At 67.5% G+C, this 57671-nt stretch carries 44 protein-coding genes and 1 tRNA gene (2 of these 45 cut by a window edge); 20 read left to right on the top strand and 25 right to left on the bottom strand.

Going from position 1 to position 57671, the window contains the following annotated elements; all coding sequences use genetic code 11:
• The 9 genes from larE to gpmI all read right to left on the bottom strand — a co-directional run.
• Positions 1 to 97: the 5' portion of an ATP-dependent sacrificial sulfur transferase LarE gene (larE, locus tag N2652_00620; protein MCX7817715.1), read on the bottom strand. The gene continues 779 nt to the left of window position 1, outside the view; the window shows 97 of its 876 coding nt (coding positions 1–97); the start codon lies at positions 95 to 97; its stop codon lies off the left edge, out of view.
• Positions 98 to 775: 678 nt separating this feature from the next.
• Positions 776 to 3145, bottom strand: a complete 2370-nt coding sequence (locus N2652_00615) for a PAS domain S-box protein (protein ID MCX7817714.1) — start codon at positions 3143 to 3145, stop codon at positions 776 to 778.
• A gap of 11 nt (positions 3146 to 3156) precedes the next feature.
• Positions 3157 to 4140 (bottom strand): homoserine kinase, encoded by a 984-nt coding sequence (locus N2652_00610; protein ID MCX7817713.1) that lies wholly within the window; start codon positions 4138 to 4140, stop codon positions 3157 to 3159.
• Positions 4137 to 5528 carry a threonine synthase gene (gene thrC / locus N2652_00605; protein MCX7817712.1) on the bottom strand — a complete coding sequence of 464 codons (1392 nt, stop codon included), beginning with the start codon at positions 5526 to 5528 and terminating at the stop codon, positions 4137 to 4139. The genes N2652_00610 and thrC overlap by 4 nt, the downstream gene beginning before the upstream one ends.
• Entirely contained in the window at positions 5525 to 6757 is a 1233-nt protein-coding gene (locus tag N2652_00600; protein ID MCX7817711.1) for a glycoside hydrolase family 99-like domain-containing protein, read from the bottom strand. Before N2652_00600 ends, thrC begins: the two co-directional genes overlap by 4 nt.
• Before the next feature lie 47 nt (positions 6758 to 6804).
• A tRNA-Ile gene (locus N2652_00595) sits at positions 6805 to 6878 on the bottom strand.
• 399 nt (positions 6879 to 7277) lie between these two features.
• Positions 7278 to 10472 carry a DEAD/DEAH box helicase gene (locus tag N2652_00590; GenBank protein ID MCX7817710.1) on the bottom strand — a complete coding sequence of 1065 codons (3195 nt, stop codon included), beginning with the start codon at positions 10470 to 10472 and terminating at the stop codon, positions 7278 to 7280.
• Complete coding sequence (locus tag N2652_00585) at positions 10469 to 13684, bottom strand: hypothetical protein (protein MCX7817709.1); 3216 nt, start codon at positions 13682 to 13684, stop codon at positions 10469 to 10471. The genes N2652_00590 and N2652_00585 overlap by 4 nt, the downstream gene beginning before the upstream one ends.
• A 66-nt stretch (positions 13685 to 13750) precedes the next feature.
• Positions 13751 to 15406, bottom strand: coding sequence for a 2,3-bisphosphoglycerate-independent phosphoglycerate mutase (gpmI, locus tag N2652_00580; GenBank protein MCX7817708.1), 1656 nt, complete (start codon positions 15404 to 15406; stop codon positions 13751 to 13753).
• 769 nt (positions 15407 to 16175) lie between these two features.
• On the opposite strand from gpmI, the gene N2652_00575 reads away from it, so the two are divergent.
• From N2652_00575 to carB, 7 genes are all read left to right on the top strand, one after another.
• Entirely contained in the window at positions 16176 to 17393 is a 1218-nt protein-coding gene (locus tag N2652_00575; protein MCX7817707.1) for an ammonium transporter, read from the top strand.
• A 31-nt stretch (positions 17394 to 17424) separates the two neighbouring features.
• Positions 17425 to 17766 carry a P-II family nitrogen regulator gene (locus N2652_00570; GenBank protein MCX7817706.1) on the top strand — a complete coding sequence of 114 codons (342 nt, stop codon included), beginning with the start codon at positions 17425 to 17427 and terminating at the stop codon, positions 17764 to 17766.
• Between the two features lie 71 nt (positions 17767 to 17837).
• Positions 17838 to 18557 (top strand): hypothetical protein, encoded by a 720-nt coding sequence (locus N2652_00565; protein MCX7817705.1) that lies wholly within the window; start codon positions 17838 to 17840, stop codon positions 18555 to 18557.
• Positions 18558 to 18660: 103 nt separating this feature from the next.
• On the top strand, positions 18661 to 20286 hold the full coding sequence (locus tag N2652_00560; GenBank protein MCX7817704.1) for a CTP synthase: 1626 nt from the start codon (positions 18661 to 18663) through the stop codon (positions 20284 to 20286).
• The gene (carA, locus tag N2652_00555; protein ID MCX7817703.1) at positions 20283 to 21464 is read left to right on the top strand and encodes a glutamine-hydrolyzing carbamoyl-phosphate synthase small subunit; all 1182 of its coding nucleotides are present in this window, start codon (positions 20283 to 20285) and stop codon (positions 21462 to 21464) included. Before N2652_00560 ends, carA begins: the two co-directional genes overlap by 4 nt.
• Positions 21461 to 23011 carry a glutamine-hydrolyzing GMP synthase gene (gene guaA / locus N2652_00550; GenBank protein ID MCX7817702.1) on the top strand — a complete coding sequence of 517 codons (1551 nt, stop codon included), beginning with the start codon at positions 21461 to 21463 and terminating at the stop codon, positions 23009 to 23011. The genes carA and guaA overlap by 4 nt, the downstream gene beginning before the upstream one ends.
• Before the next feature lies 1 nt (position 23012).
• Positions 23013 to 26240 (top strand): carbamoyl-phosphate synthase large subunit, encoded by a 3228-nt coding sequence (gene carB, locus N2652_00545; GenBank protein ID MCX7817701.1) that lies wholly within the window; start codon positions 23013 to 23015, stop codon positions 26238 to 26240.
• 340 nt (positions 26241 to 26580) lie between these two features.
• On the opposite strand, the gene N2652_00540 is transcribed toward carB, so the two are convergent.
• The 6 genes from N2652_00540 to N2652_00515 all read right to left on the bottom strand — a co-directional run bounded on the left by N2652_00540 (position 26581) and on the right by N2652_00515 (position 30652).
• Entirely contained in the window at positions 26581 to 26847 is a 267-nt protein-coding gene (locus N2652_00540; protein MCX7817700.1) for a hypothetical protein, read from the bottom strand.
• Between the two features lie 374 nt (positions 26848 to 27221).
• Positions 27222 to 28217, bottom strand: a complete 996-nt coding sequence (locus N2652_00535) for a hypothetical protein (GenBank protein ID MCX7817699.1) — start codon at positions 28215 to 28217, stop codon at positions 27222 to 27224.
• Positions 28218 to 28445: 228 nt separating this feature from the next.
• A complete protein-coding gene (locus tag N2652_00530; protein ID MCX7817698.1) occupies positions 28446 to 28805 on the bottom strand; it encodes a hypothetical protein in 360 nt (119 codons plus the stop codon).
• Positions 28806 to 28854: 49 nt separating this feature from the next.
• Positions 28855 to 29058 (bottom strand): hypothetical protein, encoded by a 204-nt coding sequence (locus N2652_00525; GenBank protein MCX7817697.1) that lies wholly within the window; start codon positions 29056 to 29058, stop codon positions 28855 to 28857.
• Positions 29055 to 29405: a septum formation initiator family protein gene (locus N2652_00520; GenBank protein MCX7817696.1), complete on the bottom strand. Its 351-nt coding sequence runs from the start codon at positions 29403 to 29405 to the stop codon at positions 29055 to 29057. Before N2652_00520 ends, N2652_00525 begins: the two co-directional genes overlap by 4 nt.
• Positions 29402 to 30652, bottom strand: a complete 1251-nt coding sequence (locus tag N2652_00515; GenBank protein MCX7817695.1) for an adenosine deaminase family protein — start codon at positions 30650 to 30652, stop codon at positions 29402 to 29404. The genes N2652_00520 and N2652_00515 overlap by 4 nt, the downstream gene beginning before the upstream one ends.
• A 67-nt stretch (positions 30653 to 30719) precedes the next feature.
• Here N2652_00515 and N2652_00510 point away from each other — a divergent pair, with 67 nt between their 5' ends.
• The 7 genes from N2652_00510 (at position 30720) to N2652_00480 (ending at position 40071) form a co-directional block, all read left to right on the top strand.
• Positions 30720 to 31655 (top strand): hypothetical protein, encoded by a 936-nt coding sequence (locus N2652_00510; GenBank protein ID MCX7817694.1) that lies wholly within the window; start codon positions 30720 to 30722, stop codon positions 31653 to 31655.
• Positions 31656 to 32057: 402 nt separating this feature from the next.
• On the top strand, positions 32058 to 34166 hold the full coding sequence (locus N2652_00505) for a heparinase II/III family protein (GenBank protein MCX7817693.1): 2109 nt from the start codon (positions 32058 to 32060) through the stop codon (positions 34164 to 34166).
• 99 nt (positions 34167 to 34265) lie between these two features.
• On the top strand, positions 34266 to 36746 hold the full coding sequence (locus tag N2652_00500) for a serine/threonine protein kinase (protein ID MCX7817692.1): 2481 nt from the start codon (positions 34266 to 34268) through the stop codon (positions 36744 to 36746).
• The gene (gene lpxI, locus N2652_00495; GenBank protein MCX7817691.1) at positions 36730 to 37626 is read left to right on the top strand and encodes a UDP-2,3-diacylglucosamine diphosphatase LpxI; all 897 of its coding nucleotides are present in this window, start codon (positions 36730 to 36732) and stop codon (positions 37624 to 37626) included. Before N2652_00500 ends, lpxI begins: the two co-directional genes overlap by 17 nt.
• Positions 37623 to 38570 carry a Gfo/Idh/MocA family oxidoreductase gene (locus N2652_00490; protein MCX7817690.1) on the top strand — a complete coding sequence of 316 codons (948 nt, stop codon included), beginning with the start codon at positions 37623 to 37625 and terminating at the stop codon, positions 38568 to 38570. Before lpxI ends, N2652_00490 begins: the two co-directional genes overlap by 4 nt.
• Positions 38567 to 39700 carry a lipid-A-disaccharide synthase gene (gene lpxB, locus N2652_00485; GenBank protein ID MCX7817689.1) on the top strand — a complete coding sequence of 378 codons (1134 nt, stop codon included), beginning with the start codon at positions 38567 to 38569 and terminating at the stop codon, positions 39698 to 39700. Before N2652_00490 ends, lpxB begins: the two co-directional genes overlap by 4 nt.
• Before the next feature lie 89 nt (positions 39701 to 39789).
• The gene (locus N2652_00480) at positions 39790 to 40071 is read left to right on the top strand and encodes a NifU family protein (GenBank protein ID MCX7817688.1); all 282 of its coding nucleotides are present in this window, start codon (positions 39790 to 39792) and stop codon (positions 40069 to 40071) included.
• A gap of 4 nt (positions 40072 to 40075) precedes the next feature.
• Here the strand turns inward: N2652_00480 and N2652_00475 are convergent, their stop codons facing one another.
• From N2652_00475 to N2652_00450, 6 genes are read right to left on the bottom strand one after another with little or no spacing between them, the layout of a single operon-like run.
• Positions 40076 to 40543: an NYN domain-containing protein gene (locus N2652_00475; GenBank protein MCX7817687.1), complete on the bottom strand. Its 468-nt coding sequence runs from the start codon at positions 40541 to 40543 to the stop codon at positions 40076 to 40078.
• Positions 40540 to 41520: a CNNM domain-containing protein gene (locus tag N2652_00470; protein ID MCX7817686.1), complete on the bottom strand. Its 981-nt coding sequence runs from the start codon at positions 41518 to 41520 to the stop codon at positions 40540 to 40542. Before N2652_00470 ends, N2652_00475 begins: the two co-directional genes overlap by 4 nt.
• Entirely contained in the window at positions 41517 to 42767 is a 1251-nt protein-coding gene (locus N2652_00465) for a hemolysin family protein (GenBank protein MCX7817685.1), read from the bottom strand. The genes N2652_00470 and N2652_00465 overlap by 4 nt, the downstream gene beginning before the upstream one ends.
• 40 nt (positions 42768 to 42807) lie before the next feature.
• Positions 42808 to 43161 (bottom strand): divalent-cation tolerance protein CutA, encoded by a 354-nt coding sequence (locus N2652_00460; protein MCX7817684.1) that lies wholly within the window; start codon positions 43159 to 43161, stop codon positions 42808 to 42810.
• Positions 43158 to 44576: a sulfatase-like hydrolase/transferase gene (locus tag N2652_00455; protein ID MCX7817683.1), complete on the bottom strand. Its 1419-nt coding sequence runs from the start codon at positions 44574 to 44576 to the stop codon at positions 43158 to 43160. The genes N2652_00460 and N2652_00455 overlap by 4 nt, the downstream gene beginning before the upstream one ends.
• Positions 44549 to 46966, bottom strand: coding sequence for a glycoside hydrolase family 127 protein (locus tag N2652_00450; protein MCX7817682.1), 2418 nt, complete (start codon positions 46964 to 46966; stop codon positions 44549 to 44551). The genes N2652_00455 and N2652_00450 overlap by 28 nt, the downstream gene beginning before the upstream one ends.
• 133 nt (positions 46967 to 47099) lie before the next feature.
• On the opposite strand from N2652_00450, the gene N2652_00445 reads away from it, so the two are divergent.
• Entirely contained in the window at positions 47100 to 47507 is a 408-nt protein-coding gene (locus N2652_00445; protein MCX7817681.1) for a DUF192 domain-containing protein, read from the top strand.
• On the opposite strand, the gene N2652_00440 is transcribed toward N2652_00445, so the two are convergent.
• Positions 47446 to 48783 carry a PEGA domain-containing protein gene (locus N2652_00440; protein MCX7817680.1) on the bottom strand — a complete coding sequence of 446 codons (1338 nt, stop codon included), beginning with the start codon at positions 48781 to 48783 and terminating at the stop codon, positions 47446 to 47448. The two genes, N2652_00445 and N2652_00440, sit on opposite strands and share 62 nt — an antisense overlap.
• A gap of 14 nt (positions 48784 to 48797) precedes the next feature.
• On the bottom strand, positions 48798 to 50195 hold the full coding sequence (locus N2652_00435; GenBank protein ID MCX7817679.1) for an FHA domain-containing protein: 1398 nt from the start codon (positions 50193 to 50195) through the stop codon (positions 48798 to 48800).
• Positions 50196 to 50281: 86 nt separating this feature from the next.
• Between N2652_00435 and N2652_00430 the strand changes: the two genes are divergently transcribed.
• The gene (locus N2652_00430; GenBank protein ID MCX7817678.1) at positions 50282 to 51637 is read left to right on the top strand and encodes an OmpA family protein; all 1356 of its coding nucleotides are present in this window, start codon (positions 50282 to 50284) and stop codon (positions 51635 to 51637) included.
• Positions 51638 to 51850: 213 nt separating this feature from the next.
• Here N2652_00430 and N2652_00425 read toward each other — a convergent pair whose 3' ends face one another.
• On the bottom strand, positions 51851 to 52144 hold the full coding sequence (locus tag N2652_00425) for a hypothetical protein (protein MCX7817677.1): 294 nt from the start codon (positions 52142 to 52144) through the stop codon (positions 51851 to 51853).
• An 89-nt stretch (positions 52145 to 52233) separates the two neighbouring features.
• On the opposite strand from N2652_00425, the gene N2652_00420 reads away from it, so the two are divergent.
• From N2652_00420 to N2652_00410, 3 genes are read left to right on the top strand one after another with little or no spacing between them, the layout of a single operon-like run.
• Positions 52234 to 52731, top strand: a complete 498-nt coding sequence (locus N2652_00420) for a bifunctional nuclease family protein (GenBank protein MCX7817676.1) — start codon at positions 52234 to 52236, stop codon at positions 52729 to 52731.
• Entirely contained in the window at positions 52728 to 53708 is a 981-nt protein-coding gene (gene galE, locus N2652_00415; GenBank protein MCX7817675.1) for a UDP-glucose 4-epimerase GalE, read from the top strand. Before N2652_00420 ends, galE begins: the two co-directional genes overlap by 4 nt.
• Positions 53705 to 54244, top strand: coding sequence for a DUF1648 domain-containing protein (locus tag N2652_00410; GenBank protein ID MCX7817674.1), 540 nt, complete (start codon positions 53705 to 53707; stop codon positions 54242 to 54244). The genes galE and N2652_00410 overlap by 4 nt, the downstream gene beginning before the upstream one ends.
• 46 nt (positions 54245 to 54290) lie before the next feature.
• Here the strand turns inward: N2652_00410 and N2652_00405 are convergent, their stop codons facing one another.
• On the bottom strand, positions 54291 to 57068 hold the full coding sequence (locus tag N2652_00405; protein ID MCX7817673.1) for a hypothetical protein: 2778 nt from the start codon (positions 57066 to 57068) through the stop codon (positions 54291 to 54293).
• Between the two features lie 190 nt (positions 57069 to 57258).
• Between N2652_00405 and N2652_00400 the strand changes: the two genes are divergently transcribed.
• Positions 57259 to 57671, top strand: the start of a protein-coding gene (locus N2652_00400) for a dihydropteroate synthase (protein ID MCX7817672.1). The gene runs 586 nt beyond the window's last position; the window shows 413 of its 999 coding nt (coding positions 1–413); it begins with the start codon at positions 57259 to 57261; its stop codon lies off the right edge, out of view.

Below are 57671 nucleotides of genomic sequence, written 5' to 3'. Positions count from 1 at the left end.
TGCTGTCCACGCCTCCGCTAAATCCCACTACCACCGCGCCAGCGTTCCGCAGCCACTGATTCAGTGCCTCCGTCTTTTGTGTCAGCGCGTCACTCATCAACCGTCCTTCCGGAACACGATCGCGCCGAGGCGCACCCAACGCAAGCTTTAGCCGCGGCCAATCGAACCTCGACCCCCAACGACGGCGTTGCACTTGAAAATTCCCCCTCCTCCCTCACCGCGGCAGTGCGCGCCGCGTCCTGCCCATAAACAAATTACACGAATTTTTTATTTGCAGTTGTCGCTCGGCGCAATAGTATGAACCATCGGCGATGCCAGTGTACTGCCCAGAGTGCGGACGCACCCTGACGACCGGGGCGAAGCAACGTCGAGAACCGGTGATGTGTGGCGAGTGCGGCCGGCCGCTCGCGGAGCGCACCGAAGTGGAAGCCGCATCAGCGTACCGGCTGCGCCGGCCCCTCTCTCTCGGCGTGTTCGCGCAGTCGCTGGTCGTACTTCTCGCCGCTCTCTCGGGCGGGCTGCCGTTGCTGCGAACAAGCGTCGGTCGGGGTCTCGGGCGATGGCTCGGTGTACCAACCGATTGGTTGCCCGCCCCGCGGCAGTGGGGGTTCGCCGAGGTGGCCGCGGTCATGGTCGCCGTGCTGCTGCTCTTGACAGCTTCGCGTTTTCGTCGCGCACCCCGGGCTGCAGCAGTGAGCCGGCCTTGCCCTCCGCCGCTGGCGCCTTCCAGCGAAAACAGGCAATCAACAGAGCGCCGGCAGTCCCCCCTCCCCTCTCAGGCCGAGGGTGCACCTCCGCCACCGGCCCCGGCGTCGAGGCATTGCCGCACCTCGAACAGCAGGTGTGCGCGCGTGAACGGCTTCGAGAGCACCGGCACACGCGCCGATGCCGACACCACCGCAAAGGGATCATGCGCATAGCCGGTCATGCAGATCGCGCGCACAGAGGGTCGGATCGCCAGTAGCCGCTCGATCAACTCCGGGCCGGACATCGCGGGCATGATGATGTCGGTCAGCACCAGATCAAAACGGTTCGGCTCGCGTTCGAACAGGTGCAGCGCCTCGATGCCGTTGGCCGCTTCCACCACTTCGTACCCAGCCGACCGCAGCATGCGCGCCGCCAGCGCACGTACCCCGGGTTCGTCATCCACAACCAGCACGCACTCGCGACCGCCCGGTACTTCGCCGACTGCGGCCTCGTGGGCCACCGCCCCCACCAGATCGGGTCGATGAGGGAAGTACATCGTGAACACCGTCCCCCCACCCTCCGCGCGTCCCGCCTCAATATGACCGCCCATCGCGGTGATAATTGACTGCACGACCGCCAGCGCCATCCCGCTGCCACGCTCGTCTCCCAGACGCGCAAACGGCTCGAACACGCGAGCGAGCGACTGGTCATCCAACGTCGGCCCGTTGTCCGCCACTTCAAGTCGCACCAGCTCACCCGCCGGCAACCCGGGCCGCGTGCGCACAAACTCCTCGTCGGCAACGAGCACGGCGGTGCTGACGCGGAGCCGGCCGTGCGGCGGCAGAACGTCCCGCGCTCGCACCGCCAGGTTCATCAGCGCCTGGCTGAGCCGCGCGGCGTCCCCTTCGATCGGGCAGGGTTGATCGTCGAGCAGGGTGACGATCTCCACGTCCCGCCCCAGCGTCCGGCGGAGCAGCCGGTCCATGCCCCGTACGACCTCGTTAACATCCACCGGTCCCCGTTCGGATGGCGTCGGCCGGCTGAACGCCTGCAGTTGGCGCACCAGCGACTCCGCGCGCCGTGCCGCCTGCATCATTTCTTGCAAGTCCGCCCGAATGGAATCCGGCAAGGCCGGGTCGTGTTCGATCAGCTGACCATAACCGAGAATCGCGGTCAGCATGTTGTTGAAGTCGTGCGCGATGCCCGCGGACAGCCGTCCCACGGCCTCCATCCGCTGCACCTGTGCGAGGCGTTCCCAGCCTGCCCGGATCTCCTGTTCCGCCCGACGGCGGGCGGTGACATCCATCATGACGCCTTGGAGCACCCAGCGATCGCCAAGGTTCATGTAGGTACCCCGGTTTTCGATCCAGACCTCACGCCCGTCCGCCGCCATCACGCGGTACTCCAACAAAAACGGCTCATGGCTGACGTCGTGCACGTCGCAGATGAGATGGCGGACCCGCTCACGATCTTCGGGATGAATCTGGCGCAGCCACAGGCCCGGGTCTTGCAGCCAGATCTCGGGCCGAAAGCCCAGCAACGTTTCCACCTGGGGGCTAATGTAGGTCGTGCGCCGCGGCAAAAGGTCAAACACGTAGGTGATCGCTGGAATCTGCTCCACCAGCCGACGGTAGCGCGTTTCCGCCTCCATGCGCTCCTGTTCGAGCCGACGGCGCTCGCTGAGATCCCGCAGATGGAGAATCACCGCGCGCTGCCCGCCCGCGCTGATCGCGCTGGCGCGGATCTCGATCTGACGCCGGCCGGCCGGCGAAACCAGTTCGCACTCAATTCCGCGGTGGCCGCCCTCCAGCCACTCCTCCATCGCAGCGCGAAGTGTTTCGAGATGGCCGTGGGAGAAAAACGCATCCAGCGAGCCGCCGAGGAGCTGGTCTCGCTTTGCACCCAGAAGCTCGCATGCGGCAGGATTCGCGTCCAGCACCGCGCGGTCCGGCGCGATCACAAGAATTCCATCCGGGGAATGCTCAACAAGCAGCCGGAACCGCTCCTCCATTTCCCACAGGTCGCTCGTCCGCTGGCGAAGCACCGTCTGCAACGCCTGTTCGCGGCGCAGCGTCTCTTGGTGCCGCAAATGGAGCTGCAACACCGTCTCCAGCAACAACCCCAACTCCCGCTCGGTCGCCGCTCCATCCAGCGCGACATCAGCCCCCGCCGACCGCAAACGTGCCGCATCGCCGGGTCGCGCGTCCCGCAGCACCCCGATGATCGGTGCGGCCGGCGCACGCAGCGCGCGACGTACGCGCTCGCACAACGCCCGTGGCCATTCTTCCGCACGGTTACAGTACAGCACCACCGCGGCCAGCGGTTCCTCCTCCACCCATCGTGCTTCCGCCGCGCCGGCGTCCGGTACGCGCTCGACCTTCGGCGGAGGGGTCATCGCGGCGGCGATGCGCTGCAGCACCGCCCACTCCCCATCGCTCGCGCCAACAGCCAGAATCATCGCGGCGGGCTTCATCCCTCGCGCACTATACCACAACGCGAGCGGTCCGACGGTGTGGGCGCGGAATTGTCCAGCAGCCGTGTGCCGTGCGGGTCCATTGTCGTGATCCAACTGCGGGACGGAATGCCCAACGCGTTGAACGTCAGCACCATCTGTTGCTCGATCGCACGAGCTTTGCGGGCGTCGTCGGTGATGGCGAACACGGTGGGGCCAGAGCCGGAGATCGCCATGCCATCTGCGCCCGCCCGCAGCGCGCTCTCCTTGACCTGATCGAAGCCGCGGATCAGCCGCGAGCGAATTGGCTCGATCACCGCGTCGTTCAGACTGCGTGCAAACAGCGAGTAATCATTCTTCGCGAATGCCGCGGTGATCAGGGCGGTGTTCGCCATGTTCGCGACAAATGCCCGCATCGGCACCTGGTCGGGCAGGATGCGGCGCGCGTCACGGGTCAACACCGTCAGCGCCGGCGTGACCAGCACGATCTTCAGCCGCCGGATGATCCCGATGCGTGTCACATCCAGCGGCACAGTACAGCGCGTCAGCGTCGCACCGCCCAGCAGCGCGGGCGCGGTGTTGTCCGCAAAGAAGCCGCCCGAGACTTCGGCCTCCGCCTGCGTGGCGGCAAGGATGAGCTGCTCGAGGCTGAGCTGTCGCCCGTACAGCCAGTTCGCCGCAAACGCGCCCGCCGCCGCAGACGCCGCGCTCGAACCGAGGCCGGAGCCCGCCGGCAGCCCCTTGTACACCTCCAGCTCCACTCCCCCCCGCTCGCCAAGAATTTTCAGCACGTTCGCCGCCGCCACCGAAGCGGTGTTCCGCATCGGATCCGTCGGGATCGGCGTCGGAGACCGAATCGCACGAATACGGATTCCGCGACGGCTGCGCCGAGCCCGCACGACATCGCCGAGCCCCCGAACCGCCATGCCCAACACGTCGAATCCCGGTCCGATGTTCCCGATGGTGGCGGGGGAAAAGACGCGGATCCACTCGTTGTTCATGCGATCTCCTGCAACAGCCGGGCCCGCAGCGCGGTGTAGTCGGCGGGGAGATTCTCCACGGCGAGCGGACGGGAAGCCAGCCGTTCGAACGATGCCGGCGGCGCGGGAGAAAAGCCGAGCTCCCGCTCGATCACCTCCGGAAATTTTGCGGGATGGGCGGTCTCCAGACACACCGCCGGGCGGGGGCCGCCACCGAGACGTTCTAGCGCGGCCACACCCACCGCCCCATGCGGCTCCAGCAGCACACGCCGCTCGCGCCACCACCGCCGCAGACAGTCCACCGTCTCCGCATCACTGATCGAAATCGACTCGACATACCGGCGCATCACCCTCACCTCGGGCGACCGCACCAGTTCCCCGCTACGGGTCAGCACACCGCCATACCAGTCCACGTAGCGTGCGAGGTTGCTCGGATGCCCCACGTTCATCGCGTTCGAGAGGCAGGCCCGGGAGGGAGAGATCGGCCGATACGCGCCGGTCGCAAGAAACCGTGGCACCTCATCGTTTTCGTTCACCGCCAGGATGAGGCGCGCAACCGGCAGCCCCATTCGGCGGGCCAGCTCACAGCCGAACGAGTTCCCGAGATTTCCCGACGGCACCGAGAACGTCACGGCCGTGCCCTCGGGGCTGACCCGCAGCCAAGCGTAGACGTAATACACCGCCTGCGGGAGGATGCGCCCGACGTTGATCGAGTTCGCCGACGTGAGGCGCAGCGGAGCCAGTGCACGATCGAGAAAAGCCTCTTTCACCATCGCTTGGCAGTCGTCGAACGTGCCCTCCACCGCCAGCGCGGTAACGTTCGCGCCGATGCGGTCGAGCTGTCGCCGTTGCACCTCGCTGACCTCGTCGCGCGGGTAAAGAACAAAGACGCGGAAACCGGGCACCTCGCGGAACGCCTCCCCCACCGCGCTGCCGGTATCGCCCGAAGTCGCCACCAGCACGGTCGCCCGGCCGCACCGGCTGACGGCCCGCAGCATTCGCGCCATCCACCGGGCGGCGAAGTCCTTGAAGGAGGCAGTGGGGCCGCGATCCAGCCGCAACAGCCACAGTCCCTCCTCCATCGGCTCCAGCGGGACGTCGAAGTCATACGCCTCTTCGCAGATCGCCGAAAACTGCGCCGGCGGTACCACGCCCTCGACGAACGGCCGCAGCACCTCTTCCGCCACCCGCCAGTACGGCGCGTCGCGCAACCTCACGAGGCCTTCCAGATCCAGGGCCGGCACTCGCTCCGGCAGATATAGGCCGCCATCCGGCGCCAGCCCCCGTTCCAGCGCGGTGGCCAGCCCTACCGGCTCCCGCTCGCCGTTCGGCAGCTCCCGGTGAGTGCTGACATATCGAATGGGGCCTCCGGCCGGCGCGGCCGCCATCGTCTGACCGCGATCGTTCATCGCGCGCCCGACGCCGCGGAACCAAACACCTCCCGGATCGCTTCCAGGTAAGCCAGGCGATGGACCGTGTCCGGTTCCAGATAGCTGCCTTCCGTCCACTCGTTCCAGGCGTTCACGGTGATGATTCTCGGTCCGCCCAGCGCCTCCAGCTTCTGGCGCGTTCGCCGCAGCGCTTCGCGAAACGCGTCCGGTGTCGTGCTCATCGTGTTCATGAACGGATATCCGAAATTACCGAAGTCCTCATCCTGCGCCGTGCGCGGACTGGAATCCCATCCCATCGTCACATTCGGATAGTACGGGACCCCGAACATCGCCCGCGCGCGGTCCCAATATCGCTCATACCCCTGCCACACCTCCTCGTATGGCGTGACCAGCTTCGGCAACGCAACGTGATGAATCCACACGTAGGAGGTCACCGAATCAAAACCCAGCTCCCTCACCAATCGAGCGGGATCGGCCGGCGTCGTTTCACCCGGTAGAATCGTCCGCCCCCAGACCACCGCGTTCAGATGCAAACCCGGCAGCCCCGCCGCGACCGCCCGTGCGCGCCAGTCGTCCAATGCCGCGCGGGTGCCAGCGACCGAGCCGAACGACTCCACCAGCCGAGTTAGGTCGTAAAAGGAAAAGTACGGCTGTCCGTCAATCCGCCAGTGGTTGGGTTGACGGAAATACCGCTCAATGCAAATGTCGCCGATGCGTCGGAAGGTCTCGGGACTCACTTTGCCCGGGAACAGCGTTGTCGGCTGGCGGCGTCGGCTGTGGGGATGAATGTCCTTCCAGTCGTGATTGGCCCACATCAGCGCGAATTTCATCCGGTGACGATTCGTCGCCTGCAGAAACCCTTCGTCCAGCGCCTTTTCAAGAAAGGGACCGTCGTGATACCAGTACCAGTCAAACAAAAACACATCCACCCCATGGTCCGCCGCGGCGTCAATCTTGCGTGCCATCACGGCAGGGTCGGCCTCATTTTCATATCCCCACAGCGGCACCAACGGCTGTCGATGACCGGCAAATCTTGGCCGCGCCGCCCGGACCAGCTCCCACTCCGACCAGCCCGGCCCCTTCAGGCGCTGGTTGCGCGCATCGGACGGGTGGTAGTTCGGGAAGTAATAGACCGCCACGGTCCACTCGTCCGTGACCGAGGAGGCATCCGCTGAGGATGCTGATGCGCCCCCTGCCATGCTCGACACCATCGCGCCCAACAGAAGCCATCTCGTCCGGCGTGTCACTGTGTGTGCCTCCACATTTTCCCGCCCACGAGTGATCGACATCGCCGTGGGCCCGGCAGGGCTCGAACCTGCGACCAGAAGATTATGAGTCTTCCGCTCTGACCGGCTGAGCTACGGGCCCGTCGCGGCGGGCGCAGCATAGCACAGGCGTCTCCTCCCGTGGAGCAGCAGGGGCCAGCCCCCTTCATCTCATCCCGGCCACACCGGGAGGCGCTTTGCGGACGATCGGGCAAAGTGATCACCGCGCACTGAGCGGGTCCAACCCTTGGAACCCCGGTGAAGGCTGGCTTCCCTATGTTGGACGCCTTTGCCGGTTCTCAAACGTTGCCGCCTGCAGGCGAGCGCGTCCAGTTATCCGATCGCGCCCGGTCTGCCATCGGACCCCGCACCTGGCCCCGGTTTGAAGGGCACCTGTCTCCCAACATCTGCGATCGGTCGGCCGGGTGTCTCCAAGACCGCTCCGCTCCGGCGCGGCGGTTCGACCAACGCGTTCCTGCGAGGAGTCGTCCGCGTCCAGGCGTCACAGCGCCAACAGTTCGCGCAGGTCTTCCCAGCTCAGCCGCTCTGCACCACCGCCGGCCTGCACGGTTGCCTGGATGAGCTCCCGCTTGCGGCGCTGCATCTGCTGCACACGGTCTTCGATGGTGTCCCGCGCAATCAGGCGAACACTGTACACGCAGCGCGTCTGCCCAATCCGATGCGCGCGGTCAATCGCCTGATCCTCCACCGCCGGATTCCACCAGGGATCATACAAGATCACGGTGTCCGCCCCGATGAGGTTCAGTCCGGTGCCACCGGCCTTCAAGCTGATCAGAAAGACGGGGATCGAACGATCGCGATTGAACTCGCGGACCACCTCCAGGCGGTTGGTCGTTGCGCCGTCCAGGTAACAGTACCGCCAGCCTCGCCGGTCGAGCTCACGGCGGATGATCGCCAGCATCGAGACGAACTGACTGAAGACCAGTACGCGGTGACCGCCATCTGCCGCCTCCTCCAGCAGCTCAAACAGCAGTTCCAGCTTTGCGGACGGCGCCTCAAAGTTCGCTTGCGGCAACCGGAGTAGATCGAGGTGACAGCACACCTGCCGGAGCCTCAGCAGCGTCCGCAGAATCTCCATTCGGGCGGCCTCCACGCCTCGTTCGGCGATCAGCTCGCGGATACGACGGCGAGAGCGCTCGAGAATTTCCGTATAGACTCGAGTCTGCTCCGCCGTCAACGAACAGGTCGCGACCCGTTCTAGTCGCGGTGGAAGTTCGTGCGCCACCTCGCGCTTCAGCCGGCGCAACAAGAACGGCCGGAGCTTCCGCCGCAATCGAGCGAGTGCCTCTTCCGCCGCTTCCCCCCCCTGCTGAATCGGCACCTCATACCGTCGCCGGAACGACTCGGCCGATCCCAAATACCCTGGCATCAAGAAGTCCATGATGGACCACAGGTCTGTCACACTGTTCTCCATCGGCGTGCCGGTGAGCACCAGCCGCTGCGCTCCCTGCAGTCCCTTCGCCGCGATCGCGTTGCGCGTGGCTCGGTTCTTGATGTGCTGCGCCTCATCGAGGATGATCGCCGCCAGCCGGATTCCCTTCCATCGTTCTGCGTCACGCCGCAACAGCGCATAGGAGGTGATGAGGAGATCGTTATCGTTCAGGCGTTCCCAGTCGTCGTGCCGGCCGGACCCCGCGACCAGACGTACTCGCAAAGAGGGGACGAATCGGGCCGCCTCTTGAGCCCAGTTTTCCATCAAGCTGGTCGGGCACACCACGAGTGAGGGTTTGCCGCGGGCATCAGGATCGCAACGCGGCATCGCCAGCCAGGCGAGCGCCTGTAGCGTTTTCCCCAGGCCCATGTCGTCGGCGAGAATGCCCGCGAAACCGCAGCGTTCAAGGTGGCGCAGCCACGCAACTCCTTGCCGCTGATAGGGACGCAGATGAGAGGCGGGCGGATCGGGGATCTCGACACTCTCCAGTTCGACGCCGTTGCGGCGCGCAGCGGCGAGGCGGCGCATGGCGGTCTCGGCCCAGCCTGGTGGCGCCTCGACGTCAACGCCGTCGAGCGCGGCAAGCGAATCCTGCACGTAGGCGGCGTGAACGGCCGCCAACCGGAACGTGCCCGGCTTCGAGCCGTCGCTGGACTCACAGTCCGCGAAAATCTCATCCAGCGCTTCGACCGCGGAACCGTCCAGCCAGATGCGACGGCCCTCGCGTTCCAGAAAACTCTCGCCCTTGAGCAACGCTCGACGCGCCTCCGAAGCCGGGATGTGGCCACCGCCAGAGTCTTCCAGTCGAACCTCCACCTCGAACGAGCGGCCATCCGCAGCCGGCACGATGCGCACCACCGGCACCGCCCAGATCGCCTCCTCCATCGCGGTGGCCGCACGGCCCTCCACGCTGAACGTCCACCCGCGCCGTCGCAGCGCGGGCACCTCGCGGGCCAGAAAGTTCACGACCGACCGCTCCCCCACCAGCGGCGAGAGACGGTCGCCACACTCCCCCACCAGCCCCCGTCGCGCCAGCATGCGAAGCGCCTCGGCCTCGGCGTCCGCGTTCCGGATGAAATAGCGCAACGGGTCTTCCGGGTCGGGGATCGCAAACTGACCCGCCGGATCAGATTTGCCCGCCACCAGCCGGGTGCCGTCATACACCGCATAGAGCGTCACATTCAGCGAGGCGAGACTGCCGCGCGCGAGGACGTGAAAGCTGGGTTGCGCGGGCCGCAGGTCAAGAATTTCCGGCGTCACCGTGCTCTCGTGCGGCGCCTGCGCGGCCAGACGGGGCCACTCGGAGCGGAGAAACTGGGGCACCGCGATGCGCGGAATGCGGATGACCCCTCCGTAAGCCGCGTGTGCCGCCTCGGGCAACGTGGACACGAGCGGCCAGAGTTCCGTCGCACAGCCGGCCCACCCGCGACGCCGCCCCAGAAGGTGGATCGCCGCGACTCCGCCGCCGGGCAGGGGTGTCTCGACCGAGAGCAGCAGCTCACCGGTGGCGCCGTCGAGATCCAGATGAAGTCGCGACTGAAGCAAAGGTGAGGGATGCACCGTCAGGCGGTGGCCGTCGTCGAGAGCCAGCGAGCCGCCGGCCGCTGCCTCCAGCAAGCTCAAAAAGTCGCCCCGGCTCGTCCGCAGCTCGCTGCGCGCGCCCGCACCGATGTCCTCCGCGACGAACAGCAACCGCTCGTCGCGCGGGCCGAGCCGCAGTGGCAACTCACGGGGCACTTCCTCCAGCGGCACCGATCGGCCGTCAATCCGCGCAAACACCCGCACGGTGAGCCGGCCGGCGGCCCATTGCTCCGGCCATGACGACGGCAGAACCAGCAGTATCTCCGCAGGACGGCCCGGCTCGCCGGGCGCCGCACGGCGCAAAAAGGCGGTCGGCGGCAATGCGGCGAGGCGTGCAGCACGCTCCGCCTCCTCGCCCGCCGCAGCGATCGCTCCTTGCTCCAACTGGCGATGGCGCACCGCCAACGCCAACGCGATCACGTGCGCACAGATGACGCCGCGTTCGCGGCTCTCATAGCAAGGGCAAAGGCTCTCCACGCAGCCGCCCTGAAGCAAACGGAAGCCAGTTCGGAGGCAGCGGACGGTGCTGCGCAGTGTGCCGCGCACCACCGGGGGCTCGACTATGATCTCCTCCACCGTTTCCCGCTCCAGCAGCCGCCGAGCGTCCTGGAGCTTGCGTTCCCCACCCCAGCCGAGCAGCCGTTCGTCCGTCAAATCGATCATTGCATCGGCGTCGCGGACTTGCCGTCCCACACCGCCCGCACATCGCCGCGGTACAGCTCCCGGCCCCCACCGCGTACGCGCACTTCCACCCGGGCGCTCGAGCCGGGTTCACCGGTGACCGGCAGCGTCATCTCGCGGGCTTCCAAAGGTTCCAGCACGGTGACCGTGCGCTGCGGCGGCGCGGAGGGCACAGCCCATTCAACCGTCAATTCCTGCTGCTGTTCGGTATGATTGCGGAGCGGCAGTCGCACCTCCACCACTCCGGGCGCGACGGCGCGAAAAACCAACGCGCCGATCTCGACCGGCGCAGTCCACCGCGAGGGCGTTCGGCGCACCGTCGTCCATTCCGCCTCCGGTTGCTGCATCCTCCATTGCCAGAGCAGCCACGAACCATCCGGCGCAACGGCCTCGTCCACCCCGAATCCGAAGTCCGCGGTTTCGCCGGCGGCGAGGATACGCGGCTCCCGCAGCATCGGCGCCGAGTCCGAACCCGCAATCCGCCGCACATCCGCGATCACGAGCGGCGCACTGCTCGCGTTCCGGACGCGCGCCCGCACGCGGTTCACCGTGCCGCGCACAAACGGAAGCGATGGTTCCACCTCAAGCTCCACGCCTCGGCGGCGCTCCAGCTCCATCGCCTGAAGATTTGCGGCGGCCGCGGCGCCGACCCCTTGGGCGTCGCCCCACGCCTCCAGCCAACCACGCTCGGCGCCCACTGCGGGCCCTGACACCACGTCGAACACGCGAACCTCCCCCGGCCCCAGCCGCGCCGACCAGCGCGCTAGCCCGTCCGGCGCGGCCAGTCCCCGCACCGTCGCGTCCCGCAGATCAAACACATATGCGGGATCGGATATGCCACGTGCGACAAGCCGCACATCACGTACCGCACTGCCGCGGTTCCAGACCGTCACGTGTAGCACCCCGCTGGCCCCGCCGAAGGCCTCCGCCCGCACTCCGCCCTCGTCCACCGCCACGCAGGGTTCAACCCGCCAGCCCCCCTCCGCCAGCCGTACCGCCAGCGGCACCCAGTATCGGAGCGCGACCGCATCCCGCCGGCTCCATTGCGCCACCGACCAGTACGATCGCCCCTGCGCGTCCCTGCCGAACGACGGCACCATCCCGAGCGCGGTCGACACCGCGGCGGCGCCATCCATCGTCCGCGGGTCGCTCCACTCAAAATCCCCGCTCAGCCGTCGAACGACCGGTCGCGGCCCTGCCAGCAGACGGTGCCGCCAAGAGCGCGAACTGAGCGGATCGGCATCGAGCGCGTCGTCCACCACGGTCAGATCGGCGAACCGCACAAGCGTCGCGTGATGATCAAACGGATTTTCGAGCGCGATGAGCGGCGCTTCCGTCCCGACAAGCTTGCGCAGCGCTTCCACAAACTCCAGCGCGTCGAGATCCCGTACGACCGCCACCCCCCGCTCCGGCGCGCGCCAGGAAGCCGGCCGATCCGCGGACGCCAACGCCGCCGCATTGTGGTCCAAACCCGCGGTCGCGCTCAACGCATCGAGCGCGATCACGTGCACCGGCGCTGCCTCCGTCACGTGTCGAACTGCGCCGAGTTCGAGCATCGCACGGTTCCAGCGCGCCGCGGCGGTGGTCATGAAGTCCGGATCGGCGGAGACATTCACGCGGAGGAGCCGCCCGTTCACGGCCGCGATCGAAAGCGTGTCATCGGTGCTGCGGACACCACCGACGATCGCCGCCTGCGCGTACCACGCCGCGCTGCCGCCGGCGGCGGCAAGGAACTGGAGGATGCGCAGCGCAGTGGCGATATCCGGCGACCAGCCTTTCGGCAGCGGCAGATCCAGCGCCCAAGGTCGCAGTCCCAGACACCGCCACTCGGAGCCGGCCCCGGGCTCGTCGCCGCGCAGAACTTCCACCGCGATCGGCCCGCTCAACGTCGCGCGTGCCGACGTCGACTCCTCCGGGCTCAGCCGCCACTGCGCCGGCGCCGCGTAGGTGTCGCGATACACTCCGGCACGTCGCTGCCAGGCCGACAGCGCCGCGCGAAAATCCAGCGGCGATGCGCCACACCGCACCCACAGCGCCCAAACGGCACGGTTGCGCAGTTTCGTCACGGCGGCAGACAGCGCCAGTGGGATCGCTCCCCGCAGGGCCGGCGGCGACTCGCGCGCCGTCCACAGCACCGGTGCCGGCTCCGCCGGATCCAACGCGATGACCACCGCAGCGGTCGGGCACGAAGCGACCACCAGCGGCCAGAGCGAACGTAGACCCCGCCGTCCCGGCCCGGCGGCCACGAGGTCGGGGGTCTCAAGAGCCTCCGTGCCGATCGGCAACGATCGGCCGTCGGGCTGCTGCAGCCGCCACTGCGCCGGGGGCAAACCCAGACCAAGTTCAAGCTCAACCGCCACTGAAGTGTCCGCCCGCAGTTCACCGCCGAGCCACGTCCACCCCTCCCCCTCGGGCATTGCCAGCAGCGTCCAAGACACGGGCCCCGAGCGCCCCCGCCACTGTTGCCGGTCCCCGCGACGGGCGGAGGCCTCCACTTCCGTTGGCCATGCGGCTCCGCCCGCTTCGCGCACCGTCAGCGCGAACGATACGGTCTCTCCGCCTGCCAGTTTCCAGGCGGGCAGCGGCAGCGCGCTCTCATCGTTCGTCCATCCTTCCCCGCCGGCCAACTCCGTCCAGCGGGCAGCGAGCGCTGGTGGCGTGCCGACGCGCGGCGGCGGCTCCGGCGCCGGAGGCGGCTCGATGGCGAGTTCGGGGATGCGATCTGCCGACGATGCAATCAGGCCCTCGGCCGGCAAACGGTCCGCCACGTTCCAGTCCGGCGTCAAGGTCTCCACCGCCCACTTCAGAGGAGGGCCCCAGGCGGGCGGCAGCAATACGCTGCGCACGCCATACGCGGACTCAACCGATATCACTCCACCGGCCTCGTCCCATGCCCAACCCCGAAGGCCGAAAGCCCGCCGATAGAGCACGTCATTTTCGATCATCCACGATTCGACGCGGCCGGCAGCCCCCGTCGCTGGCGTTTCGATCAGCAATCGCAGCGAGCGCGAGGGCGGGGCCGAACCGCAACGGATCCGCATCACGAGGGTGCCGTCGGGCAGTCGAAAGAGTCCCGCTTCGCGCAGGTCGGCCTCCGCCCGGCTGACTCGAACCGTGTCGTGGTCCGGGTACCAGCCGGCCGATGCGGCGACCGGTCCGACCGCCAACAGTGCCGTCGCCACTATCCGACGCATGGGTGCGGTCGTCCTCATGGTTCGGTTCTCCACCTGCCGCGGAGCGGCGCGGCCGGGCCCGTCGACCTAGCCGACGTCCACAATGCTGGGCGTGTAGTCCTCCGGCGGTTCAAAGCCAAGCAACTTCAAACAGGTCGCCGCCAGACTGCTGATCCCCAATCCGGTGGCCGCGGAACGCCGAGCGCGGCTAACGCCCGAGGGGTCGTACACATACACGGGCACCGGATTCAGCGAGTGGGCCGTTTTCACCTTCGGTTCGCCCGTCGCCGGATCCACCACCGGCTCACCGTTGCGCAGTTCCAGCATGTCGTCGGCATTGCCGTGGTCCGCGGAGACCACCAGAATTCCCGCGGCGTCGCGAACCGCGCGGACCACCCGACCCACGCAGAGGTCCACCGTCTCCACCGCAATCCGCACCGCCGGCAGCACCCCGGTGTGGCCGACCATGTCGCCGTTCGCGTAGTTGAGGCGAATGAACCGGTGCCGATTCTCGCGGATCGCCCGCACGACCACATCGGTGATCTCGGCGGCCTTCATCCAAGGTCGCTCCTCGAACGGCACGCGGTCGGACGGCACCTCGACGTAGTCCTCCAGCTCCTCGCTGAATTTGCCCGAGCGGTTGCCGTTGAAGAAGTACGTGACGTGCCCGAACTTCTGCGTCTCGCTGCAGGCCAACTGCCGCACGCCGCTGGCCACGAGATATTCGCCCATCGTGCGGTCGATCGCGGGCGGCTCCACCAGGTACCGCTTCGGAATGTGCAGATCGCCGTCATACTCCATCATGCCGGCAAACACCACGTCGGGCCGCGGTCCTCGCGGAAATTTGTCGAACGGCTCTTCCTCGAACGCACGGGAGATCTCGATCGCACGGTCACCGCGGAAATTGAAGAGGATCACACCGTCGCCGTCCCGAACCGGCCCGACCGGCACGCCATCACGGTGGACGACGAAGGCGGGGAGGTCCTGGTCGATAATGCCGGGGGAACGCGCTCGAAACGCCTCGATCGCGGCCCGCGCCGAGGGGAAGGCCTCCGCCTCGCCTCGCACATGTGCACGCCAGCCGGTCTCCACAATCTTCCAGTTGGCCTCATAGCGGTCCATCGTGACCTTCATCCGGCCTCCACCGGACGCGATCGCGTAGTCCACCGTCCCATCGGCGTTCAGCTCCGCCAGCACCGCCTCGAGCTGGTCCACGTAAGTCAGCGCGCTCGTCGGCGGCACGTCGCGCCCATCCAGCAGCACGTGCACCCGCGCACGACGGACCCCTTCGCGCTTTGCGGCGCGCAGCAGCGCAATGAGGTGCTCAATGTGACTGTGCACGTTGCCGTCGGACAGCAGCCCGATGAAATGCAGCTGCGCGCCCGGGCGTGTCGCCGCCGCCATCACCTCCCGCCATGCCCGCCCCCGGAACAAACGGCCGTCCGCGATCGCCTCGCTCACCAACCGCGCGCCCTGCGCGAAGACGCGACCGCATCCGATCGCGTTGTGACCGACCTCACTGTTGCCCATGTCCGCGTCACTGGGCATACCGACCGCAACACCGTGCGCCTGAAGGCGGTCCGTGATCGAGTGCGCGGCCAACCACTCGAGATTTGGCTTGTGCGCGGCCCGCACCATGTCGCCCGCCGGCTGCCGACCGATCCCGATTCCATCCATGATCAACAGCACCACCGGCCCCCTCGGCCCCGCATACCCCGAGATCCTGCGCAACGGTTCGACCATCGTCCGCACTCCCGTGCCACCGGCCGGCGCAGCCCGCATCGGGCTCCTGTCGCCGAACGACATGGCTTGAAACAGTCCAGTATGGCTCGCGCCCCACATTGCGCAAGTCCAACCGAAGTGCCAGCGCGCCCCTCGCTCCGAGGAACCGCTCTTTCCAGTGTGCGAGTGTCGCCCCGCTGAACCCGACACCGCAAAGACTGCGGTCCGCGTTTGCGGCCGCCCCCCTCGGCCCTTGGCACAGCCGCTGGTGGTCGGCACGGATCGCGGTCGGAAAATCCCGCTGCTGCCGCAGCCCCGCATCCCCGACAGAAGTGTCCGACCGTGACCGCGCGACCGTCTGGAGCTTGCCGGCCATCGGTCTCCATGCCTGCGAGCGAACGTCAAACCTGTCGTTCCAGGGCCGCCGGTTGCGACATTTCCGTACGGCGGGACGCCCATGGCATAGCGTCTGCGCATCCCCGCGACGATTGACACAGCTCTATGAACCATCGTCGCTTGCGCGCCCCGCGCGATGGCGCGTCTGCCATCTGGCACGGCAGCTGCTTAGTTCTCGGCGCCCGCATTCGAGTCAGTGCGGTGCGGGAGCAACATGGGAAAGGACAGAACGATGAGCAACGGATGTTGGACCGGTCGAACGTCGGTGTCTCGGCTTGCGCGGCACCTGCTGGTCTGCGGCGGTGTCGCGTTGGCGTCCGCCGCCTGGGCGCAGACGACGGAACCCGCGGCGGCTCCGCCAGGCGCCACCGCCCCGCCGTCCGTCAGTGCCGAGATGTTTACGACGAACAACACCTGGATGATGGTCGCGACGTTCCTCGTGTTCGTGATGCATCTGGGCTTCGCGACGGTGGAATCGGGACTCAACCGTGCGAAAAACGCGGTGAACATCCTGTTCAAAAACACAATGATCCCCGCGATCGGCTTGCTCACCTACGCGCTGCTCGGGTTCAACCTGATGTACCCCGGCGACGGCAACTGGATTGTCGGCCGTTTCTTCGGCTTTGGCGGCTGGGGGCTTGCGCCAGGACCGAACGCGACGACCAGCGCGTACAATCCCGGTTACACCTATTGGACCGATTTCCTCTTCCAGGGGATGTTCGCCGCGACCGCCGCGACGATCGTCTCGGGCGCGGTCTGCGAGCGCATCAAACTGCGCAGCTTCCTGGTGTTTGCAACGCTGTACGTCGCGCTGGTGTACCCGTTTGTCGGCTCGTGGCACTGGGGTGGCGGCTGGTTGAAGCAGATGGGGTTCCATGACTTCGCCGGCTCGACGCTCGTGCACTCGGTGGGCGGATGGGCGGCTCTGGTCGGCGCGATCATGGTGGGCCCGCGCCTGGGCAAGTATGTGAACGGCGGCATTCGTCCGATCATGGGCCACAATCTCGGACTGGTGACCATCGGCGTGTTTCTGCTGTGGCTGGGCTGGTTCGGATTCAACGGTGGTTCAGTGCTCTCGGCCGATCCCGGCGGCGTGTCCTTCGTGCTGGTCACCACCTCGCTGGCCGCGTCCGCGGGCGCGGTTGGCGCGATGATCACCTCGTGGATCGTGCAGAAGAAGCCCGACCTCACCATGGTGTTGAACGGGATCCTGGCCGGTCTCGTCGGCATCACGGCCGGCGCGGATGTCGTCTCCGTGTCGGCCTCGGTATTGATCGGCGGTGTCGCCGGTGTGCTCGTTGTGCTCTCCGTGCTGGCGATGGACCGGCTGCGGGTGGATGACCCCGTCGGTGCGATCTCGGTGCACCTGGTGTGCGGCATCTGGGGGACGCTCGCGACCGGCATCTGGGGCAAGGACAAGAACTTTCTGGTCCAGCTCCTCGGTGTGCTGTCGTATGGCGTCGCGTGCGTTGCTTTTGCGGTCGTGTTTTTCGGCATCATTCGAGCGACGATGGGCCTTCGCGTCAGCCGCGAGGAAGAGCTCATCGGCCTGGATCTCGCCGAACACGGGCTTGAGGCCTATCCGGACTTCCAGGGCTTCTTGACGAAATAGCCCCAACCCCAAAGCGGAAAGGACACGACAGATGAAACTGATCACCGCGATCATTCAGCCGGAGAAACTGCCGGACGTGAAAGCCGCGCTCTTCCAGGCGCAGGTGTACAAGATGACGGTCAGCAACGTGATCGGCTGCGGGCAGCAGATGGGCTACACGGAGAGCTACCGCGGCGCGGTCACCGAGGTGAACCTGCTCAAGAAAGTCCGGCTCGACATCGCTGTGAACGAAGCGTTCGTGCAGCCAACCATCGACGCGATCATCAAGGGTGCCCGCACCGGCCGCATCGGCGACGGCAAGATCTTCGTCACCGACCTGCTCGAGTGCATCCGCATCCGCACGGGTGAGCGCGGCGGGGAGGCGATCGGATGAGGGCCGGTCCGCGGCGGACCCGTTTAGGAGAAGGGCATCAACCTGCAAAGAAACGGAAAGGAGAGTCGCTGATGACAACACCCCAAGGATCCGGATGGCGCTGGGGCGCCGCGTTGGGAACACTGCTGGCGCTGGGCGCGTTCGCTGAAGAGGCAAAGACGGTCGGCACTGCCACGCTTGACCTGGCGACCGCTTACCTCTTCCGCGGCGCAACGGTCACCGACACCTTTGTCGCACAACCGTCGCTGAAGGCGGAAGTGCTGCCCGGTCTCACGCTGTTCGCGTGGGGCAACATGGATCTGGATTCGGATGGCGGCAAGTACCGCACCCGGGAATTCTCGGAGATTGATCTCAGCGCGAGCTGGGCGCTGCCGATCGAAGGGCCGTCGGTCTCGGTCGGGTACATCGAGTACATGTATCCGCATGCGGACCTCGGGCCCGATCGCGAGGTGTTCGCCTCGGTGGGCGCCGACGTGCTCTTGCAGCCGACGCTGACGGTGTACTGGGGGCTGGACGGCGTTGTGCACCGGGAGCTGTACGGCGAGGCGGCGATCGCGCACTCCGTTGACCTTGTGGAAGGGTTCGCGCTGGACCTGTCGGCGCTGGTTGCCGCGCGCAGTTCGGACACCCGTGAGTCCGGGTTTTCCCACGCGGTGCTTTCCGCTGCGCTGCGGTACGAGTTCGTGAAGGCCGGGGTCGCGTGGGTGCCGGCGCTGGATGACGACGTGTTGCCCGACGAGTCGCACATCCGGGAGGTTGTCGGCACGCTGTCCTTCAGTGTAAACTTCTGAGCCCGGAACCGAGCGAGCCCGGGTTTCGGCCAGGCCGCGCGGCGCTGTCGCCCGCGGCCTTTGCCGTACCCGGACGCGGGCGCAGGACGGCGAGGGCCCGGAGATGGCGCGGTACGTGTTTGTCACCGGCGGCGTGGTGTCGAGCCTCGGCAAAGGGCTCACCTGCGCGGCGATCGGCCGGCTGCTCATCAGCCGCGGCGTCGAGATTCGTTTGCTGAAAGTGGACCCGTACCTGAACGTGGATCCGGGCACGATGAACCCCTACCAGCACGGCGAGGTGTTCGTCACCGAGGACGGCGCGGAGACGGACCTCGACCTCGGACACTACGAGCGCTTCACCGGGCGGCCCACGTCCCGCAAGAGCAACTTCACGTCGGGCCGCATCTACTGGGACGTGCTCCAAAAGGAACGCCGGGGGGACTATCTGGGCGGCACGGTGCAGATGATCCCCCACATCACCGACGAGATCAAAGCGCGCATTCGCGCCCTCGCGGAGCCGGGCGTGGAAATTGTGTTGTGCGAGATCGGCGGCACGGTCGGCGACATCGAGAGCCTGGTGTTTCTCGAGGCGATCCGGCAAATCGGCCTGGAGGAGGGCCGTGAGGGGGCGCTCTACATTCACCTCACGTACGTGCCGTTCATCCGCGCGGCCGGCGAGATCAAGACAAAACCATCGCAGCACAGCGTCGCGCGGCTGCGCGAAATTGGCATCTCCCCGGACGTGCTGATCTGCCGCACCGAGGTGCCCTTGTCGGCGGAGGCGCGGCGCAAACTGGGGCTGTTCTGCAACGTGCCCGCGCACGCGGTGATCGAAGAGCGCGACGTCGAGCACTCCATCTACGAGCTGCCGCTGGTGCTCGCGGATCAGGGCGTGGACGAAATCATCATGGTGCACTTCCGCATGGCCCGCCGGCCCGCCCGCCTCGACGACTGGCGACAGCTCGTCCACCGGATCACGCACCCCCGCGAGCGGGTGCGGATCGCGGTCGTCGGCAAGTACGCGGAGCTGCAGGATGCCTACAAGTCCCTTTTTGAGGCGATCCACCACGGCGGCTTCGCCCATGAGGTGGCGGTGGACATCGTCAAGATTGCGGCGGAAGAGGTCGAGGACGGCCAGCACCTGGAGACATTGAAGGCGGTCGACGGCATCCTCGTGCCCGGGGGGTTTGGCGCGCGGGGAATCGAAGGAAAAATCACGGCGATCCGGCTCGCCCGCGAGCACCGCATACCGTTCCTCGGCATCTGCCTCGGGTTGCAGTGCGCGGTGATCGAGTTCGCGCGCCACGTTGCCGGCCTCGAGGGCGCGCACACCACGGAGATCTGCCCGGATGCTCCGCACCCCGTGGTCTCGCTGATGGAGGAGCAGATGCATGTCACCGAAAAGGGCGGCACGATGCGCCTGGGCCTGTGGCCGTGTGTGATCCAGCGCGGGACGCGCGCACACGCCGCCTATCGCCGCGACCGCGTGCAGGAGCGACACCGTCACCGATACGAGGTCAACAACCGGTACCGCGAGATCCTCGTGCAGAAGGGGCTGGTCATCAGCGGCTGTTCGCCCGACGGCCGTCTCGTCGAAATGATCGAGCTGGCTGATCACCCCTGGTTCGTCGCGACCCAGGCGCACCCGGAGTTTGCGTCGCGCCCGCTGGAACCGCATCCGCTCTTCGTCGCGTTTGTTGGCGCCGCGCTCGCCCGCCGGCGCGCCGCCATGGCTCGGGAGGCCCCATGAATCGACCCGCCCGCATCGCACTGGAAGACGGCCGGATTTTCGACGGCGTCGCGTTCGCCGGCGAAGGCGAGGTGTTCGGCGAGATCGTCTTCAACACCTCGATGACCGGCTATCAGGAGATTCTCACGGATCCCTCCTATCACCAGCAGATTGTCACGCTGACGTATCCGCTGATCGGCAACTACGGCATCTCGCCGCAGGACGTCGAGTCCGCCGCGGTTCGGCCCGCCGCACTGCTGATCGGCGAATGCAGCCGCCGCGCGAGCAACTGGCGCGCACGCGCGACACTGCCGGAGTTTCTCGAGGCGGCCGGCGTGCTGGGCGTGCATCAGGTGGACACCCGCGCGATCACTCTGCACGTCCGCTCGCGCGGCGCAATGCGCGCGGTAGTTTCGACGCGCGACCTCGACGCCGCCCGCCTCGTGGAAAAGGCCCGCGCCTGGCCCGGCTTTCTTGGGCGCGACATCGCCGCGGAGGTTAGTACGCCCGTGCGCTACCGGTGGCCCGGCCCTCACGCGGCGATCGCCGGATTCAGCCAGGTGACCGCGGATGGCCGCGGCGCATGGGACGCGGTGATCCCCGCCGCGCCAGACGGCGCGCCGCGACCGCGGGTGGCGGTGCTCGACTGCGGCCTGAAATTCAATCAGATGCGGATCCTCACGCGCCTCGGTCTTGACCTCGAGATCTGGCCCATGCACACGCCGGCGGCGACGATCCTGGCCACCCGGCCCGATGGGCTCTTCATTTCGAACGGCCCCGGCGACCCCGCCGGCGTCGCGCCGGTCGTCGCCAACCTTCGGACGCTGCTGGCCGCAGGTCTTCCAACGTTTGGAATCTGTTTCGGGCACCAGCTGCTGGGCCTGGCGTACGGCGGCCGCACCTTCAAACTCAAGTTTGGCCATCGGGGCGCGAATCAGCCGGTTCTGGACCGCCGAACCGGCCGCGTCGAAATCACCTCGCAAAACCACGGCTTTGCGGTCGAGATCGAGTCGTTGCCGCCCGAGATCGAAACTACGCACATCAATCTGAACGACGGCACTTCGGAAGGGCTCCAGCACCGCGAACGTCCCGTCTTTTCGGTGCAGTACCATCCCGAGGCGGCGCCCGGCCCTCACGATGCGGCGCCGCTCTTCGTGCAGTTCGCGCGCTCGCTGCGGCCGTCGGGAGGGCCGGGATGAGCGCGCCGCACGAATGGATCGCGGTGCTCGACTTCGGGTCGCAGTACACGCAGTTGATCGCGCGCCGCGTTCGCCATCTGCAGGTGTACTGCGAAATCCTGCGGCACGACACGCCGTTCGCGGTACTCGCCGCGCGTCGCCCGGTCGGCGTGATTCTCTCCGGCGGGCCAGCGAGTGTGCTCGCCGAGGGAGCGCCCGGCTGCGACCCCGAGCTGTGGCGGGGCGACCTGCCCGTGCTCGGGATCTGCTACGGCATGCAGCTGATGGCGCGCGACCTCGGCGGCCGGGTCGAGCGCGGCGACCGGCGCGAGTACGGACCGGCCCGCGTCGAGGTGGTGGATCCGGATTTGCTGCTGCGCGGCCTGGGCCGCGAGGTGGATGTGTGGATGAGCCACGGCGACCGCGTCGCCGCACCGCCGCCGGGTTTCCGCGTGCTGGCTCGCACTGAGAACTGTCCAGTCGCCGCGATGGCGGACGCGAGCGGTCGCCGGTTTGGCCTCCAGTTCCACCCCGAAGTGGTGCACACGCCGCGCGGCCTCGAGATGCTGCGCACCTTCGTGCGGGAGGTCTGCGGCGCCCGTGGCGACTGGCGCATGCGCGACTTCATCGAGGAAAGCATCCGCGAGCTGCGCGGCCGGATCGGCGAGCACGACCGCGTGCTCTGTGCGCTGAGCGGCGGAGTGGACTCCTCCGTCACCGCGGCGCTGTTGCACCGGGCGGTCGGTACGCGGCTGCAGTGCGTGTATGTGGACACCGGGTTGATGCGGAAGGGCGAAACCGATCAGATCGAGGCCGAGTTCGGTCGGCACCTCGGCGTGAACCTGCGCGTGGTCCGCGCCGGAGAGCGGTTTTTCGAGGCGCTGCGCGGCGTGGAGGACCCCGAGCGGAAACGCAAGATCATCGGCGCAGTGTTCATTCAGGTCTTCCGCTCGGTCGCGGCGGACAGTGGCCCCTATCGCTATCTCGCCCAGGGCACGTTGTACCCGGACGTCGTCGAGAGCGTGTCGCCGTTCGGCGGCCCCACCGCGACGATCAAGAGCCACCACAACGTCGGCGGACTGCCCGCGGAGCTGGGCTTTGAACTGATCGAGCCGCTTCGTGCGCTGTTCAAAGATGAGGTTCGCGAGCTCGGCCGCCTGTTGGGCCTGCCGGACGCGCTCGTCGAGCGCTGGCCGTTCCCTGGGCCGGGCCTGGCGGTGCGGATCGTCGGCGAGGTCACGGCGGAGCGGGCCGAGCTGCTCCGGCGCGCCGACGCGATCGTCGAAGAGGAGATCCGCCGCTGGCCAGGCAGCCACGAAATCTGGCAGGCGTTCGCGGTGCTGTTGCCGGTGCGCACCGTGGGCGTAATGGGCGACGAACGCACCTACGAACACGTCGCCGCGGTTCGCGCGGTGCAAAGCCAGGACGGCATGACCGCGGACTGGGTGCGCCTGCCCGCGGAGGTGCTCGACCGCATCGCACGACGCATCGTCAATGAGGTTCGCGGCATCAACCGCGTGGTGTACGACGTCACCTCGAAACCCCCCGGCACGATCGAATGGGAGTGACATGCCGAAACGCACCGACATCCGAAGCGTGATGATCATCGGCTCCGGGCCGATCGTGATCGGGCAGGCCTGCGAGTTCGACTATTCCGGTTCACAGGCCTGCAAGGCGCTCCGCGAAGAGGGCTACCGCGTGATCCTGGTGAATTCGAACCCGGCGACGATCATGACCGATCCCGCCGTCGCGGACCGCACCTACATTGAGCCGATCACTCCAGACTTCGTCGCCGCCATCCTGCGGCGCGAGCGGCCAGACGCGCTGCTGCCGACGCTCGGTGGCCAGACCGGACTCAACACCGCGATGGAACTGGCGCGCAGCGGCGTGCTAGAGGAGGTCGGCTGCGAGCTCATCGGCGCGAACGCCGAGGTGATCCGTCGCGCGGAGGATCGCGAGGCCTTCAAGACCACGATGGAGGCCGCCGGCCTTGAGTGTTTGCGCAGCCGCATGGTCGGCAGCGTCGCCGACGCGGAGGCCGCCGCCGCGGAGCTGGGCTACCCGGTGATCGTGCGCCCGAGCTTCACGCTCGGCGGCACCGGCGGGGGAACCGCCCGCACGCCCGAAGAGCTACGCAGAATCGTCGAGGCGGGGCTGGCCGCCAGCCTCAACCATACCGTGTTGATCGAGGAAAGCGTGTTCGGCTGGAAGGAGTTCGAGCTCGAGGTGATGCGGGACCGCAACGACAACGCGGTGATCGTCTGCTCGATCGAAAACCTCGACCCGATGGGCGTGCACACCGGCGACAGCATCACCGTCGCCCCGGTACAAACGCTGACCGACGCGGAGTACCAAGTGATGCGGGACGGCGCGATCAAGGTGTTGCGCGCGGTGGGCGTCGAAACCGGCGGTTCGAACGTGCAGTTTGCGGTGCACCCCGAAACCGGTCGCCAGGTGGTGATCGAGATGAACCCGCGGGTCTCCCGCAGCTCCGCGCTCGCGAGCAAGGCGACCGGCTTTCCGATCGCGAAGATCGCCGCGAAGCTCGCGGTCGGCTACACGCTGGACGAGCTGCGCAACGACATCACGCGGCAGACGCCCGCCAGCTTCGAGCCGGCGCTCGACTACTGCGTGGTGAAAATCCCGCGGTTCGCGTTCGAAAAGTTTGCCGGCGCGGAACCGAGCCTCGGCATCAGCATGAAGTCCGTCGGCGAGACGATGGCGATCGGCGGCAACTTCCGCGAGGCGCTGCAGAAGGCGCTGCGCGGTCTCGAAATCGGCGTGCACGGACTCGATCTGCGCGCCGAGCGCCGGGTGCCGGCCGACCGGCTCGAGGACATGCTCCGCACGCTGGCGCCGGAGCGGATCTTTGCGATCAAGATCGCGCTGAAGCGCGGTATGCGCGTCGAGGAGGTCGCTGCGATCACCCACATTGACCCGTGGTTCGTCGAAAACATCGCGGAGATCGTCGAGATCGAGCGCGAGATTGTGTCGGTGCCCGCCGGCGCACCGCTCGACGCGCCGCTGCTGTGGCGCGCGAAGCGATCGGGCTTCTCCGACCGGCAAATCGCGGAACTGCGCGGCGCCAGCGAAGACGAGGTTCGACGCCGGCGAATCGAGCTTGGTGTGCGGCCGGTGTTCCGGTTGGTGGACACCTGCGCGGCGGAGTTCGAGGCGGTGACGCCCTATTTCTACTCCTCCTACTGCGGCACCGTGAACGAGTCGCGACGGGCGGATCGGCCGCGCGTGATGGTGATCGGCGGCGGCCCAAACCGCATCGGGCAGGGGATCGAGTTCGACTACTGCTGCGTGCACGTGGTGCAGGAGCTGCGCGCGCTCGGCTTCGAAACGGTGATGGTGAACAGCAACCCGGAGACCGTTTCGACCGACTACGACACCGCGGATCATCTGTTCTTCGAACCCCTCACCTTCGAGGATGTGATGAACATCATCGAGGACCAGCAGCCGATCGGCGTGGTGGTGCAGGTGGGCGGTCAGACGCCGCTGAACCTCGCCCGGCCGCTGCAGCGCGCCGGCGCACCGATTTGGGGGACCTCCCCGGACGACATCCACCGTGCGGAGGATCGAGAGGAAACCCGCCGGCTGCTGGATCGGCTCGGTCTGCGGCAGCCCGCCAGCGGAAGCGCAATGAACGTCGACGAGGCGCTGCGCGTTGCGGAGCGGGTGGGTTACCCCGTGATGATCCGCCCGTCCTACGTGCTCGGCGGTCGCGCGATGATGGTCGCCGCAAACGCCGACGAGGCGCGGCCGTTCATCGAGGCCGCGTTTGAGGCCAGCCCGGGGTTTCCCGTGCTGGTGGACCGCTATCTCGACCGCGCGATCGAGGTGGACGTGGACCTGCTCGCCGACGGGGAAAGCGTGTATCTGGGCGGCATCATGGAGCACGTGGAGGAGGCCGGCATTCATTCCGGTGACAGCGCCTGCTGCATCCCCCCCCACTCGCTTCATCCGGCGACCCAGCGGCGCATCGAGGCCGCCTGCATTCGAATGGCGCGGGCGCTGCAGGTGCGGGGTCTGATGAACGTGCAGCTCGCGGTGCGCGACAACGAGATCTACGTGCTCGAGATCAACCCGCGCGCGTCCCGCACCGTCCCGTACGTCAGCAAGGCCACCGGTGTGCCGCTGGCGCGCCTTGCCGCGCGCGTGATGGCCGGTCAGCGCCTCGCCGACATGGGGCTCGGCCCCCGTCCGTCACGAATCCCGATGTTCGCGGTGAAAGAGGCCGTGCTGCCGTTCAACCGCTTCCCCGGCGTGGATCCAATCCTGGGTCCGGAGATGAAATCCACCGGTGAGGTGATGGGCCGCGGCGAAACCTTCGAAGAGGCCTACTGGAAGAGTCAGATTGCGGCTGGCACCCGGTTGCCGGAGCGGGGCGTGGTGTTCCTCAGCATGGCCGACCGCGACAAGAACTGGGCGGGCGAAATCGGCTGGGAGCTCGCCGCGATGGGCTACCAGCTGGTGTGCACCGCCGGCACCGCGGAGGTGCTCGCGGAAGCCGGTGTCACGCAGGTGGAGATCGTCCGCAAGATCTCCGAACAGGAGGGACCACACGTGCTGGACCTTATGGACGCCGGCCGCGTCGCGCTGATCATCAATACACCGAGCGGTGCCCGCGCCCGGCTGGACGAGGTCCGCATCCGCGCCGAAGCAATTCGGCGAAACATCCCGATGATCACCACCGTCGCCGGCGCGAGAGCGACGATTCGGGCACTACGCGCGATGCGAGGACGACCGATCCGTGTCGCCGCGCTTCAGGACGCATTCCCCTCCGCCTGACGATCGCTCGCCGCGGCCCGCAGCAGCGAAAGGGGTTCGAGCGGCCCGCTAAACTCCGGCCACTCCACAAAGCCCAGTCAGCGCCCGCGTGATCGAGCTTGAGCCGGTGGCGGCCCGACGGCACCTCAAACTTGAGCGGGTCCGCATGCTCTCGGGCCTCTGCTTCATTGCGGCCATCCCGGCCCGGCAGTTCCACCGCGCGCACCAGCCCACCGTCCACGCGGTATTCGAGGCGGGCGCCCTCCGCCGCTAGTGTACGAACGGCGATCCGGAGTCGCCCGCCCTTCGGCGTGTCCAGAAGCAACGAAGGTGGCTTCCGGAGCTCCAGATGTCGGCGACCTTACAGGAAAGCCGAAAAGTGCGTTTCGCCGTCGTCGGCCATCGCGCCGTCCGGCGCCACTACAAACTCCGCGCGTCGCGCCCGACACCATCTCAGCGCCGACACAAGCCGCGTCGGCGCACAAGGCTCGAGCTTGGGGAGCGGGGGGTATTCGAGCCGCACGATCGCGGACGCAACAAGCCCGTCGACAATTAGTTCGCAGCCGCGCTCCGTCATTTCTGCCCGCACCACCGGCGGCGGCTCGTCCGGCGACGCCGGGATTCGCACCCGCAGCAGACCACACGTCCGCAGCTGACCGCCCTCGACGCGCCGGGTGACGAGTTAAAGCAACAGGGCCGGCGGTGCGGACTGTGTCCAGAGCGCCGTACCGAACTCGGCGGCATCCACTCCAACTGCGTCCATCGCCCGCACCTCGGCGTTGTGAAGCCAGTCTCGGTGGTGATGGTCGAACGCGGTGAACCGCGCGATCAGCGGCAGTGTACCGTCGCACTGCGCATCGCAGCCGAACGGCCCCGTGACCGGAAGCGCAAAACAACCACCCGCCGCTTAGATTTCTGCTCCTCGTACGCGCATCCAGAGAGCCCGATCCGCCGGCGAGACCTTCAGCCACGGAAACCTCGAATGACCCCAGTGCATGAACATCATGACGGGCACCCGTCCACCGGCGAGCGCCCGTCCGCGCCGCACCAGTGAGTGCCAGCGATGCATCTGCGATTGGCCGAGGTCCACGGGACCCTCCTGCAGCAGGGCCGGTGCTGATAAAACCGGCCACGTGCAGTTCGACGTGGCGCCAGGCCGTTCCCACAGAGGAAGACGCGCCGCCCGTGCGCCCGGGCCTCCAGGCGAACTCTTTCGGTCAACCATGCCCAGACCCGCGCATTACGCTCGTCGCAAGACTTCTCCCATGCGGATACCAAAGAATGCCCAGCGATCGTCAGCCGGTTGAGATGCCCGCGTTGGACGAGCCGCGCCCGGAAGGCGAACGAGGCGATCGTGCCGTCTGGGCAGATCGCAGGATCGTGGACCTCGATGTCCAGTTCCGTGGCCCAGTGCCAGTCGGATGCCGACCCGCCGCGCCGCTCCACATGTTCTTTGCGCAGGTACGCGCGAAACTCCTGGATCGAATGATCATCGTAACCTTCGAAAGGGCCCAGCGCGCCGTCATGTTCGTCCATGAAGAGGAGGTCGGCGCCGCCGGCGATCTTCGCGCGCAACCACTGCAGCAGGTAGTCCAGGTACCGCGGGCCGGAGACCGACCCATGGTGGAGGCCGCGGCTATCTGCGATGTCCACCAGTGCGCCGTCCCACCCGCGAGTGGCCATGTCGAGTAGATCCTCGTCGGTCAGCCCGTTTTCGCCACGGTACAGCGCACTGCAGGTCAGACCACCTCCCCACAGCATTCCCGCCGCGTGCGCGCGGGCGGGCAGATGCGCCATTTCGGGCCAATCTGGCGCGCTGCCCCAGTTGAGCCAGGCGCGAATCAGCACGTCGGCTGAGGTGCTGCGGCCGAGCGCCAACGCCCAGTCGGTGTGAATGGGTTCGTTCACGGTGAACACCATCGCGTCGGCGATGTTGGCGACCGGCACGGGCCGCGGCGGGACGACCGGCGGCTCGAGCGCCGCCCAGCTTTCGGGCATCCTCACCCGCAGCGCTGCAGCAGTGGCCGCAAGCTCCCGGCCACGAAGCGACAGAGATCGGAGCCGTTCGCGTTCGATCTACGGGGCGGAGGGTTGGACTGGCGCCAACCAAACCGAGACAGTCGTCCGAGCATGGTCGGCCGGAACAATGCCGGCGTGTAGGTATAGCTTCGCAGGGGGGGACCGCTGCAGGAAGGTCGCGGGGGCGCCGCCGTTGCCGTCCGGCAATCACATCGCCGTTAGGTCCACACCGTCGCCGCTCGACCAGCCCGTCACCGCGGGACAGACCGGCGCCAGCTGCGGTACCACCGGGCCCTGGAAACCCCAGGTGGTGTTCCCCGCGTAAACGGGAGCCTCACCGAGCGCCGCTACCACGCCCGCCCGCCGGGCACCGGGGGTCCAGAACGACCAGCCCTCGAAACGTTCCGCGTCGAGCTCCAGACGGGGAACCGCCCGGCACACTTCCGAGCGCGCGACGCGCCGCTGCGGAACCCGGAAACCCCACAGCGTGCCCTCGTCCGTGACCACCGCGCGGATCTTGGCGACCCCTCCCTCCAGCGCGTCCAGCAGAATCAAGACGGCAGCCATCGGGCCGGCGGGGCATCAGCCCAAACATACGACGCGGGCGCGTCACTGTTCAGGCACGGCCCCTCAGCCGGTACGTCGAGGCGTGAACCCGCCAGCCGGTCGTCATGCTCTCGAGTTGCGCCGCGCGCGTACCGCACTGAAACGATAGCAGCGCCGCCATCGCGCATTTGAACACCCCTGACACCTTGGCGGCCAAAAATCCGCTCTCCGCATTTCGAACTCTCGCGTCGGTAACGCGGGCAGGCGCGCTCATTCGCCACCCGCGCCGCGGCGTGGAACGGTGGACGAACGCGCGCGGTTCGTCGCGGCCCCCCCGGGCTCCCGGACGATCCGGTACAGAATCTCGTTCGATCGCGCCAACCCCAGATCGTGCGCGATCCGCTCGACAAAACGCGGGTCGGTCCGAAAGCGCTCCTGCTTCTGGCGCAACAGCTTGGTCAGCTCCTCTTCAATCGCGATCTGGCGTTCCAGGTCTTCCTTTCGCCGCCGATAGTCCTGCATGGCCCGCCATTTCGGCACAATCCCCAGTGCGGCGACCACGGCCAGCAGAACAAACGCCGCAACCACGCCGGCCCGATAGATGACGGTCCAGATGCTCATCGCGTCTCGCCGGCCGACAACGCCGGCGCATCGCGCAGACATTCGTTCAGCCGCTCGATCACCTGGTGCACATACGCGCGCTTCTCGACGTATCGCAGCGGCATGAAGGCGCCCTTGAACCCCGCGACAATCACGTTTCGGAACTGCCGCGCGCTGAGGGGGACACCTGCGGTCAGCCGTTCCAGCTCGCGCGTCACGGTGGTATGGGACACCAGACGATTGTCGGTGCAGATCGTCACGGACAGCCCCCGCTCGATCATCAGGCGCACCGGATGTTCCGCGACCGACCGGATCGAGGGCGTTGTCTGGAGATTGCTGGTCAGGCACACCTCGATGGTGATGCGCTGGCTGGCAATGTACTCGGCCAGCTGTTCGACGTAGCGGGCCGCATCCGCGATGCCGGGGCCACGGACCATGTCCGCCGCAAATAGAAACGTGCCGTGGCCGATCCGGTTCGCGTGACAGTCCGTGATTGCCTGGAAGATCGACTCAGGGCCATACGCCTCACCGGCGTGCACGGTCTTGCGAAGAAACCAGCGGTGCGCGTACTGATAGGCTTCGCGGTGGTCCTGCGCCGGATAGCCGGCCTCCTCGCCCGCCAGATCGAACCCGACGATCGGCAGTCCGTCGCGGTCCCGAATTGCGACCGCGGTGCGCACCACCTCCAGCGACGCGATGCTGAACACCTCCTTGCGCGGCGCCGCGCCGAGCAAGTCGAGCAGCGCGGCAAAATATGGGCCGTACTGCCGCGTAAACGCGCGCAGCGCGCAGACGATGATGCCATAGTGGAACGGCAGATCGGCGCCGGACCGCACCGCTTCGCTCTGGTTGTGCCGCTGCGCCGCCCGCGCAAGACCGCGATTCACCGCGGCGAGCACATCGCGCATGTGCAGATCCGCGTGATAATGGAGCTGCGGCGCAAAGCGAACCTCGATGTAACGCACACCCTCCGCCAGGTTGTCCTCCGCCAGCTCGAACGCAACACGTTCGAGATGCTCCGGTGTGCGCAACACCGCGGTCGTGTACGCGAAGCCGCGCAAGTACTCGGTGAGGTTCGCGTAATGGTCCTTGAACACCAGCGCCCGTAGCCCCTCTTCCGTTTCCGAGGGCAACGCCACGCCGGAGGCACGGGCAAGCTCCACCAGCGTCGGGATGCGCAGCGAGCCGTCCAGATGGACGTGAAGATCCGTTTTCGGAATGCGCTGCAGCCACTCGGCGGTCGGCCGCAGCGGAAGGTTTTCGTTCACGGTGTTTGTCCTTTGGGTTTGACTCCAGGTATCATAGTGGGTGCCTGTTCCAAGGGGAACCGCGCCGATGATCGTCGTCCGCTTGGAAGGCCGTGATGTGTGGTGGAATCTCGCCGCGGAAGAGTGGCTTCTGGAGCAGGCCGCGACCGACGGTCCGCTGCTTGTGTTTTATGTGGACGATCCCGCGGTGGTGATCGGCCGCCACCAGAATCCGTGGGCGGAGACTGACCCCGCCGCGCTGGAACGGGGGGGTGTCCACCTTGCGCGGAGGACCTCCGGCGGTGGCGCAGTCTGGCACGATCCCGGCGTGTTGTGTTTTTCGTTTCTGATGCGCCGGAATCAGTACCGCCCGGCAACACTGTTCGAACTCACCCGACGGGCGCTCGCACGTCTCGGCGTGGTGACTCGCCTCGAAAACCGGACGTCGCTGTTCGCCGGCGAGTGCAAAGTCGCGGGCACCGCGTTCCGTCTGCGGGGCGACGTCGCGATGCATCACGGCACGCTGTTGGTCTCTGCCGACCTCGACCGTCTGCGCACGACGCTGACGCCGTCGTGCACCATACGGAGATCGTCCGCAATCGCGTCGGTGCGTGCACCGGTCGCGAACCTCGCGTCACTGCACGCGGGGCTGACCGTCGAACGCTGCATGGCCGCGATCAGCGCGGAGGCTGAATGCGAGTGGGGGCCTGCCGACCAGGCATGGACCGATGGCGATCTCGATCAGGATGCGATCCGCCGCCGGGCGGATCAGCATCGCTCGTGGGACTGGCGCTTCGGAGAAACGCCGCCGTTCGTCGCAGAGATCTCCGCTGGCGACCTCGTGGACTCGTCGCACTGGCAAGTTGAGGTCCGCGACGGTCGGGTCGCCGCCCTCGTGCCGCCGGATCGGAACACCGCTGACGCCGATCGTATCTTGCGATGGATGGGGAGGCCGTTCGACCCATCGGAACTGGCGGCGACATTGCGGATCCGCTTCACCACCTGGCCGGAGACTCCCGAGTGATCGCCCGGCGCACACGACCGCTCCTCCTCCCCGTGCGGATGATGCGCTCCGCCGCGCGCGCCGGCGGCGCACGCCCGTGGGACGACGAATCGGTGTTCGTCATCCTCAAGCTTGCGCCGTGCTCGATTCGGCACGCCTGTCCGACCGAAGCTGCGGTGCTCGCGGGCGACCCCGAACCCTTGGTTCGCTCGCTCGACGGTATCTGGAAGTTTCGTTGCGTTCGGCATTCCGACCGGCGCCCGCGGGAGTTCTTACGCCCCGCGTATGACGACCGGGAATGGGCTCAGGCGGCACAAATCGGCGTTGGGGGGACAACTCGCGGGGCGCGCGAATTCATCCGAAATACTGCATCCGGCCAGGTGTCCGACTTCGGCACCGGGGCCGGTTGGAGGTGATCCATCCATGATGACGTGTGACCCTCTTCGGCGACTGGTTGGTATCGGGTGGTTGCTGCTCGGTTGTTCGGCCGGCGCGGCCGATCCCGACGCCCACCCGCGGCTGCTGCTCGACACGCGAGGTCTCGCCGCCGTGCGCGAAAAAATCCGGTCGGCGCCCTGGTCGGAGTTATGGCGGCAGAGGCTGGACAATCTGGATCGGGCGATCGCCGAACCGCTGCGACTGCCGCCCCGGGGTGGGAACTGGTACCACAACTACGTCTGTCCCGAGCACGGCGTGCGACTGCGCGAGGGCCGGCGGACCGGCGAATGGACCTGGGAGCACCACTGCCCCGTCGGTCCCCACACACTTCGCGGCGATCCCACCACCGCGGCGCTGGACTTTGACGGTTACTCGATCATGGCCGTTCACGAGGCGCTGGCCGTGCAGGCGCGCGACGCGGGCCTCGCATGGGCGCTGACAGGGATCGAACGCTACGCGGAGCGGGCGATCGCGATCGTGCGCGCCTACGCCGCTGCGTATCTCACGTACGCACGGCACGATAACCAAGGGCGGCCGGTCCGAGAACCGGGCCAGGGTGGCCGCGTGGCCTCGCAACCGCTCTCCGAGGCGACCTGGCTGGTGCCGCTGTTGCAGGGGGCCGACTTCGTCTGGCCTCGACTGGATCCAGCCGACCGGCAGCGGTTTGAAACGGGCCTTGTGCGTGTCGCAATCGCGGAGACCATTCGCAATCCGTCGCGCTCGCCGGTTGTGCACAACATTCAATGCCATCGCAACGCCGCGATCGGCCTCGCCGGTTTTCTGCTCGGCGATACCCAGCTGGTGTACGAAGCGATTTCAGGGCCGCACGGATGGCACACCAACCTCCTCGGTGGCGTACTTTCCGATGGCGTGTGGTTCGAGGGCTCCTGGGGATACCACTTTTATACGGTGCGCGCGCTCCTTCCGCTGGCCGAGGCCGCGCGCAACTCGGGCCTCGATCTCTATCGAGAGCCGTTGAAGCGTATGTTCGACGCGCCACTGCGCGTTGCCACCCCGGACGGCCGTCTGCCGGCCTTCAACGATTCGGCAGAAGTCGCGCTTGGCGAGATGGCCAACTACTACGAGCTGGCACTGGCTCGCTACGGTGATCCCGCCTACGCCGAGGTGGTAAGAAGTGGTGGGTCACGCTCCGGCCCCTTCGCGCTGTGGTACGGCGTGCGGGATCTGCCCGACACTCCTGCCCTTCCTCGGCACGGGGGCTCGCGTAACCTCGCCGATGCCGGCTACGCGATCCTGCAACGGGGCGAAGGACCCGATGCGACATGGCTGTGCCTGAAGTACGGTCCGCACGGCGGAGGACATGGCCACTTCGACAAAAACCACCTGGTGCTCCGTTCCGCACGCCGTTGGATTCTCGCCGACAGCGGCACCCATCTCTATGGTTCCCGTCTCCATCGAGAATGGGACAAAACCTCGATTGCTCATTCCACCCTCACCATCGACGAGCGACCCCAGAACCCGGCGACGGGCCGGTGCCTGGCGTTCGGTGCCGCCGATGGCATCGAATACGCGATGACCGACGCCGGCCCGATCTATCCGGGGGTGCGCTTCGTGCGAACGGTTGCGTTGCTTGACTCCAACCTCCTGTGGGTGGCGGATTGGGTTACGGCCGATCGCGCACGGATGCTAGACGTGGCGGTCCACGTGACCGGCGCGTGGCACGACCATCAGCCGGGCCGGCCGTGGTCGCCCCCATCCGCGCCAGGCTACCGCTGGCTGCGAGACGCGATCCTTGCGGAGCCAGCCGAACGGGTGGTGTCTTCGGTCCGGGGGGAGGGAGACCGCCCCATTCGACTGCTCGCCGCCGCTCGCGAGCCATTCTCCGCGGTCCGGGCCCACGGGGTCGGGGCCTCGACCACCGACCGGGTGCCGGTGACCATCTTTCGGCAGACCGCCTCCGAATGGCATCTCACGTGGGCGCTCTGCTGGGGAGACGATGCAGAGAACGCGCGGCTCGATGCGCTGGCAGGGGAAAACGGCGTGATCCGCGCCCGTTTGTCCGCGGGCGGTCGGTCTTGGGAGCTCTCCGCGGACGTCCCGCGCATGCGGGTTCAGGGCCGATCGCTCGAGTAGGCGGTCGCGCGGGTTGCCGCGCTGCGGTTCTCTCCGTATAGTTCGCAGTCGGCGATCGTACCGGTCCATCGACAAGGAGCAACGGCGGACGAGACGGAGATGCCGGTAATACAAGTACCTGGCTACGAAATATTTGAGAAGATCAGCGACGGCGCGATGGGCATCGTCTACAAGGCCCGTCAGCAGTCGTTGAATCGTGTCGTCGCGATCAAGGTATTGCGAGAGGAGCTGCTTTCGGATCCCTCCGCGGTCGCGCAGTTCCGGCTGGAAGCCAACTCGGTTGCGAACCTGAAGCATCCGAACATCCTTCAGGTTTATGAGGCGGGCGAAATCAACGGCGTTCCATACTTCGTGATGGAATATGTCGCCGCCTACAGTGTGGCCGACTGGCTTTCGCGAAAGGGTGTCCTCGCTGAACGGGACACGCTCACGATCGCGGACACCGTCGCGCGTGCGCTTCAGTACGCGTGGGACAAAGCGGGTTTGATCCACTGCGACCTGAAGCCGGGCAACATCCTGGTGGACGACGACGGCTCGGTCAAGGTGGCCGATTTTTCGGGCATCAGCCGGAGCAACATCTCGGCCGAGGCGCAACTGCTGCGAGATGTCACCATCGGCACCCCGAACTACATGTCGCCTGAGCAGGTGAGAGGACTTGCGGACATCGACTGCCGCGTGGACATCTACTCGCTCGGCGCGGTGATGTATCACCTGGTCACCGGCGTGCTGCCGTTCGAGCACTGCACGGACCAGGAAGCGATGCGCCAGCACCTCGAAGGGACCCTCACCGATCCGGCCGAGGTGAATCCTTCGGTGTCCGCCAACTTCTCGATGCTGGTCGAGAAGATGATGGTGAAAGACCGCGACCAGCGACCCAACAACTGGGAGGCCGTGCTGGCTGACCTCGAACGCGTGCAGGCCGGCCTGCCGCCGCTGCCGCCGCTGGCCTATCCCGGCTCCAGTACGATCCGCCGCACCGCGCAGCCCAAAGTGGCCGCGCCGGTCGTCCGCCCGAAGCCGCCACCGGTGTTTTCGCCGCCCCAGGCCCCTCCGGCTCCCCTACCGACCACTCTTCCCCACCGCCGCCGTCCGGTGTTGTGGGCGCTTTCCGGTGTAGCAGCGCTGCTGTTCGCGTTGGACCTTTTTCTGTTCCTCTGGCCCGGTTCTCCGCTGCGTCGCCCCACCCCGCGCCCGCCGGCAGCGGCGAAGCCACCGCCTCCCGAACCCGCGCCGGCGCCCGCGCCATCCCCGATCACCTCGCCGACGACCCACCCCCCTGCGGTCGCGCCCGCTCCCCGCCCGCCGCGTCCTCCGCGGCCGGTTCCCCCCGCCACCGCCGAGGTGACGGTGGTCGCTACGCAAACGTCACCGCCGCCACCGACGGCCGAGGCATCCGCGGCGACCACCACAGCGGTCGCAGAGGCAGCCGCGCATCCTCCCTGGCCAGAGTACCGCGAGTATCTGAAGCTGATGCAGGAGGTGATCACCGATTGTGCCCGGCGCAACCACGGCGGGGCGCTCGAGCGCCTCCGGGCATGGCTGCGTGATCACCCTGCCCATGCGATGCGGGCGCAGGTCGAACGAGAAGCGGAACGAATCGCTTCGCTGCAGGGCTTGTTCGCGATCCTCGCGGACAACTCCCGAGCGCTGTGGGGGCGCCCGATTCGGTTCACCTCCGGCGTCACAGGTACCGTGCTCGCCGTCCGCGGCACCCGCGTGATTGTGTCGCGCCGTCTGGGCGAAGGCACCGCGGAAACCGATCACGACCTCCTCCGGTTCTCGCAGCAGGACATCCTCGACCTCCTCCGTGCAGCGGACGAGGCTCACTTTCCGCTGAACGCGGCCCGGTTCCTGCTCGCGGAGGGCCAGTTCGCCGCGGTGGAAATGCAGCTGGCGGCCGCCCAGCGAATTAGCCTCCCCACGGAAGACCTGACCGCGTGGCTTGCCGACTGGCGCCGCATCGTCCTGAACATCCGCGCCGACCGCGCTGTGGACGACGTGAAAGCGAAGGTCGAAGCCCGCGATTTCGATGCGGCCGCCGAATCACTCGCCGCCGCAACCCCCGCCTATCGCGACACCGACGTCTTCCAATGGGGACGCGCAGCCGAGATCGCCGCGCTCGATGCTGCGATTCGGACTTTCGCCAAAGCGCCCACCGGCGAGTCGCTTGCTCCCGTCAGCACCCCAAAGACCGCCCGCAGTGAGACCCCGGCGCCCGACACACCCGCCGACAGCGTGGACACCTCCGATATCGAACAGGTCAATGTCAGCGAGCTCACCTCGCGCTTGCGTGAACTCGACGGCCGCGTCATCCGACTCCGGTTCCGCTTCCGAGGCCCGATTTCCGAAACCGGCCCCGGCATGTACGTGACGGACCTGGGGATGGACTCCTCCACCATACGGGTGGAGTTCTCGCAGGAAGGCTACCGTTGGTTCCGCAACTCGGTCGGCACCGGCTTCGCACTCGATCAGCCGATCCGCGTCGCCTACGGCGTGGTGGACGCCCGCCGTCAGGTTGTGAGGCTGCTGGGCCGGACGATGAAGCGCCGCATCGGCGGACAGGATGAATTCTTCTGGTGATACGTCGCCGAGCGCGTTCGCGGATTCCACGGCCGCGGCAGTGCCATCGCACCTGCTCCTCATTGCCGGTCGTGGAATCTACCCGCGGCTGCTGGCGGAGTCCGCGCGACGCCATGGGGTCCGCCGTCTGTCGGTGATCGCGTTCCCGGGCGAAACCGACCGCGCCGTGCGCCGCCTCGCCGACGAGGTCCGCACCGTGCGCGTCGGCGCGATGAACGAGTTTCTCGCAGCGGTTCAGGCGACGGGTGCGTCCGACGCGGTGATGGCGGGTCAGATCTCACCGCTGAGCCTCTTCCGCGCGCGGCCCGACGCTGCGATGATGGAGCTGCTCCGGCAACTCCCGGCGCGGAATGCCCGGACCATTTTCGGGGCGCTCGTCGCCCGCCTCGAGGATCTTGGCCTGCGCGTGCATCCCGCCTGCCGCTTCATGGAAGATGCGATGCCGGCGCCGGGGCGCCTGAGCCGGCGCGAACCCGACGAACGGGAGTGGTCGGACATCGCACTGGGCCGTCGCGTCGCCAAAGCGACCAGCGCGCTGGAGGTCGGGCAGACCGTGGTGGTGAAGGAAGGAGTCGTGCTCGCCGTGGAAGCCTTTGAGGGTACCGATGCGGCCATTCGACGGGGCGGCGCGCTGGCTGGCGCAGGCGCCGTGGTGGTGAAGACCGCCCGTACCGGCCACGATCTGCGTTACGACATTCCCGTGATCGGCGCCCGGACGATGCGCGTGCTGCGCCGGGCACGTGTGCGCGCGCTCGCGGTGGAGGCGGGACGCACGATCCTGCTCGAACGGGCCCGACTCATCGAGGAGGCTGATCGGATGAATCTGGCCTGGGTCGCGTTGCCGCCGGATGACTCCGGCGGGGAGTCCCTGTCCCTGTGAGCGCACCGGTCCGCGTGGGCGTGGTCGGCGTCGGCAGCCTCGGCGAGCACCATGCGCGCATCTACGCCTCCCTGCCCGGCGCAACGCTCGCCGCCATCTATGACCTGGATGCGCGCCGCGCCGAGACGATCGCGCACCGTTACGGCGCATACGCCGCAGGTTCGCTCGACGATTTCGCCAGCCGCGTCGAGGCCGCCAGCGTGGTGGTCCCGACCGACCGTCATCGCGAGGTCGCGGTCGCACTGCTCTCCCGCGGCCTCCACCTTCTGGTCGAAAAACCCATCGCGGCAACCACCGCTGAGGCGCAGGAAATGGTCGCGCTCGCGGAGGCGCGCGGCTGCATTTTGCAGGTCGGCCACGTCGAGCGGTTCAACCCCGTGCTGTCCGTGCTGGAGCATGCGGCCGGCCGCCCTCGCTTTGTCGAGGCGCATCGGCTCGCCCCCTATCCCCCCGGCCGGCCGGACGGCCCTCCCCGCGGCACCGAGGTCAGCGTGATTCTCGACCTGATGATCCACGACTTGGAAATCCTACTGCATCTGGTCCGCGCGCCCGTCGCCGAGATCCGCGCAGTCGGCGTGCCGGTGCTCAGTCCCACCGAGGACATTGCGAACGTCCGGCTTTCATTCGCGGACGGCACGATCGCGAACGTCACCGCCAGCCGGATTAGCCCGGAACGCATGCGCAAAATCCGAGTGTTTTACGAACAGGCCTACGTCTCGCTCGACTATCTGAACCAAAGCGGCGAGATCTATCGGCTCGACCGCGGACGGATCGTGCGCGAGGCGGTGCCCATTGAGCGGGGAGAGCCGCTGCGCAATGAGCTGGCCTCGTTCGTCGACTGCGTTGCGCGGCACGCGGAACCGGTGGTGGATGGCCGCCAGGCGGCACGTGCGCTGCAGCTCGCGATCGAAATCCACCGCCGCCTCGCCGAAGGCCCCTCGTGAACGCCTCGCTCCTCGTGGTCGCGGGCGAGATGTCTGGCGACCTTCACGCGGCGTCGCTGCTGCGTGCGCTCCGCGCCCGTTGTGAACCGCTCGACGTGTGGGGAGTGGGCGGTGACGCGCTAGCGCACGAGGGCGTTCGGCTTCTCGCCCATGTCCGCGACACGGCGGTGATGGGATTCGTGGAGGTGCTTCGCCACCTTCGCTTCTTCGTGCGCCTGCACCGCCGCATCCTCGCGGAGGTGGAACGGCGACCGCCGCAGCTCGCGATGCTGGTGGACTACCCCGGCTTCAACCTCCGGCTCGCACGAGACCTCCGGCGGCGCGGCATTCGGATCGTCTACTTCATCTGCCCCCAGGTGTGGGCGTGGCATCGCTCGCGAATCCCAATGATGGCTCGCCGCGTCCACCGGCTGATTGCGATATTCCCGTTCGAGCCCGACGTGTTCCGCGGTACCGGCCTTCGAGTGGACTTCGTCGGCCACCCGCTGGTGGATCAACTGCGGCCGCTCATCACCGCCCCGCCACCGCCGGACCTCTGGCCCCCAGGCTCGCCTCGCGTCGCGCTGTTACCCGGCAGCCGCCGCCAGGAAATCTCCCGCATCCTGCCGTGTCTGGCCGCCGCCGCCAAATCGCTGCGCGAGCAGCGGCGTGGGACCGCGTTCCTGATCGCCGCCGCCGACTCGGCCGCGCACGCGCTGATCCGCCCACTCGCGGACGCGACGAATCTCCCCGTCGCGATTGGCCGCGCCCGCGACATCCTGCGTTCCGCGGATGCCGCCTGGGTGGCTTCGGGTACCGCCACCGTCGAGGCCGCCCTGCTGGGCTGCCCCCAGGTGATCGTTTACCGGGCGCATCCGCTGAGCTACGCGATCGGGCGCCGGCTGGTCCGCGTGCGCTATATCGGCATGGCGAACCTCATCGCCGGCGAACAGGTCTGCCCCGAACTGATCCAGCACCAGGCCACCCCGGCAGCGCTCACGGCCGCGATCTTGCCGTTGATCGAGGAGAGCGCCGCGCGGCGCGACATGCTGGTCGGCTACGAACGGATCCGCGAGCAGCTCGGCCCGCCCGGTGCCGCCGAACGGGCAGCTGCGATCGTGGCGGACGAACTGCACTGCGCCGCGTCGTAATCTCCGCGCGACAGTGCGGCGGACGGTCAGCGCCGCTTGCGCGCGCCACTCCACGCGTCTATGTTGTGCGCGCAACCCACGGAGAGCTGATGAGCCAGTCCAATACCGTGCCCGCGCCCGAGCCGTCCACCTCGTTCGAAGAACGTGTCCGCCGTCTGATCGAGGACCACGTCAACCCCGCGCTCGCCAGCCACGGCGGATTCGCCCGGCTGGTCGGCGTCGAGAACCACGACGTACTGCTCGAGCTGGGCGGCGGCTGCCGCGGCTGTCCCGGCGCGCGAATGACCGTGCACCGGGGCATTGAGGCGTTTCTTCGCGAGCAGATCCCAGAGGTCGGCCGGGTGATCGACGTGACCGACCACGGGCGCTGATGCGTTAGGTCGGGAACGCATCCCCGAGCGACGGTCCGAAGCGCCGCCCGGGCGGCGGTGTGGGCGGCGGCTGCGACCGGCGGGCCCTGCTGCAGAGTTCAAGAAATTCGCTGCACCCCATCGTCACCGCGCCCGCCGCTTCGGCTGACTGCCGCACCAGTCGGTCGGAACTGACCACCAGCACCGCCTGGGGTTCCGCAGCGGCACGCACCGCTCGCTCGATCCATGCATCCGCGCTGAGGGGCGGGTGGGCAAAGACGACTTCTACGAGGGAATCCCCAACGTCCGCCACGGCGCCGTGCCGGCCGTCGAACACCACAGTCACCCGCTCCGCGATCAGTCCAACGGTCCGCTCCAGCTCGCGGATCAACCGGTGCCGGGCCGCCCATCCACCCCCGCCCGCGCGAGCGCCCTCCAGGCGATAGAGCAGGTTGTAGCCGTCCACCAGCACGCATGGGCGCCGCCAGCTCATGCCGGAGCGGCCTTCGGCTGGCCCACCATAATCGCGAGCACATCTTCGAGCGTGAGAATTCCGGTCACCCGACCCCCCTCGTCCGCCACCAGCATCAGCGGCTGCCGAGTGACGCGCATCCGCGGCATCACGTGGTCGGCAATCGTATGCTCCGCGACCAGCTGCGGTCGGCGCATGTAATGGTCCACCGTCCGGCGTTCCGCGTCCGCGTCCGACAGCACGTCGTAGATGTTCACCACGCCCACGATTTCACCGCTGTTCGGATCGCGCACCGGGAAGCGGGAGAAGTCCGTCGTGCGCGCGATCGCGAGCAGCTCCGGCACCGGCATCCCTTTCGGCACCACGGTGGCCTGTTCGATGGGGCGCATGATATCGCGACAGCGGATTCCGCCGATGCGGATCACGCCGGTGATCATGTTCGCCTCCACCGGCGAGAGAATCCCGCTTTGGCGGCCTTCGTGCGCGAGGTGCACAAATTCGTCGCGCGTGAGCAACGGCGCCGCACTGGCGGCCGGTGCGGCGGGCCGCAGAAACGGACGCACGATTGCGGCCAGCACCACACGGGCGGGCAACAGCACCACGGAGGCCGCGCGCAGCAGCCGCGCCCACGGCAGCACGCGATGGGTCGGGAACGCCTGGAACCACGCCTTCGGCACGTATTCGCCGAACACCAGTAGCACGAGCGTCACCACCGCGCCCGCGATCGCCTCGGCCCACCGCCAGCCCGCCCGCACCGCGAGATGCGAGGCGACCACCGCCATCGTCACGTGGCAGAGGTTCGTGCCCACCAGCGTGGTGCCCAGCAGCACGTCCGGACGCTCCAGCATCGCCTCGATCTCCGCGGCGCCGCGCACCCGGTGCTGCACAAGGTGCCGCAGCCGCAAACGGTTCATCGCGATCACGCCGGTCTCGATGCCGGCAAAAAACGCGCTGCCAAGGAGCGCAACCAGCAGCGCCATCACTTCCAGCACGATCATCGCGCGCTCTCTCCGCTCCCGGACGATTCCGGAAGTTTCTCGATGTGCGCGAGGGTCACCCGCCGGCGCTCCGCCTGCAGCACCGTCACCCGCACTCCCTGCGCCTCAACCACCTCGTTGGGCTGTGGCAGGTGGCCCGCGTGCGCGGATACCCACCCCGCCAGCCGGTCCGCGCCGTCCGCACTCAGCTGCACGCCGAGCTTGCGGTTCAGATCTTCCAGGCTCAGGGTCGCATCCACCAGCCACCGGTTTGGCCCCGCCTCCTGGAACACCGGCCGCGGCCGGCTCATCTCCTGGTAAATCTCGCCGGTGATCCGCTCGAGGATGTCGCCGCGCGTGATCAGCCCGGAAGTGCCGCCGAACTCGTCCACCACCACCGCCACCCGCCGGCCGCTGCTCTGGAAGTCCGCGAGCAGACGGTTCAACCGCAGATTCTCCGGCACGTACATCGGCGGCAGCCGGGCGGCCTCCAGGGAATGTGCGGGATCCAGCAGAAACCGACGCACGTCCAGCAGCCCCTCGATCTGATCCAGCGTGCCGCGAAACAACGGCAGAAAGTGCCGCCGCGACGCCCGTGCCACCGCGACCGGGTCCTGCGCGGGATCGTCGAGATTGATGCCCTTGAGATCCACCCGTGGCGTCATCGCGTCCGCGGCGGTCATCGTCTCCAGACTGATGATCGCCTTGATCAGCGAGAACTCCTCCTCGTCCAGCACGCCCTGCTGTTGGCTGATCTCCACCAAACTTCGAAACTCGGCGCCCGTCAGTCCCGGCCGGTCGGGCCGCAGCCAGGGTTCGACCCGCGCGGTCGCCCACTCGAGCGCGGCTCGCAGCGGCGCGGCAAGCGAAATTGCCCAACGCACCGGTCCGATGTACGCCGGCACCAGCCGCGGCCCCAGCACCATTGCCGCCTGCTTCGGTCCGAATTCCCCGAACACCAGCAAGATCGCCGTCATCGCAACGATGCTCAGCGCCTCGGCCGACTCCGGCCACACCCGCCGCATCATCCGGTAAAACACCGCGGACGCGGCAATGTTCACCAGCACGTTCAGAATCAGCACCGACGACAGCAGCCGCCGGGGCTCCGCGAGCAGCTCCCGAAGTCCCCGCTCAATCGAGGGCCGGGCGCTGACGATCCGGCGGACGTGGAGCGGGTCGAGCGAAAAAAACAGCGTCTCCGCCGACGAATTGAACGCCGACGCCGCCAGCAGCGCGATGAACAGCACGATGTCGACCGCCCACATCATACCCACGCCGCCGGCACGGTTGTGAGTGGCAAACGCACGTTCATTCGGCGCTGCACCGCCGCGCACGGACGCCAGCGGAAGCGCCAGTCTCCGCGGCAATCCACCCCAGAAACGGCGCCGCGCCACGCGAGACCTCCAACGCCAGCACACACGGACACTCGTACGGATGGTCCCGGCGCACCGCGTCCAGCAGCGCACGCCAGCGGCGCGTCGTCGTCTTTACGATCAGTGCCGCCTCTCGCCCGCGCTCAAGCCGCCCCTTCCACCGATAGATCGCCTCGATCCGCGGCACGATGTTCGCGCACGCAATGCGCCGCTCCTCGACCCAGCGCTCCGCTAGGCGGCGCCCGGTCGCAACGTCCGGCACAGTGATGTACACCCACAGCGTCTTCATCGCGCCCGCATCATAACCTCTTTCTTCGCCGGCCGCTCATCTGGCCCAGCCAACCGGCGGCGATCGAGCTCGATCGTGCACTGCGCGCGACGCAACGCACCCGCCAGCGCGCCGATCTGCCCCTGCCGACGACGGTCGATCGCAAGATTGTTCGTTTCAAACGGATCCGCAGCCAGGTCATACAATTCTTCCGACGCGAGCGCACCCGGCTCACCCGGCATCTCGCTTCGTACATATTTCAGCGGTCCCTCCCGCCAGCACCACGCTGCGCGGGCGCCCTCACGCGGGGCGGGCAGCTCGTGCAAAATCCCCTCCCGCCAGTCCGGCGCAGGCGGCCATAACGGCCGACCGTGGCAGGGGGCGGCCGGCGCCAACCCGGCCAGCGCCGCCAGCGTCGGGGCCACGTCCACCGTCAACGCCCAGCGCTCATCCTCGCCGCCTCGCACTTGCGGCGCCACCAGGATCAGTGGCACCCGAATCGACGGTTCGTACGGCAGGCCGGCGCCAATCAGTCCGTGTTCTCCGGCGAGCCAGCCGTGCAAACTGGTCAGCAGCACGCACACCGGCCGCCCGCTCCGCCTGGATTCCAGCGCGGCCAATACGCGGCCGATGCGCCGATCCAGTGCTCGGAGCGCTTCGCGGTAGCCCGCCGCCACTCGCGCCGCGCCGGCTGCGTTGGTTGCGCCCGCCGCGCGTGCGCGCGCGCGGTGAAGCCCCGTCGGCAAATACGCCGGCCGGCCGATCAGTTCGTCATCCCAAAGAACGGGCAGCGGTCCCCCACCCTCCCCCCACGCCGGTTCGCCCGCCGGCCCCTGCCAGATCACAACGAGGAACAAGGGCCGCGCGCTGCGCATCAACGTTTCGGCGGCCTGCTCCGCAATCCAGTCGTCTGCATGGCACCCCATCTGCTCTACGCGACCATCGAACCGGCACACGCGTACTCCGGCATCCGCGCCCCCCCGTCCGAACGCGAGCGCCGCCGCTTCAAATCCCACCCGCTCGGGCGGCAAACCGAGTCGCCATGCGCCAATGTGCACCGTGTACCATCCCGCCTCTCGAAACCGCCGGGGCAAAAACGGCGCGGCGGCCAGGGGTACCGGAAACGCGCGCTGCGGCGATGGAATCACACTCGGATACAGCCCCGACAGCAGCGACGCTTCCGCGAAGGCTGGCGCGGAGGAGACCGTGTACGCGTTTCGAAATCGCAACCCGCGCGCCGCGAGCGATGCGACGGCGGGCATCCATCGCTCCGGATTCTCGTCCCGGCCGGGAAATTCCGCACGCCAGCCGCTGGCCGCCAGCAGAACGATGTCCGGCCGACCGTCCTCTGCCGGCGGTGCCCCCACCGCCCCCAGCGCGAGACCGGCCATCGCAGCCAGTCCGGCGATCAGGGGCCGGCCGGAATCACGCGCCATTCCAGTACTCCGCCCGAGAACTCCGGTTGCAAAACAACCTCGATGCGCAACGCGGTGGTCTCCACCGGCTCGAACTCGACACGATTGAAGCGATCCCGCTCCACCGAGGGTACCTCCGGACACGCGCCGCGCGGCGCCACCCACTTCTCTCGCTCGCGCACCCGTACCCCCCAGCTCGCCGGGACACGACACCGTCCGCGGCCGGTGTCGTCAAACCAGTAGACCTCGACCCCGCGTACGCGCACCGGCGCGGGCCATTCATACTGTATCCACTCCGAGGTGCCGCGGTGGTCCCACCATGTCATCCGCGGAATGCCGCCGTCGCTGGACGAGGCCGGCAGCACCCCGTCGTTCGCCGCCTCTGGGGTGTCGGCCGCGTGGCAAAACGAAGCGCTCACCGTCGCGCGACCTTCCAGCGTCGCCGCAGGATGCGGCGTGACACCCGCCGGCGAGGTCGGAATCCACACGCGCATTTCATTCGCACCGCGGTGACACCACACGTTGTACGGGATCGCGAGGATCTCCGCCGGCCGGTCCTCAAGCCGCCCGAGGTCCACCGCGCCCCGTGCCCGCCCGGGGGCCCGGATCACCACCACGCCGCCGAGCAGCTCCGGCCGTTCCTCGGCCGAAAGCGGCGCGTCCTCCGGCAACCACAGGTTCCGCACCCGGCCTCCCGGGTGGTCCGCTCCCTCGATGCAATACACGATCGGTCCCCGTTCCAGCGCGACGTGTCCTGCGTTGTTCGAAACCGCCGGATGGGATCGCACCCGACGCGGCAGCATTGGAAGGCGCAGTTCGACGCGGTCGCCCACGTTCCAAACCTTGGACAGCCTCGCATAACCTCGCTCCAAGCGTTGGAGGTCCACCGGCTCACCGTTGAGGGACAGCTGCGGCGCGTCAGTGGGCGGCGTCACGTCCGTGTAAAGGTCGCTCGGCACCGGCCGGCCTTTCGCCCAGCCCGGAATCCGCACCATCAGTTCAAATCGGGCCGGCCGCTCCGGCCGCACATCGATCGCCACTTCGCCCGCCCACGGATAGCGGGTCGCCTGGCGCAACTCGACGCGCACCCCCGCCACATCGGCGGTGGCGACGCCGGCCTCGAACAGGTGCACGTACACTCGCCCCTCGCCAACTGAATACATCCAGCCCCCGACCTGTGGAATCGCCCGGGCGATGTTCACCGGACAACACGAGCAGCCGAACCAGGGCTGCCGCTCCGGCCGGCCGTGGTTGAAGCCGCCACGCCCGTCCGAGGCGAGCGGATTGGGATAGAAGAAACGATCGCCGCGGAGCGAGACACCGCACAGCACGCCGTTGTACAAAATTCGCTCCAGCACATCGGCATGGCGCGCGTCGGCCTCCAACTGCAGCATCGCAGAGCTGAACAACACGCCTGCAATCGCCGCACAGGTTTCCGCGTAGGCGGTTTCGTTCGGCAGCTCGTAGGCGGCGCCGAACGATTCGCCCGCCCCCCGCGCCCCCAAACCGCCGGTCACGTACAGCTTGTGGCGGACGATGTCCTCCCACAGCGCCCGCACCGCCTCGCGCCACGCAGGTTCCGCCGAGATCCCCGCATATCGCGCCATCGCTGTGTAGAGATACAGCGCGCGGACCGCGTGCCCGACCGCCTCGCGCTGTTCCAGCACCGGCTGATGGTCCTGCGCGTACGGCCCGTAAAGGCGGTGCGTCTCCGGCCGCCCGCGGATCTCCATCAGCCGCCGCGCCGCCTCGCGATACCTCGGCTGGCCGGTCGCATCCGCCAGCCGCAGCAGCGCGAGCTCGATCTCCGGATGCCCCTCCGGCCACCCCATCCCCTGGTCCAGCCACAGCGACGCCACAAGGTCCGCCGCCCGCCGCGCCACCGCCAGCAGATTGGTCTTGCCGGTGGAGCGCCAGTGCGCGACCGCCGCCTCGATCAGGTGGCCCAGATTGTAGAGTTCGTGGCTGTCCTTCAGATTGGACCAGCGCTCCCGACCGGCCATGCGCGGAAGCCGCTCAGGCGGTAGCAGACGGCGCACGGTGTACAGATACCCGTCGGGCTCCTGCGCGCCAGCAATCTTCGCAATCAGGTCGTCGAGGTAGCGGTCCAGCGCGGCGTCCGGTGTCAGCGCCAGCGAGCAGGCGGCCCCCTCGATCACCTTGTACACGTCGGAGTCGTCGAACGCGGTGCCGGTGAATGTCCCCGGCTCGAGGCCGGCCGCGCGCGCGAAGTTCGCAATTCGTCCGGTCTCCTCACACTTCCGGAAGCAATACGGGATTGTCGAGAGGCGGTTGGTCTCGACGCGTGCCCGCCAGTATCCCTCCACACGGACCCGAGAGAAATCAATCGGCTGCAGCGGCGTGGCGGCACTTCCCGCGAGCGCGACGATCGCGAATAGCTGTGCACACATCAGGTGATCTCCAGCGACGAGCGCGATCCTACTGGTTTGCCGAAGCACCGACAAACGACCGCGGTGCCGGCAACCGCGCCGGGCGGACTTCGCGAGCTTGCGCTGTTCCTCCGGCCTGCCTAGAACACTGCGCATGGCAGAGGGCCAATCCGACCAACTCACAACCGTTCGAGTGGGCGGTGTCGTGATCCCCCTCGTCCGCATCGCGCGAGGTCCGCTCGAACGCGCACGAGGACTGCTCGGCCATCCGCCACCGCCGCCGGGCGAAGCGCTCGCGCTGCGTCCCTGTCGTGCCGTTCACACGTTCGGCATGCGGTTTTTGATCGATGTGATCTTCTTTGATCGCGAGGACCGGATCGTTCGGATCGTCCGCAACTTGCGACCCGGCCGGATCGCGTTCGGCGGCCGTTCGGCAGTCGGCGCGATCGAGGCGACCGCAGGGTGGATGGCGCCGCCGTCGCTGTCGACCGGCCTGCGCCTCACCTGGGCGGCATCACCCGCAACGGCTCGATCGACAGAATCTCTGCCGCCCCGATCTTGAGGATGGTGCCGGTGTCGAGCTGGAGCTCGATCGAGCCGTCCGGGAACTTCCGCATCAGCATTCCCTCTCGCACGATCTCGCCGCTCTCCAGCTTCATGCGCACCCGCGTGTCGGGCACATACCGGCGAACCATTTTCTCGTGCAGGTCCACGACCGCGTTCGGCCCCACGGTCACCGTTTTCGGCGTGTGACTGAACCCGGGGCGGGTCAACCGCACTTGGTAGGTGCCCGGCGGCAGGAGATCCACTTCAAACGGTTCGGAGATCACGCCGCCGGCGGCAGGCCGTGTTTCGCCCTTCTCTTCGCCATTGATGAACACGCGCGCGCCAGGAGGCTCGCTGACAATCACGATCTTCCCGCTGTTCTTCTGCAGCCGGAACTCCTCCACCGCCATCGCTTGCGCGGCGAGGTTCACCGTCCGCGCCATCGGCTCGTAACCCGGAAGCTCCGCGCGCACGCGGTGTTCGCCCGGCGGCAGATCCGTCAGCTCCACCGGCGCGTCCCCGCGGTACTGGTTGTTCACATAGATGCGCGCGCCCCGCGGTAGCGACTCGATGCGCAGCGTCGTCGGGATCGCCTGCAGCACACCCGCAATCTCGCGGGTCTCCTGCGCGCGCACCTCGACCTTCTCGGTGAACGGCCGATAGCCGGCCAGCAGTATTTCCACCACATTCTCGCCCGCCGGGACGTCCTCGATCTCGCAGGGCGTACGCCCCCGCTCCACCCCGTTCAGACGCACGGTGGCGCCCGGCGGCGTGGAGCGGACCGCCAATCGTCCCGCATTCCCGGGCAGTTCGACGAACACGCGGCGCGGCACGCGGTCGTTGAAATCCTCCTCCACTTCGCGCGGCAAGCGGCCCGGCGCTTCGAACCGGAACCGGTGACGGCCCGGCGGCACGTCGACCATAAACAGCGGCGTCCGGCCCCGGAACACCCCGTCCATGTGAACCTCCGCCCCCTGCGGTTTGGAGTCCACCAGCGCCAGTCCGAACGCGGGTTCCAGCTTGACCTCAACCGTCGCCCGGCCGCCTTCGAGGATCGCCGCGGTGCGGTAGACGGGCAGGTATCCCGCCTTCTCAATCTTGATGAGGTAGCTGCCGGCCGGCAGACGGGTGACGGTCGTCGGCGTCGGATCCACCCCGCGGCCGTTGAGCGTCACCGCGGCGCCCTCCGGATCACTCGTGATGCGGATCTGCCCGTCGCCCTTCGGCCCGGCGTCGCAACCGACCAGCACCAGCGCCACCAGCACCGCGAACTCCGCGGGGGTTCTCCGCATCCGCATCGCCCTCATCATTTGCGCTGCAGCCGTCGCTGCACGTCCACCAGCTTCTTGTACACTTTTTGGTAACGCTCGTCCGAGCGGTCCACAAACGACTCCAGCAGCACCTGCAGGTGCGCGTTCGCCTCGCGCCAGTCGTTCAGCTTGATCGCACGGTCGGCGCGGAACATGTAGTCGTCATATTTCGCCTGAAGCTGTCGACGGGCCTCCTCGCGCAGCGCAATCGCCTCCTCATAAAACGGCGGCTTCGGCTCCAGCGACTCAACCAGGCTCTCGGCCTCCGTCAGCGCGCGGATCGCTCGGGCGAGGTTGTCGTGCCGCACTTCACGCTCGTCGAAAAGTTTTTTGCCGGTCAACCATGCGTTGCGCCCCAGCTCCATCAGCTTTTCGGGCGGCAGCGCAAGCGCATGCAGGCCCATCTCGTTGCGCACAAATTCTTCGATCTCGTCCCTCGCCTTTTTGAACGCATCCGGCGGCAGCCGGTTCAGCACCTTCACCCGGTGCGCTCGCCGGTTCACGATGATCGTCAGATCGGACATCTCCCACACGTTCGGCGAGATGCCGGTGTATTCGTTCATCAGCTGAAAGAAACCGGATTGTTCGAGCGAGGAGGCGAGCAGTTCAATCACTTTCGGATCGGTCGCCTTCTCGCGCCGGATGTGCTGCCCCGTCTGGAGGTTGTCCACACGCACCGCCAGCTGCCCGCCCTCCAGGTCCACCGCATACCGGAAAATGTTTTCCGGACTGGCTTCGATTTTCTCGTAGTGCAGCTCCAACTGCGCAGGCCCGGCGGCGACCGCGCCACGCGGACGAGCGCGAGGCTGCAGCAGCCGAACGGACAGACCGGCGGCCGCCAACAACAGCACCAGCAGCAGGCCGTAGGCGAGGTAACGGCGGCGCGCAGCGACCCGCTCGGAGGGCGATACCGCTCGCGCCGGCGCAAACTCGTCGTCGCGGGCAAGCCCAAGGTCCACCTCCAGCGGCGCGCCACGCTCCTCCGCCGGCGCGGACTCCTCCGGCACCGGCGCCGGCGGTGGCGGCTGCTCCGCAGGCGGTGAATCGCGCAGCACCTTCAGCACTGTCTGGCCGATCGTTACCCGGTCCCCCGTCGTCAGACGCCCGTCCACCGACGGCCGTCCATTGATCAGCGTTTCATTCGTGCTGGCGAGGTCCGAAACGTGCAACCGGCCATCCTTGTAGTAAAACCGGCAGTGAAAGCGGGACAGCGCCGGATCGGTCAGTACGATGTCGTTGCCCGAAGCGCGCCCGAGCCGCGCGCCGGACACCGACACGCGGATCTCCATTCCCTTGTCGGGGCCGGACTCGACCAGCAGGTTCGGTTCGTCGTTCACCGTGCGCGCATGGCTCCACCGTTCGCCGCTCGCCCGCGCGGCGGCAATCGGGCTCATATTGCAAGAACCAACCGCTCTGGTAAAGTTCCACCGCGCGCGGCGCCGCGATCTCAGTTGGTGCGGGCGCGCGGGAGACGTTGAACATGCTCAGTCAAGCGGGGCGGTGGATGGGCATTGCGGCCATTGCGGCGGGAACGGCCAGCCACGCCGCGGAGGACCTCTTCGATCGCGCACCCTGGTCCGGCAGCGCGCTGCTGGGCGCGATGCTGTTCGAAGGGGACGAGGAAGTCAAAAGCGGTCCATCGCTCGGGCTTCGGCTCGGCTACACCTTCAACCCGTGGTGGGAGCTCGAAGCCGGGGTGGACTACGCGCCGGTGCTGCGCGCAAGAAAGTTTCCGAACAGCCGCCGCTACCAGCTCGACGACGACACCTGGGGGGTTCGACTCGGCGTGGACGCGCTCTTCCACCTCCGCAACCAGCCCGACCAGCGAATCGACCCCTATCTCTCCGCAGGCGCTGCCCTGATGATCTACGGAGAGGACATGGGCGAAACCGAAGACAACATTGACCCGATCATCATGGCCGGCGGCGGCCTGCAGTACCATTTCAATGACGAGTGGGCCGTTCGCTTCGATGCGAAGCTCGCGCTCGCAGGTTCGGACACCGAGTTCAATTGGATCCTCGGCCTCGGCGTGAACTACCGGTTCGGTGCCGCGCTGCCGGTCGCACCGGTGCTCTCGGGAGGCGACATCGATAGCGACGGCGACGGGCTGCTCGACCGCGAAGAGCCTACGTACGGCACCGACCCCTACGATCCGGACACCGACAAAGACGGTCTGACAGACGGGCAGGAGGTGCGCCAGTTCCAGACCGATCCGCTCAACCCGGACACCGACCTCGACGGCCTCAAGGACGGCGCGGAGGTCCTCACCTACAAAACGGATCCTCGCAAGCAGGACACCGATGGCGGCGGCGTCGCGGACGGGCATGAAGTGATCGAAGACAACACCGACCCGTTGAACCCTGCCGACGACCTGATGCTGTTCCGCCTGAACATCGAGTTCGACTACGACAAGGCGGACCTGCGTCCGATCTACCACGCGCAGCTCGACAAGATCATCAAAGTGCTTCAGCGCGATCCCGGTGCGACCGCTCGCATCGAGGGTCACGCGGACCGCCGGAAGACCTCGCAGCGAGAATACAATCTCCGACTCTCCGAGCGTCGCGCGAAAGCGGTCATGGACTACATCGTTAAGACCGGCGGCATTGAACCGTCACGCCTGAGCTACCACGGTTACGGCTTCGACCGACCGATCGCACCGAACGACACCGAAGAAAACATGCAAAAGAACCGCCGCACGGACATCTACATCCGTCCGAGTGGTCAGGTGCCACGGCCGGCAGTAGAGCCAGACGTGTCGCGCGCAGAAACCGTCACCGCGCCGCCGGACCTGCCGAAGCCCGGCGAACGGCGGCCGCCCGGAGGCGATCGCCGCTGAGGCATCCTCACATCGTTCCCGCCCGCAAATCGCGGCGTGAGCGCGTCAGCGGTCTGCGGCGGCACCGATGACCGCGGTGGGCAAGCGGCCCGAGGTAGGCTTCATGTCCGCGGCCCGAACGCTGAAATGGGAAACGAGCGCCCCGACAATCCATTGCGCGAGTCACGAGCTTTCCGCAGTCCAACCCAAGCGCGCCCACCGCGCGCCGCCGCCTCAGGAACGTGGCGATCGTTCCGGGCGCGGCGGCTCCACACGGATCCACTGGCCCCGGCCGGCCTGCGCGTGCTGGCGCGACCAACGTTGCGCCGCACGGTCCACCCAACGCCGAACCGCCGGCACATCCGCCGCCAGCAGCGCGAGACCGGCACCCAAAAACAGCAGTCCCTGGAGCACTGGCAGGAAGAGCCCCAGCACGCCGAGAACCAGCAACGCCACGCCCCCGCCCAGTCGCAGAGGTTTCGGCCAGCGCCGAACCCTCGACAACCACATCTCGAGCTTGATGCCCATTGCTCCGCCGTCCGTGAGCCCACCGTGACAGTTCAGCCCACACCGGTTAGACTGCAGGTATTCTAGCTGGAACACCAGCGGTCATCACGATGAAACCGGATGTCCAGGTCACAGTGCAAACACTGGTGGGGACCTCGCGCGGCGGCGCCGGTGTCTTTCTGACCGATGGCCGCAAGGTCATCGTCATGTTCATCGACGTCTTCGTCGCGTCCGCTATTGCGAGATATCGAGAAGGCTTGCGGTCGCCCCGCCCGATGACGCACGATCTGATCGCCGCCATCCTCGCGGGGTTCGGCGCTCGGGTTGCGAAGGTGGTGGTCAACGAGCTGAAGGACGACACGTTCTACGCCCGCATCTATATCGTTCAAGACACCGAACATGGCCGAAACCTGATCGAGGTGGACGCCCGACCGAGCGATTCGATCGCGCTCGCGCTGCAGCAGGGATGCCCGATCTACGTGGCGGCAAGCGTGTGGGAGAAAACAGAGGACGCCAGCTGGATGCTCCAACAGGCGGAGGAACAGTCTTCGCAGCAGGACGAGGAGGAGCCCCCCACCGAGCCGCCGCCGGACGAGCCGTTCCGATGAACGTACTGCTCACCGGCGGGGCCGGTTACATCGGCAGCGTCACCGCGGAAGCGTTGCTCGATGCTGGGCACCGCGTGACCGTCTTCGACAATCTCGAACGCGGGCACCGCGAGGCGGTGGACCCTCGGGCCCGCCTCATCGTTGGTGATCTGCGGCGCGCAGATGCCATCTCGGAGGCGATGCGCTCGGTCCGTCCCGATGCGGTGCTGCACTTCGCTGCATTTGCGCTCGTCGGCGAGTCCATGGAGCGGCCGGAGCTGTACTTCCATAACAATGTGGTCGGTGGATTCCATCTCATCGAGGCGATGCGACAGGTGGGTGTGCGCCGGATCGTGTTTTCCTCCACCTGCGCGACCTATGGCGTTCCCGAGCGCATTCCGATCTCGGAAGACGCTCCCCAGCGCCCCTTAAATCCGTACGGCGAGTCCAAACTGATGCTCGAGACGATGCTGCGCTGGTTCGCGGATCGGTACGGTTTCGAACCGGTGTTTCTGCGTTACTTCAACGCCTGCGGTGCGACGGAGCGCCTCGGCGAGGACCACGATCCCGAGACCCACCTAATCCCCAATGTGCTGCGGGTGGCGCTCGGGCGCGCACCCGCGGTCCGCGTGTTCGGTGCGGATTATCCCACCCCCGATGGAACGTGTATTCGCGACTACATCCACGTCCTGGATCTTGCCGACGCCCACATCCGCGCGCTTGAAACCGCCCATACCGGCGCATTCAACCTCGGCAACGGACTCGGTTTTTCCGTGCGCGAAGTGATTGACACGGCGCGCGCGGTGACCGGTCACCCTCTGCCGGAAGAAATCGCGCCGCGCCGTCCGGGCGATCCCCCGACGCTCGTCGCCGACGCCAAGCGGGCCCGCTCCCTGCTCGGTTGGCAACCGCGCTATTCGGACCTGCGAACAATTATCGAACACGCCTGGCGCTGGCACCGGCGGCATCCCGACGGCTACGCAGGGAGTTCCCAGTGAACGCAACCGCCAACGCAGCGTTCGCCGGGTCCGCCCCAACCAGCTGGCGCCAGCCCCTGGTGTCGGCTCTGGCGGTCATCGCGGCGCTGTGGATCTCGCTGCCCGCCCTGCCCATCCGCGTCGCGGTACATTTCGACCTCGCCGGCCGGCCGGACCGCTGGACCCACCGAGTGCAGGCTGCCGCGGAGTTCAGCGGTGGAGTCGTCGTTTGCGTGGGCGTATTTGCATTGGCCGCAGTCTTGGTTCGCCGCCTGCCCGCGCGATGGGTCAATATTCCGAACGCCGAGCAGTGGCTGGCACCGCCGCATCGATCCGCGACGCTGAGCGCGATCGACGAGTGGCTCGCCCGACAGGCGAGCGCCGTCACCGCGCTGTTCGGGTGGTTGTGGTTCACGGTCCTCGTCGCTCATCAGCAGGCTCCGGTGACGCTGCCGGCGAAGCTGCTTTTCGCCGGGGTTGCGTCGTGGCTGGTCGCGCTCGGCGTGGCGATCGCAACTCTCTACCGGCGCTTTTCGCCGCCAGCTGCCTCCCCATAGCCGGTTGGCGCGTCCACCGCGCGGGCGCCGTTGCGCCGCCCTCCCCTCACGGTCGCCTCCACGCGCGCAGCTCGCACGGAGCCAGATCGCAGCGTACGCGGCGGCCATCCGAAAGCCGCTCCCCGCTGACCGCATCGAACACTGGCCCTTCGCCCGGCAAACAGATCTCGACCCCCGGCCGTGCTCGCCACCCCGTGTGGGCGACCGCCCACCACACACCGCCGGTGGGTGCACGAATTTCTCGTACCGTCACGTCGGGCACGTCGCACGCGCCCTCGAGAATGCGGCTAGGCAGCGCCGGCAACGCGAGGAAGGCCGCATGGAACCGGCGAGCCTCTTCTGGAAATCCCCGATTGAAGGACCGGCCGCTCAGGTACCCGATCATCGACGGATCACCCGCCGCAACGGCCCTCACCTCCACACACATTGAAAACGGCGCCGCTCGCTCCATATCCCCGACAAAGTAGCCCAGCGCCTCGCCGCCCCCCTCATCCTCCACCATGTGCTCGTTCAGCGCATGATGCCGCACAATCGCCAGTCCCGTGGACGAACGAAACGCGTCAAACGTTGCGGGCGAGGACACCGTGAAGAGTCGGTTCACCGCATGGGTGAACATGATCCCATCCGCTTCCCGATACGCCTCCGGGTCGTTGGTGGGGTTCGCATGGTGGACCTCCCACCTCCCCCACGTCAGCCCGGGAGAACGCAACGCGCGCAGATACAGTTGGTCCCGTACGATCTCCTCCGGTGTCACCGCCCGTATCACTTCGCCCTTCGCGGTTCTGTGCTCGGCGCTTGCCAAGAGGGGCTGCCAAAGATCCGGCCGGTCAGTCACCAGCCGGGGCGTCCAGTCGGGCCATGCCGGGCCCGGCTCCGCAGCACAGCCAGTGAACAGAACAAACGCGCCCGGCACACCTCCCGCGCGCAAATGGTCTCGGATATGCTCTAGAAACTGGCGCCGTCGGCCGAGCCACCAGGCCAGGTACCGTCCGTACAGCTCCGGATCACGCCGCAGCTCATCCCGCGTCACCGGCCGGCCACCGTTCGCCTCGTGCGCAAACCGCTGGCGCGTCGCATCGCCAAAACCCACCGGCCACTGCGACCGCGGACGCATCCAAACGCCCGCAAAGCGCGCACGGTCGCGCCACGCCAGCACTGTGATGTCCAGAATCTTGCGCAGGTCTTCCCACGTCGCCGGATCTGTGATGTCCACGTTTGCCTTCTCGACCCAGGGAATGTGAGTGTAGGCATCTTCGCGGGTCAGTGGCTTCGCGCGCCGCTGGGGACCGAGACCGCGCCGGCCAATGCTGCCCGCGTACTCGTAATACGGCAGCAGTTCGATGCCTCGCTCTGCCATCAAGCCGACGATCCGTCCCCACAAATCGCGCGTGCCACTGTTGAAATAGACCCAGTCGTTTCCGCCGCCGGGCGTCGGATCCCAGTGCTGGCAGGCGCCAAACTCAAGCAAATCCTTCGCAAAGACCGGCACACCGAGGAATTCCATCAGATCGGCTTTCCACCGGAACCAGTTCAACCGGTCCTCCACACCGCGCGACGTCGCATCGGCCCCCTCGATGACGCCGTCCCCCATCTCCTCCCGCCAAAAAATCCGCCGGCGGGGCAGACCCTCCGGCGGCCAGGAGATCTGCAGCCGAAGGCGCTCGGGCTCTGCAACCTCCAGCAATCGAACCTTCCCAATCGCAAGACCAGCGGACATGGGGTCGTTTCGCGCGTCGAACTGGACAATCGCAACCTCGAAGCCGTCCGCCGGGGTGGCGGGACGGGGCGCCGACCCCCGCGGCAGCCCACCGGTGGGGAATCGATCGTGCAACCGGAAATACATCGTCCATGAGCACCACCGCTGCGAGAGCGGCATGTCGAGCGACTCGGGCAGGCTGTCCAAGTACTTCATGTGCAGAGCGTCGCCGACCGTCCGGCCGGTATGGAATCCCCGGACGCTCTCGTTGCCCGCATTGATCACCCACATTGCGCGCGGAGCGTCTTCGGGATACTCCACCTGCAGAACATACGCGCCCCCCGCCTCCAACCCCCGGTCCCGTCCGAGCCGGAACCGAACCCAGCTGGCACAGTTCGAACGGGGTGGAAGCACGAAGGCGGCGCGGCCCAGCAACGTCGTTGCGGCCCCGCTGCCCGGCGGCCCGACCGACCAGGCGTGCCGTTCTTCGGGAGCCAGTGGATCGAGCTCATCCACCACCGGCAGCGGCCCGAACGGCGGGCCGGGATCCACCGGTGAACGGGTCCGACGCTCCGCCCGCGCCCGCTCAAGCGCCGCCGCACGCGCGGTCGCCTCACGGCGCTCCCGCTCCTGCCGTTCCCGTACCGTCCGCCACGATTCCGGCGTATGCTGGTAAACGGCGATTTCTCGGACGTTCGCTCCCGGCGACGTCCGCACAAGCCGCAGAAAGCGAGTCTCGGCGTCCAGCGGCACTGCCACCCACTGGCGATAGGCGCGACAGCCGTTGGTCGCCACCGGCCGCCAGCCGCCCGGCTCGCCGATCGCGACGATCAGATCGCCGGTACCCTCCGCGTCAAAGAGCCACAGCTTCGAAAGCGGCCGAACCTCGCCCAGGTCAATCTCCACCGCCACGGGAAACTTCGCCCGGGCGCCTGTTGGAACCGTCCAGCCCCGAAGCGGCTCGTTCGTGGGTGGCCCGATGATCTCCTCCTGCTCGTCCACCCAACCGGTCGGCAAGCCATGCTCCGCGGCGGCTGAAAGCATTTCCGGCTTCAATGTGACGCGCCGCTCCTCCGCCCGCGTCGCCGCCGCCAACGAGACGCAAACCGCCAGTCTGCATACCAGCATTCCCGTGACTTCATGCGCCATTTTGTCTGCCCCATGCGCCGACCATCGCTCGGCTCGCCGGGCGCCCTTGTACGAGAGCCGGCCCCCCACCGCAACTCAACCGCCCGCCCTCACCGAGTTGCTCACTGGCCACCTCCCACCTATCATCCGCCCCTCCGAAAACCCAAAGGAAGAACGGCGAACACACCGTGTGAGCTCGAAAAACTTCATCGTCATCGGCGAGAAAATCCACTGCAGCCGCTCGGTCCGTGTGGGGGGCTCCCGCGTCCGTACAACCAACGGCCGTTGCGCGATCCTCTACAGCCGCCACGGTGAGCCTCGCGAGCTGCCGGTGCCACCGGAACTTGCGGCCGGCCGGCTACGACCGTGCGCGGTCGCGATTGCGCTGGCGCTGCGCGCTCGCGGCGAACCGGCGGAGCTCGCCGCCGATTACCTGCGCGCGATCGCCGAAGAGCAGGAACGCCACGGTGCCGCGTTCCTCGACATCAACGTCGACGAGTACTCCGCAGACCCCGCCGAATGCTGCGAGGCGATGCGTTGGACCGTCGGCATCGTGCAGGAGGCTTCGCGACGGCCGGTCAGCGTGGACTCGTCCCACGTCGC

This window comes from Kiritimatiellia bacterium, from assembly GCA_026417735.1.
Classification (GTDB): domain Bacteria; phylum Verrucomicrobiota; class Kiritimatiellia; order PWTM01; family PWTM01; genus CAACVY01.
The sequence above is the reverse complement of the archived record's forward strand: the minus strand, read 5'-3'. Positions and strand labels throughout refer to the sequence as shown.

Bases quoted from the DNA above. Each gene is read 5' to 3' on its own strand.
- N2652_00615 (MCX7817714.1), bottom strand. From the start codon at position 3,145: ATGATTCTGGCTGTTGGCGCGAGCGATGGGGAGTGGGCGGTGCTGCAG.
- N2652_00610 (MCX7817713.1), bottom strand. From the start codon at position 4,140: ATGAACAACGAGTGGATCCGCGTCTTTTCCCCCGCCACCATCGGGAAC.
- thrC (MCX7817712.1), bottom strand. From the start codon at position 5,528: ATGAACGATCGCGGTCAGACGATGGCGGCCGCGCCGGCCGGAGGCCCC.
- N2652_00590 (MCX7817710.1), bottom strand. From the start codon at position 10,472: ATGATCGATTTGACGGACGAACGGCTGCTCGGCTGGGGTGGGGAACGC.
- N2652_00585 (MCX7817709.1), bottom strand. From the start codon at position 13,684: ATGCGTCGGATAGTGGCGACGGCACTGTTGGCGGTCGGACCGGTCGCC.
- gpmI (MCX7817708.1), bottom strand. From the start codon at position 15,406: ATGGTCGAACCGTTGCGCAGGATCTCGGGGTATGCGGGGCCGAGGGGG.
- N2652_00575 (MCX7817707.1), top strand. From the start codon at position 16,176: ATGTTTACGACGAACAACACCTGGATGATGGTCGCGACGTTCCTCGTG.
- N2652_00570 (MCX7817706.1), top strand. From the start codon at position 17,425: ATGAAACTGATCACCGCGATCATTCAGCCGGAGAAACTGCCGGACGTG.
- N2652_00565 (MCX7817705.1), top strand. From the start codon at position 17,838: ATGACAACACCCCAAGGATCCGGATGGCGCTGGGGCGCCGCGTTGGGA.
- N2652_00560 (MCX7817704.1), top strand. From the start codon at position 18,661: ATGGCGCGGTACGTGTTTGTCACCGGCGGCGTGGTGTCGAGCCTCGGC.
- carA (MCX7817703.1), top strand. From the start codon at position 20,283: ATGAATCGACCCGCCCGCATCGCACTGGAAGACGGCCGGATTTTCGAC.
- guaA (MCX7817702.1), top strand. From the start codon at position 21,461: ATGAGCGCGCCGCACGAATGGATCGCGGTGCTCGACTTCGGGTCGCAG.
- carB (MCX7817701.1), top strand. From the start codon at position 23,013: ATGCCGAAACGCACCGACATCCGAAGCGTGATGATCATCGGCTCCGGG.
- N2652_00535 (MCX7817699.1), bottom strand. From the start codon at position 28,217: ATGCCCGAAAGCTGGGCGGCGCTCGAGCCGCCGGTCGTCCCGCCGCGG.
- N2652_00530 (MCX7817698.1), bottom strand. From the start codon at position 28,805: ATGGCTGCCGTCTTGATTCTGCTGGACGCGCTGGAGGGAGGGGTCGCC.
- N2652_00525 (MCX7817697.1), bottom strand. From the start codon at position 29,058: ATGAGCGCGCCTGCCCGCGTTACCGACGCGAGAGTTCGAAATGCGGAG.
- N2652_00520 (MCX7817696.1), bottom strand. From the start codon at position 29,405: ATGAGCATCTGGACCGTCATCTATCGGGCCGGCGTGGTTGCGGCGTTT.
- N2652_00510 (MCX7817694.1), top strand. From the start codon at position 30,720: ATGATCGTCGTCCGCTTGGAAGGCCGTGATGTGTGGTGGAATCTCGCC.
- N2652_00505 (MCX7817693.1), top strand. From the start codon at position 32,058: ATGATGACGTGTGACCCTCTTCGGCGACTGGTTGGTATCGGGTGGTTG.
- N2652_00500 (MCX7817692.1), top strand. From the start codon at position 34,266: ATGCCGGTAATACAAGTACCTGGCTACGAAATATTTGAGAAGATCAGC.
- lpxI (MCX7817691.1), top strand. From the start codon at position 36,730: ATGAATTCTTCTGGTGATACGTCGCCGAGCGCGTTCGCGGATTCCACG.
- N2652_00480 (MCX7817688.1), top strand. From the start codon at position 39,790: ATGAGCCAGTCCAATACCGTGCCCGCGCCCGAGCCGTCCACCTCGTTC.
- N2652_00475 (MCX7817687.1), bottom strand. From the start codon at position 40,543: ATGAGCTGGCGGCGCCCATGCGTGCTGGTGGACGGCTACAACCTGCTC.
- N2652_00470 (MCX7817686.1), bottom strand. From the start codon at position 41,520: ATGATCGTGCTGGAAGTGATGGCGCTGCTGGTTGCGCTCCTTGGCAGC.
- N2652_00465 (MCX7817685.1), bottom strand. From the start codon at position 42,767: ATGATGTGGGCGGTCGACATCGTGCTGTTCATCGCGCTGCTGGCGGCG.
- N2652_00460 (MCX7817684.1), bottom strand. From the start codon at position 43,161: ATGAAGACGCTGTGGGTGTACATCACTGTGCCGGACGTTGCGACCGGG.
- N2652_00455 (MCX7817683.1), bottom strand. From the start codon at position 44,576: ATGGCGCGTGATTCCGGCCGGCCCCTGATCGCCGGACTGGCTGCGATG.
- N2652_00450 (MCX7817682.1), bottom strand. From the start codon at position 46,966: ATGTGTGCACAGCTATTCGCGATCGTCGCGCTCGCGGGAAGTGCCGCC.
- N2652_00445 (MCX7817681.1), top strand. From the start codon at position 47,100: ATGGCAGAGGGCCAATCCGACCAACTCACAACCGTTCGAGTGGGCGGT.
- N2652_00440 (MCX7817680.1), bottom strand. From the start codon at position 48,783: ATGCGGAGAACCCCCGCGGAGTTCGCGGTGCTGGTGGCGCTGGTGCTG.
- N2652_00435 (MCX7817679.1), bottom strand. From the start codon at position 50,195: ATGAGCCCGATTGCCGCCGCGCGGGCGAGCGGCGAACGGTGGAGCCAT.
- N2652_00430 (MCX7817678.1), top strand. From the start codon at position 50,282: ATGCTCAGTCAAGCGGGGCGGTGGATGGGCATTGCGGCCATTGCGGCG.
- N2652_00425 (MCX7817677.1), bottom strand. From the start codon at position 52,144: ATGGGCATCAAGCTCGAGATGTGGTTGTCGAGGGTTCGGCGCTGGCCG.
- N2652_00420 (MCX7817676.1), top strand. From the start codon at position 52,234: ATGAAACCGGATGTCCAGGTCACAGTGCAAACACTGGTGGGGACCTCG.
- galE (MCX7817675.1), top strand. From the start codon at position 52,728: ATGAACGTACTGCTCACCGGCGGGGCCGGTTACATCGGCAGCGTCACC.
- N2652_00405 (MCX7817673.1), bottom strand. From the start codon at position 57,068: ATGCTGGTATGCAGACTGGCGGTTTGCGTCTCGTTGGCGGCGGCGACG.